Source organism: Streptomyces sp. NPDC002018 (genome assembly GCF_042890865.1).
Lineage (GTDB): Bacteria > Actinomycetota > Actinomycetes > Streptomycetales > Streptomycetaceae > Streptomyces.
The window spans coordinates 115,344-172,469 of the sequence record NZ_JBIASO010000005.1 but is presented as its reverse complement, the minus strand read 5'-3'; the positions used below and the strand labels follow the sequence as shown (position 1 = coordinate 172,469).

Annotated in this window: 52 protein-coding genes and 5 tRNA genes (1 of these 57 cut by a window edge); 37 read left to right on the top strand and 20 right to left on the bottom strand. The window is 71.4% G+C overall.

From position 1 onward, the window contains the following. Positions 1 to 265: 265 nt before the first annotated feature. The 4 genes from ACFYYH_RS10330 to ACFYYH_RS10315 all read right to left on the bottom strand — a co-directional run bounded on the left by ACFYYH_RS10330 (position 266) and on the right by ACFYYH_RS10315 (position 5,532). Positions 266 to 847 (bottom strand): ATP/GTP-binding protein, encoded by a 582-nt coding sequence (locus ACFYYH_RS10330; protein ID WP_189282429.1) that lies wholly within the window; start codon positions 845 to 847, stop codon positions 266 to 268. Continuing rightward, positions 828 to 1,235: a DUF742 domain-containing protein gene (locus ACFYYH_RS10325; protein ID WP_388548448.1), complete on the bottom strand. Its 408-nt coding sequence runs from the start codon at positions 1,233 to 1,235 to the stop codon at positions 828 to 830. Before ACFYYH_RS10325 ends, ACFYYH_RS10330 begins: the two co-directional genes overlap by 20 nt. A 109-nt stretch (positions 1,236 to 1,344) precedes the next feature. Further along, positions 1,345 to 1,758, bottom strand: coding sequence for a roadblock/LC7 domain-containing protein (locus ACFYYH_RS10320; RefSeq protein ID WP_030351794.1), 414 nt, complete (start codon positions 1,756 to 1,758; stop codon positions 1,345 to 1,347). Positions 1,759 to 1,767: 9 nt separating this feature from the next. Next, the gene (locus tag ACFYYH_RS10315) at positions 1,768 to 5,532 is read right to left on the bottom strand and encodes a nitrate- and nitrite sensing domain-containing protein (protein ID WP_388548445.1); all 3,765 of its coding nucleotides are present in this window, start codon (positions 5,530 to 5,532) and stop codon (positions 1,768 to 1,770) included. Between the two features lie 574 nt (positions 5,533 to 6,106). Between ACFYYH_RS10315 and ACFYYH_RS10310 the strand changes: the two genes are divergently transcribed. The 9 genes from ACFYYH_RS10310 (at position 6,107) to ACFYYH_RS10270 (ending at position 10,277) form a co-directional block, all read left to right on the top strand. Then, positions 6,107 to 6,283, top strand: coding sequence for a hypothetical protein (locus tag ACFYYH_RS10310; protein WP_388548443.1), 177 nt, complete (start codon positions 6,107 to 6,109; stop codon positions 6,281 to 6,283). 264 nt (positions 6,284 to 6,547) lie between these two features. Continuing rightward, entirely contained in the window at positions 6,548 to 7,330 is a 783-nt protein-coding gene (locus ACFYYH_RS10305) for a fumarylacetoacetate hydrolase family protein (protein ID WP_388548441.1), read from the top strand. After that, entirely contained in the window at positions 7,323 to 8,795 is a 1,473-nt protein-coding gene (gene gltX, locus ACFYYH_RS10300; RefSeq protein ID WP_388548438.1) for a glutamate--tRNA ligase, read from the top strand. Before ACFYYH_RS10305 ends, gltX begins: the two co-directional genes overlap by 8 nt. Before the next feature lie 187 nt (positions 8,796 to 8,982). Beyond that, complete coding sequence (locus tag ACFYYH_RS10295) at positions 8,983 to 9,702, top strand: HAD family hydrolase (RefSeq protein WP_388548436.1); 720 nt, start codon at positions 8,983 to 8,985, stop codon at positions 9,700 to 9,702. An 87-nt stretch (positions 9,703 to 9,789) separates the two neighbouring features. Then, positions 9,790 to 9,861 (top strand) — tRNA-Gln (locus tag ACFYYH_RS10290). 19 nt (positions 9,862 to 9,880) lie between these two features. After that, positions 9,881 to 9,953 (top strand) — tRNA-Glu (locus ACFYYH_RS10285). Positions 9,954 to 10,014: 61 nt separating this feature from the next. Continuing rightward, positions 10,015 to 10,087, top strand: a tRNA-Glu gene (locus ACFYYH_RS10280). A gap of 26 nt (positions 10,088 to 10,113) precedes the next feature. Then, positions 10,114 to 10,185, top strand: a tRNA-Gln gene (locus tag ACFYYH_RS10275). A gap of 19 nt (positions 10,186 to 10,204) precedes the next feature. Further along, a tRNA-Glu gene (locus ACFYYH_RS10270) sits at positions 10,205 to 10,277 on the top strand. Between the two features lie 159 nt (positions 10,278 to 10,436). Here ACFYYH_RS10270 and ndgR read toward each other — a convergent pair. Beyond that, on the bottom strand, positions 10,437 to 11,153 hold the full coding sequence (ndgR, locus tag ACFYYH_RS10265) for an IclR family transcriptional regulator NdgR (protein ID WP_010984119.1): 717 nt from the start codon (positions 11,151 to 11,153) through the stop codon (positions 10,437 to 10,439). A 180-nt stretch (positions 11,154 to 11,333) separates the two neighbouring features. Here ndgR and leuC point away from each other — a divergent pair, with 180 nt between their 5' ends. The 4 genes from leuC (at position 11,334) to ACFYYH_RS10245 (ending at position 14,510) form a co-directional block, all read left to right on the top strand. Further along, positions 11,334 to 12,773 (top strand): 3-isopropylmalate dehydratase large subunit, encoded by a 1,440-nt coding sequence (gene leuC / locus ACFYYH_RS10260; RefSeq protein ID WP_388548433.1) that lies wholly within the window; start codon positions 11,334 to 11,336, stop codon positions 12,771 to 12,773. Positions 12,774 to 12,775: 2 nt separating this feature from the next. Then, positions 12,776 to 13,384, top strand: coding sequence for a 3-isopropylmalate dehydratase small subunit (gene leuD / locus ACFYYH_RS10255; protein ID WP_388548432.1), 609 nt, complete (start codon positions 12,776 to 12,778; stop codon positions 13,382 to 13,384). 104 nt (positions 13,385 to 13,488) lie between these two features. After that, complete coding sequence (locus ACFYYH_RS10250; RefSeq protein ID WP_388548429.1) at positions 13,489 to 13,716, top strand: hypothetical protein; 228 nt, start codon at positions 13,489 to 13,491, stop codon at positions 13,714 to 13,716. 143 nt (positions 13,717 to 13,859) lie between these two features. Continuing rightward, positions 13,860 to 14,510, top strand: a complete 651-nt coding sequence (locus ACFYYH_RS10245; protein WP_388548428.1) for an HU family DNA-binding protein — start codon at positions 13,860 to 13,862, stop codon at positions 14,508 to 14,510. A 146-nt stretch (positions 14,511 to 14,656) separates the two neighbouring features. Here ACFYYH_RS10245 and ACFYYH_RS10240 read toward each other — a convergent pair whose 3' ends face one another. Next, a complete protein-coding gene (locus tag ACFYYH_RS10240; RefSeq protein WP_388548426.1) occupies positions 14,657 to 14,860 on the bottom strand; it encodes a hypothetical protein in 204 nt (67 codons plus the stop codon). A 29-nt stretch (positions 14,861 to 14,889) separates the two neighbouring features. After that, entirely contained in the window at positions 14,890 to 15,579 is a 690-nt protein-coding gene (gene cofC / locus ACFYYH_RS10235) for a 2-phospho-L-lactate guanylyltransferase (protein WP_388548424.1), read from the bottom strand. A 157-nt stretch (positions 15,580 to 15,736) separates the two neighbouring features. Here cofC and ACFYYH_RS10230 point away from each other — a divergent pair, with 157 nt between their 5' ends. Genes ACFYYH_RS10230 through ACFYYH_RS10220 form a run of 3 tightly spaced genes read left to right on the top strand, consistent with a single transcriptional unit; the run spans position 15,737 to position 18,730 of the window. Beyond that, entirely contained in the window at positions 15,737 to 16,489 is a 753-nt protein-coding gene (locus tag ACFYYH_RS10230; protein ID WP_388548422.1) for a lysophospholipid acyltransferase family protein, read from the top strand. Then, positions 16,486 to 17,487, top strand: coding sequence for an NAD(P)H-dependent glycerol-3-phosphate dehydrogenase (locus ACFYYH_RS10225; protein WP_388548421.1), 1,002 nt, complete (start codon positions 16,486 to 16,488; stop codon positions 17,485 to 17,487). The genes ACFYYH_RS10230 and ACFYYH_RS10225 overlap by 4 nt, the downstream gene beginning before the upstream one ends. A 55-nt stretch (positions 17,488 to 17,542) precedes the next feature. Further along, on the top strand, positions 17,543 to 18,730 hold the full coding sequence (locus ACFYYH_RS10220) for a D-alanine--D-alanine ligase family protein (protein WP_388548419.1): 1,188 nt from the start codon (positions 17,543 to 17,545) through the stop codon (positions 18,728 to 18,730). A 134-nt stretch (positions 18,731 to 18,864) separates the two neighbouring features. Here ACFYYH_RS10220 and ACFYYH_RS10215 read toward each other — a convergent pair whose 3' ends face one another. Further along, positions 18,865 to 19,350, bottom strand: a complete 486-nt coding sequence (locus tag ACFYYH_RS10215) for a DUF3515 domain-containing protein (RefSeq protein ID WP_388548416.1) — start codon at positions 19,348 to 19,350, stop codon at positions 18,865 to 18,867. A 19-nt stretch (positions 19,351 to 19,369) separates the two neighbouring features. Then, complete coding sequence (locus ACFYYH_RS10210; protein WP_046495896.1) at positions 19,370 to 19,603, bottom strand: Lrp/AsnC family transcriptional regulator; 234 nt, start codon at positions 19,601 to 19,603, stop codon at positions 19,370 to 19,372. Between the two features lie 205 nt (positions 19,604 to 19,808). Here ACFYYH_RS10210 and ACFYYH_RS10205 point away from each other — a divergent pair, with 205 nt between their 5' ends. After that, positions 19,809 to 20,780 (top strand): thiamine-phosphate kinase, encoded by a 972-nt coding sequence (locus ACFYYH_RS10205; RefSeq protein WP_388548413.1) that lies wholly within the window; start codon positions 19,809 to 19,811, stop codon positions 20,778 to 20,780. 20 nt (positions 20,781 to 20,800) lie between these two features. Further along, the gene (gene thiD / locus ACFYYH_RS10200) at positions 20,801 to 21,685 is read left to right on the top strand and encodes a bifunctional hydroxymethylpyrimidine kinase/phosphomethylpyrimidine kinase (RefSeq protein WP_388548410.1); all 885 of its coding nucleotides are present in this window, start codon (positions 20,801 to 20,803) and stop codon (positions 21,683 to 21,685) included. Between the two features lie 146 nt (positions 21,686 to 21,831). On the opposite strand, the gene rpmB is transcribed toward thiD, so the two are convergent. Further along, a complete protein-coding gene (rpmB, locus tag ACFYYH_RS10195) occupies positions 21,832 to 22,017 on the bottom strand; it encodes a 50S ribosomal protein L28 (protein WP_003957616.1) in 186 nt (61 codons plus the stop codon). Positions 22,018 to 22,282: 265 nt separating this feature from the next. Between rpmB and ACFYYH_RS10190 the strand changes: the two genes are divergently transcribed. The 9 genes from ACFYYH_RS10190 to mutM all read left to right on the top strand — a co-directional run bounded on the left by ACFYYH_RS10190 (position 22,283) and on the right by mutM (position 31,818). Next, positions 22,283 to 24,001 carry a DAK2 domain-containing protein gene (locus ACFYYH_RS10190; protein WP_388548407.1) on the top strand — a complete coding sequence of 573 codons (1,719 nt, stop codon included), beginning with the start codon at positions 22,283 to 22,285 and terminating at the stop codon, positions 23,999 to 24,001. Positions 24,002 to 24,073: 72 nt separating this feature from the next. After that, complete coding sequence (recG, locus tag ACFYYH_RS10185; protein WP_388548405.1) at positions 24,074 to 26,347, top strand: ATP-dependent DNA helicase RecG; 2,274 nt, start codon at positions 24,074 to 24,076, stop codon at positions 26,345 to 26,347. Positions 26,348 to 26,511: 164 nt separating this feature from the next. Further along, positions 26,512 to 27,096 carry a 16S rRNA (guanine(966)-N(2))-methyltransferase RsmD gene (rsmD, locus tag ACFYYH_RS10180; RefSeq protein ID WP_388548404.1) on the top strand — a complete coding sequence of 195 codons (585 nt, stop codon included), beginning with the start codon at positions 26,512 to 26,514 and terminating at the stop codon, positions 27,094 to 27,096. 26 nt (positions 27,097 to 27,122) lie between these two features. Next, a complete protein-coding gene (gene coaD / locus ACFYYH_RS10175; RefSeq protein ID WP_388548882.1) occupies positions 27,123 to 27,602 on the top strand; it encodes a pantetheine-phosphate adenylyltransferase in 480 nt (159 codons plus the stop codon). A gap of 98 nt (positions 27,603 to 27,700) precedes the next feature. Further along, the gene (locus tag ACFYYH_RS10170) at positions 27,701 to 28,864 is read left to right on the top strand and encodes an ATP synthase F0 subunit B (protein WP_388548402.1); all 1,164 of its coding nucleotides are present in this window, start codon (positions 27,701 to 27,703) and stop codon (positions 28,862 to 28,864) included. 158 nt (positions 28,865 to 29,022) lie between these two features. Continuing rightward, positions 29,023 to 29,661 (top strand): YceD family protein, encoded by a 639-nt coding sequence (locus ACFYYH_RS10165; protein ID WP_388548880.1) that lies wholly within the window; start codon positions 29,023 to 29,025, stop codon positions 29,659 to 29,661. Positions 29,662 to 29,663: 2 nt separating this feature from the next. Continuing rightward, the gene (gene rpmF / locus ACFYYH_RS10160) at positions 29,664 to 29,837 is read left to right on the top strand and encodes a 50S ribosomal protein L32 (RefSeq protein WP_030753522.1); all 174 of its coding nucleotides are present in this window, start codon (positions 29,664 to 29,666) and stop codon (positions 29,835 to 29,837) included. Between the two features lie 19 nt (positions 29,838 to 29,856). Continuing rightward, entirely contained in the window at positions 29,857 to 30,795 is a 939-nt protein-coding gene (gene rnc, locus ACFYYH_RS10155; RefSeq protein WP_388548399.1) for a ribonuclease III, read from the top strand. A 162-nt stretch (positions 30,796 to 30,957) separates the two neighbouring features. Next, positions 30,958 to 31,818, top strand: a complete 861-nt coding sequence (gene mutM, locus ACFYYH_RS10150; RefSeq protein WP_388548396.1) for a bifunctional DNA-formamidopyrimidine glycosylase/DNA-(apurinic or apyrimidinic site) lyase — start codon at positions 30,958 to 30,960, stop codon at positions 31,816 to 31,818. On the opposite strand, the gene ACFYYH_RS10145 is transcribed toward mutM, so the two are convergent. Beyond that, entirely contained in the window at positions 31,791 to 32,228 is a 438-nt protein-coding gene (locus tag ACFYYH_RS10145) for a winged helix-turn-helix transcriptional regulator (RefSeq protein WP_388548394.1), read from the bottom strand. The two genes, mutM and ACFYYH_RS10145, sit on opposite strands and share 28 nt — an antisense overlap. Positions 32,229 to 32,303: 75 nt before the next feature. Next, positions 32,304 to 33,224, bottom strand: coding sequence for a CAP domain-containing protein (locus ACFYYH_RS10140; RefSeq protein ID WP_388548392.1), 921 nt, complete (start codon positions 33,222 to 33,224; stop codon positions 32,304 to 32,306). 151 nt (positions 33,225 to 33,375) lie between these two features. Between ACFYYH_RS10140 and ACFYYH_RS10135 the strand changes: the two genes are divergently transcribed. The 5 genes from ACFYYH_RS10135 (at position 33,376) to ftsY (ending at position 41,180) form a co-directional block, all read left to right on the top strand. Further along, a complete protein-coding gene (locus tag ACFYYH_RS10135; protein ID WP_388548389.1) occupies positions 33,376 to 33,657 on the top strand; it encodes an acylphosphatase in 282 nt (93 codons plus the stop codon). A gap of 382 nt (positions 33,658 to 34,039) precedes the next feature. Then, the gene (locus ACFYYH_RS10130) at positions 34,040 to 34,258 is read left to right on the top strand and encodes a hypothetical protein (RefSeq protein ID WP_363081622.1); all 219 of its coding nucleotides are present in this window, start codon (positions 34,040 to 34,042) and stop codon (positions 34,256 to 34,258) included. Positions 34,259 to 34,458: 200 nt separating this feature from the next. After that, entirely contained in the window at positions 34,459 to 38,298 is a 3,840-nt protein-coding gene (locus tag ACFYYH_RS10125) for an AAA family ATPase (protein ID WP_388548386.1), read from the top strand. Positions 38,299 to 38,465: 167 nt separating this feature from the next. Next, complete coding sequence (locus ACFYYH_RS10120) at positions 38,466 to 39,884, top strand: sugar porter family MFS transporter (protein WP_388548384.1); 1,419 nt, start codon at positions 38,466 to 38,468, stop codon at positions 39,882 to 39,884. Positions 39,885 to 39,965: 81 nt separating this feature from the next. Then, positions 39,966 to 41,180 (top strand): signal recognition particle-docking protein FtsY, encoded by a 1,215-nt coding sequence (gene ftsY, locus ACFYYH_RS10115; RefSeq protein WP_388548381.1) that lies wholly within the window; start codon positions 39,966 to 39,968, stop codon positions 41,178 to 41,180. Positions 41,181 to 41,298: 118 nt separating this feature from the next. Here the strand turns inward: ftsY and ACFYYH_RS10110 are convergent, their stop codons facing one another. Then, positions 41,299 to 41,955 (bottom strand): bifunctional DNA primase/polymerase, encoded by a 657-nt coding sequence (locus ACFYYH_RS10110; protein ID WP_388548378.1) that lies wholly within the window; start codon positions 41,953 to 41,955, stop codon positions 41,299 to 41,301. 427 nt (positions 41,956 to 42,382) lie between these two features. Here ACFYYH_RS10110 and ACFYYH_RS10105 point away from each other — a divergent pair, with 427 nt between their 5' ends. The 5 genes from ACFYYH_RS10105 to ffh all read left to right on the top strand — a co-directional run bounded on the left by ACFYYH_RS10105 (position 42,383) and on the right by ffh (position 50,149). Further along, positions 42,383 to 43,861 (top strand): hypothetical protein, encoded by a 1,479-nt coding sequence (locus ACFYYH_RS10105; RefSeq protein ID WP_388548376.1) that lies wholly within the window; start codon positions 42,383 to 42,385, stop codon positions 43,859 to 43,861. A 312-nt stretch (positions 43,862 to 44,173) separates the two neighbouring features. Beyond that, positions 44,174 to 45,460 carry an ammonium transporter gene (locus ACFYYH_RS10100; RefSeq protein ID WP_388548374.1) on the top strand — a complete coding sequence of 429 codons (1,287 nt, stop codon included), beginning with the start codon at positions 44,174 to 44,176 and terminating at the stop codon, positions 45,458 to 45,460. Next, a complete protein-coding gene (locus ACFYYH_RS10095) occupies positions 45,457 to 45,795 on the top strand; it encodes a P-II family nitrogen regulator (RefSeq protein WP_030351756.1) in 339 nt (112 codons plus the stop codon). The genes ACFYYH_RS10100 and ACFYYH_RS10095 overlap by 4 nt, the downstream gene beginning before the upstream one ends. 16 nt (positions 45,796 to 45,811) lie before the next feature. Next, complete coding sequence (locus ACFYYH_RS10090; RefSeq protein ID WP_388548371.1) at positions 45,812 to 48,262, top strand: [protein-PII] uridylyltransferase; 2,451 nt, start codon at positions 45,812 to 45,814, stop codon at positions 48,260 to 48,262. 330 nt (positions 48,263 to 48,592) lie between these two features. Continuing rightward, positions 48,593 to 50,149, top strand: a complete 1,557-nt coding sequence (gene ffh, locus ACFYYH_RS10085) for a signal recognition particle protein (RefSeq protein WP_388548369.1) — start codon at positions 48,593 to 48,595, stop codon at positions 50,147 to 50,149. Between the two features lie 136 nt (positions 50,150 to 50,285). On the opposite strand, the gene ACFYYH_RS10080 is transcribed toward ffh, so the two are convergent. From ACFYYH_RS10080 to ACFYYH_RS10050, 7 genes are all read right to left on the bottom strand, one after another. Beyond that, on the bottom strand, positions 50,286 to 51,554 hold the full coding sequence (locus tag ACFYYH_RS10080) for a phosphopentomutase (RefSeq protein WP_388548366.1): 1,269 nt from the start codon (positions 51,552 to 51,554) through the stop codon (positions 50,286 to 50,288). A gap of 107 nt (positions 51,555 to 51,661) precedes the next feature. Continuing rightward, positions 51,662 to 52,825, bottom strand: coding sequence for an alanine racemase (locus tag ACFYYH_RS10075; protein WP_388548364.1), 1,164 nt, complete (start codon positions 52,823 to 52,825; stop codon positions 51,662 to 51,664). Positions 52,826 to 52,827: 2 nt separating this feature from the next. Continuing rightward, positions 52,828 to 53,931 carry an aminotransferase class V-fold PLP-dependent enzyme gene (locus tag ACFYYH_RS10070; RefSeq protein WP_388548362.1) on the bottom strand — a complete coding sequence of 368 codons (1,104 nt, stop codon included), beginning with the start codon at positions 53,929 to 53,931 and terminating at the stop codon, positions 52,828 to 52,830. A 1-nt stretch (position 53,932) separates the two neighbouring features. Continuing rightward, on the bottom strand, positions 53,933 to 54,973 hold the full coding sequence (locus tag ACFYYH_RS10065; RefSeq protein WP_388548359.1) for a phosphotriesterase: 1,041 nt from the start codon (positions 54,971 to 54,973) through the stop codon (positions 53,933 to 53,935). Positions 54,974 to 55,033: 60 nt separating this feature from the next. Continuing rightward, positions 55,034 to 56,500, bottom strand: coding sequence for a YhfT family protein (locus ACFYYH_RS10060; RefSeq protein ID WP_388548357.1), 1,467 nt, complete (start codon positions 56,498 to 56,500; stop codon positions 55,034 to 55,036). Between the two features lie 31 nt (positions 56,501 to 56,531). Next, a complete protein-coding gene (locus ACFYYH_RS10055) occupies positions 56,532 to 56,894 on the bottom strand; it encodes a DUF2620 domain-containing protein (protein WP_388548354.1) in 363 nt (120 codons plus the stop codon). Between the two features lie 93 nt (positions 56,895 to 56,987). Continuing rightward, positions 56,988 to 57,126, bottom strand: partial view of a transcriptional antiterminator gene (locus tag ACFYYH_RS10050; RefSeq protein ID WP_388548877.1) — the final stretch only. Its footprint extends 239 nt past the window's final position; only the last 139 of its 378 coding nucleotides appear in the window; its start codon lies beyond the right edge, outside the window — the gene reads right to left on this strand; it ends in the stop codon at positions 56,988 to 56,990.

Genomic DNA, 57,126 nt, shown 5'->3' with positions numbered 1-57,126 from the left:
GTCGAATTGCAGCACGAGGAACGGCCCCATTCCAAACAGCAGGAATCAGCCATTCCGAGTGGTCCAAGCCTCACGTAAAACGGGCATAAAGAACGAGCCCCGTCAAAAGGCGGGGCTGATGTGAGCACAGTGGCACCGGACGAGTGCGTCGGGTGTCCGGAGCCGGTGAATTCTCTGTCGAAATGTTATGAACATGGAGGCGGGCTGTGTCGAAGGACATAGCCCACCTCCAGTGATCTCTACGGCAACTGCCGTATGTGGTCGTCTACTTGAGTCGTGCCATGAGGGCGTGTTCGACGAGGGTGATGAGGCCGCTTTTGGCGTCGGCGCGGTGGCGTGCGTCGGTGGTGATGATGGGGGTGTCGGGGCCGATCTGGAGTGCTTCGCGTACTTCGTCGGGGGTGTAGGGCTGGTGTCCGTCGAAGCCGTTGAGGGCGATGACGAAGGGGAGTCCTGAGTTTTCGAAGTAGTCGACGGCGGGGAAGCAGTCGGCGAGGCGGCGGGTGTCGACGAGGACGACGGCGCCGATGGCGCCGCGGACGAGGTCGTCCCACATGAACCAGAAGCGGTCCTGTCCGGGGGTGCCGAAGAGGTAGAGGATGAGGTCTTGGTCGAGGGTGATGCGTCCGAAGTCCATGGCCACGGTGGTGGTGGTCTTGTCTCCGGTGTGGGTGAGGTCGTCGATGCCTGCGGAGGCGCTGGTCATGACGGCTTCGGTACGCAGCGGGTTGATCTCCGAGACGGCGCCGACGAACGTGGTCTTGCCCACGCCGAAGCCGCCCGCCACCACGATCTTCGCGGAGGTGGTCGATCGTGCCGCTCCGCCGCTAGAGCTTGCGAAGTCCACTGAGCACCCTTTCGAGCAGTGTCACATCCGGCGTGCCGCCGGCCTCTCCGTTGCCCGGCTGGTGGATGGCCACCATGCCCGCCTCCGCCAGGTCCGCCACAAGAATGCGCGCGACGCCCAGCGGCATCGTCAGCAGGGCCGACACCTCCGCGACGGACTTGACCTCACGGCACAGGTGGCAGATCCGCTGGTGCTCCGGGAGCAGGGTGGCGAGATGCGCCGGGTCTGCCGTCGTACTGACCAGCGCCTCGATGGCGAGCTGGTACCGCGGCCTGGTCCGGCCGCCGGTCATGGCGTACGGACGGACCAACGGCTGGTCGCCCTCGGAACCGTACGACGCGTCGATCGAGGCGCCGTACGGATCGTGAGAGGCGGGTGGCGGGGTCATGAATCCTCCGGGCGTGACAGCAAGATGTCTGCGTGCCGTCTGACTTGGCCGGTGGGGGGCCGGTTGGGCGGCCTGACGGTGATGGAGCTGGGGCGTTGCCTGGAAAGCCTCAGTGCAGCAGGCTTCCCTGAAGCTCGGCGCGCAGGTCCGGCGTGAGGACCGTACCGGCGCGATCGACCAGGAGGGCCATCTCGTACCCGACCAGGCCGATGTCGCACTCGGGGTGGGCGAGCACGGCCAGGGAGGAACCGTCCGAGACGGACATGAGGAAGAGGAAACCACGCTCCATCTCGACGACGGTCTGGTTGACCGGGCCGCCTTCGAAGATCCGGGACGCCCCCGCGGTCAGCGAGGTCAGACCGGACGCCACGGCCGCGAGCTGATCGGCTCGGTCGCGGGGGAAGCCCTCGGACATGGCCAGCAGAAGTCCGTCCGCGGAGACCACCACTGTGTGGGACACCCCAGGGGTGTTGTCCACGAAGTTGGTGATCAACCAGTTCAGATTCTGCGCAGCCTGACTCATCGGACTCAACTAACGCTCCTGCTGGTGAGAGGTGCCGAGGTTGAAGCTGCCGGTCGCCGGGCCGGTGTTGCCCGCCTGACGACCCTGCTGGATTCCCCGACGGAGATTGGTCAGCCGGCCGCGCACGTCAGCGGGCGCTCGCGAGACCTGCGGACCGGCCTGGGTGTTCTGTTCCTGCGCGGTACCGGGCACCAGGTTGGCACGCGGCACCCGGCGGGGCAGGCCGGAGGTGGTGATACCGCCGGCCTGGGGCTTCTTGACCCGCTCGGCCTGGCGTACCAGCTCGTCGTTGGGCGACGTGCGCCAGGATGAGGTGACGCCGGCGTCGTTGCCGCCCGAACCGTTGGCACCGAGGCCCGGGAATCCCGAGCCGTTGCTGCCGAGGCCCGGGAAGCCGGCGCCGTTGGTGCCGGAGCCCTGGGCGGGCTCGCGCCGCGGCATCGGGTCCCGCCGCGGGTTCTGTGCGTGGGGCTGCTGCGGCGACGGCGGCGCCGGGTACTGCTGGCCGCCGCCCTGCTGGGCCCCGTGACCGTGGAACCAGTTGGTCTCCAGGTTGTCGTACAGCGGGGTGCGCCCGTCACCGGGACCGGCCGGCGGCAGCGCCTCGGGCTGCTGCTGCGGCGGCAGGCCCGGCGGACGGTAGCCGCCCTGCGAACCGGGCGCCGGGGACGGAGCCGGGGGCCGCGGGGCGTTGAAGTCCTGCTGGGGCTGGTAGTCGCGCTGCGGGGTGCCGTACTCCGCCGGGGCCCGGAAGTCGGACGGGGCGCCGTAGTTCTGCGGGGAGTTGTAGCCCGCGGGGGCGTTGAAGTCCGGCCGGGGGAACTGCGCCGTGGCCGCCGCGTCCTGCGGGCCGCCGCGGCCCGTGTTCGCGTCGGGCCGGGGCCCGTTGAAGTCGGGACGCTGGAACTCGGCCGTGGAGCCGGGACCCTGCTGCTCGGCCGCCGGCCGGGCGTACTGGCCGGAGTCGTGCTCCTCGTGACCGCGCGGGGCGTCCAGCGAAGGGCGCTGACCGGGCTGCTGGTCGCTGCCCCAGCTCGTGGTCTGGGGGCGCTGCGGCTGCGGGTTGCCACCGGGCAGCTCGGCGCGCGGTCCGCCGGGCGGCGGGAGCTGCCGGCCGCGGTCGGGGGCGCCGCCCTGGCCCTGGAAGGCGTTCTGGGCGCGGCCGCTGAAGCCGTTCTGACCGCCCTGGCCCTGGCCGGACCTGGCGCCCTGGCCGGGCTGTCCGTTCTGGCCGGGCAGTCCTGCGGCCGGGGCGCCGGGCTGGTCCGTACGGCCCTGGCCCTGGGGGCCGCCCTGACCCTGACCGCCCTGGCCCGGACCGTTGAAGGCGTTCTGGCTGAAAATGCTGGGCTGTCCGGAGCCCTGCCCCTGCCGCTGCGGGTCCTGCGGTCCGCCCTGGGGGCCGCCCGAGCCGTCCCGGGACGGCAGCGCGGCACGCGGGCTCGCGCCCGTGAGCAGACCGGCGCCACCGCCGGGTCCCGCGCCGATACCGGGCCGGCCGCCACCGGCGGCGCCGGGACCGCCGGCCAGCTGGCCGCCGGGGGCGGGCGCCTGGCCCGCGCCGTTCTGGCCGCCGGGAGCGCCGGGCGCTCCCGGCCTGCCCGCGGGGGCCTTCTTGCCGCCGTGCGCGACATCGACGGGCAGCATGACCAGCGCGGTCGTACCGCCGGAGTCGGAGGGACGGAGCTGGATCCTGATGCCGTGACGCAGGGACAGCCGGCCGACCACGAACAGACCCATGCGGCGCGACACCGAGACATCCACGGTGGGCGGCGAGGCGAGCCGTTCGTTGATCGCCGCGAGGTCCTCGGGCGACAGACCGATACCGGTGTCGTGGATCTCCACGAGCACCCGGCCGTCGGGCAGCGCGTGACCGGTGACCCGGACCTTCGTCTGCGGCGAGGAGAACGACGTGGCGTTCTCCAGCAGCTCGGCGAGCAGGTGCACGAGGTCGTTGACGACACGTCCCGCGACCTCGGTCGCGGGGACCGAGGCCAGCTCGATGCGCTCGTACTGCTCCACCTCGGAGGCGGCGGCACGGAGCACGTCGACCAGCGGGACGGGCCTGGTCCAGCGGCGGCCCGGCTCCTCGCCCGCGAGGACGAGGAGGTTCTCGCCGTTACGGCGCATACGGGTCGCGAGGTGGTCCAGCTTGAAGAGCGAGGAGAGCTGGTCCGGGTCGGCCTCACGGGACTCGAGCTCCGAGATCAGCGAGAGCTGACGCTGGATCAGGCCCTGGCTGCGGCGCGAGAGGTTGGTGAACATCGCGTTGACGTTGCCCCGCAGCAGAGCCTGCTCGGCGGCGAGACGGACCGCCTCGCGGTGCACGTCGTCGAAGGCCGCGGCGACCTTTCCGATCTCGTCCCTGGAGTGCACACCGACCGACTCGACGGAGGTGTCGACATCCTGCGGGTCCGACTCGGAGAGCTGCTTGACCAGCTCGGGCAGCCGGTCCTGGGCGACCCTGGTGGCCGTGTCCTGGAGCCGGCGCAGCGAGCGGATCATGGACCGGGCCACCACGAAGGCACCCACCAGCGAGACACCCAGCACCAGCAGGATGACCACACCGTTGATGAACGCGTCGCGCTGCGACTGGTCGCGCAGCTCGCGGGCCTTGCCCTCCATCTCGCCCAGCAGCGTGGCCTCGATGGTCTTCATCGCGTTGATCCGGGTGGACGCCTGGTCGGTCCAGTCCAGATACGAGCGGTTGGGCTGCTGCGCCATACCGTCCGGCGTGCCCAGCACGCGCTCGGCGTACTTCTCGGCCTGCCCGATCTCCGGGTTGCCGTTGCCGTTCAGCGGAGCCATCAGCTCCTCGGCGTCGCCGCCCATGGACTCGTACAGCGAACTGAACGAGGTGAGGGCGTTCTGCTCCTTGGTGGCCGCGGCCAGACCGTAGAGCCGGTCGCTGTCGGTGAGCTTGCCCTTGGTCTTCGGGTCGGCCGGCAGCGCGGCGGCGATGACCGCCCGCTGGACGGAGGCGTACTCCTTGGCGGACGAGAAGGCGGCCAGCGCACGGGTCCGCTTGATCATGTCCGGGTTGCTGGTCGCCTGCGCCATGTCCTGCGAGAGGCTCAGCAGCGAGTCGATCAGTCCGCTGTACGCGTCGACGGTCAGCGAGTCCGACTCCGACGTGTAGGCGCCCTTGCGGATGTCGTTGATCTTGTTGACCTGGGTGGCGATCTGGTTGACGTTGGAGCGGATGCTCTCCAGCGCCTCGTCGCCGTCCGTGTTGCCGATGTCGACCGTGGCGTCGAGGAAGGCCTTCTTCGCGCGGTCGGTCTTGGTGCGCGGGTCCTTGACCTTGTAGTCGCCGGGCGGCGTGCCGTTGGTGAGCGGACCTGCCGACACGTCACGTTCGGCCTGGAGCGCGGCGGCGAGGCTGGTCGCCTCCTTGGTCATCTTCGTCAGCAGCTGCATGTGCTCCAGTTGCTGCATGTCGTTCAGCGACTGGTTGATACGCAGCCCGCCCAGCGAGGTCGCGGCGACCACGGGGAGGGTGAGCAGCGCCACCAGACGGGTGCTGATACGCCAGTTGCGCAGAGCCAAACGTGAACCGGCGTCACCCGGAACCGGGTTGGGCGCGGGCTGGGGCGCCGTCGAGGGCGTGCCTCCGCCCTGCGCCGTCCCGGTGGACCCGCCTCTGCCGCCACTCTCGCCCGAGGGTGCCTGGCCCGGGGTCTGGGTGTGCTGGGGCGAGGAGCCGCGGTCGGTTCCGCCGCGGGGCTCCTGCTCCGCCGCGGCACTGCTATCCCTCTTGAAACGTCCCTGCACTAGCGTCGCAACCTCTGGACCAGGCGCCCCTCCGCGAACGGCGGGGCGGTGTCGGCGTCTTGGGGCGCAGAACGCTCCCCATGGTGGTCGTGAGTGACCGGCGCAGCTCCCCTTCCCCGCCGCCACTCGGCGCTGCGTTGCGCCTCTGCGCGCCGGCTTGTAAACCCGCGGCGGTGGGGGGAATTCCAGCACAGTGCAGGATCTCCAACAAGGGCCGTGGGGCGGCCAGTGGCGTGAATGACACGGTGTGAGCGCCGGATCACAAGCCGTAGAAATGGTTCACGGAGGAAACGGACTTTTATTGACGAGCCGCTTACGGGTGGGGGGTGTCCCAGTCCTGATGATCAGGAGCGGAATGTAACGTTCAGTTACGCATTGTCCGTTTCCTTGGACGTTGATCACTGACCGGAATGAGGGAAATGCCCGGCAACTCGTGAGCAAACTCACACGGAGATCGCCGATGGATCCCGGTTCCGGCGGGGAATCGGATGTTTAGCCTGACGCTTTACAGAGACGGCACATCCGACAAGCGGCGCCCCGGCGCCCGCGCTCCCGACGAGGTCTGACACCACAGATGAAGACGACGATGATGTTCCGCAGCACCGCCAACCCCCGGCGCACCACGCTGACGCACCTGAAGGACGCCGAGGAACTGGCACCCGCGGAGCAGCCGGAACACCCCGTCTCCCTGCCGAACCGGACCGCCAATCCCCGCCGTACGACTCTCATGGACGTACCGGTCGCACCCTAGGGTCTCCCGGGTTCCCGCCCGGCGCCGGTCCGTGTGATCCACTTCCGCCGCACTGTAGTACGTCGGACGGCCGCCCCCGGCGACGGGAGGCGGCCGTCCGGCATGGGAGGGGGACCCGGACCACCGGCCCCGACCACGGACGAGCGGGCCGCGCGGCCCGCGTGAGCCGCCCGGCGGCGTGCGCGGGACGGCCGCGGCACGCCCCGCGCTAGCCTGGAGCGTCAGTCTCCAGTACAGCGAGCAAGTGAGGGGCGGCAGCATTCCGTGCGCATCGCCAGGTTCTCCATCGACGGCAATGTCGCCTTCGGCGCGGTCGAGGGCGAAGGCAGCGACCCCGCGGGTCTTGTCCTCGACATCATCAAGGGCATCCCGTACGCCGACTTCGAACTCTCCGGCACCAAGGTCCCGCTGAGCAAGGTGCGCCTCCTGCCGCCCGTGATCGGCAACAAGATCCTGGGCGTCGGCCGCAACTACGCGGAGCACGCGGCGGAACTGGGCAACGCGGTCCCCGAGGTCCCCGTCGTCTTCCTCAAGCCCACGACCGCGCTGATCGGCACCGGCGACGCGATCGAGTACCCCTCCTTCTCCCAGGAGGTGCACTACGAGGCCGAACTGGCCGTCGTCATCGGCCGGATGTGCCGGGAGGTGCCGCGCGAGCGCGTCAAGGACGTGATCCTCGGCTACACCTGCGCCAACGACATCACGGCCCGCGACGCCCAGCGCGCCGAGAACCAGTGGGCCCGCGCCAAGGGCTTCGACACCTCGTGCCCGCTCGGCCCCTGGGTGGAGACCGACCTCGACCCCTCGGACCTCACCATCCAGTGCACGGTCAACGGCGAACAGCGCCAACTGGGCCGTACGAGCGACATGATCCGCTCGGTCGAGGACATGATCGTGCACATCACCGAGGCCATGACCCTGCTCCCGGGCGATGTGATCCTCACGGGCACCCCCGCCGGGGTCGGCCCCCTCAGCGTCGGCGACGAGGTCGCCGTCACCATCGAAGGCATCGGCACTCTCACCAACAAGGTGATCAAGCGTGGCTAACGGACCCGTCCGTGTACGTTTCTGTCCCTCGCCGACCGGCAACCCCCATGTGGGCCTGGTCCGCACCGCCCTGTTCAACTGGGCGTTCGCCCGGCACCACGGCGGCACCCTGGTCTTCCGTATCGAGGACACCGACGCGGCCCGCGACTCCGAGGAGTCGTACGCACAGCTCCTCGACTCGATGCGCTGGCTCGGGCTCGACTGGGACGAGGGCCCCGAGGTGGGCGGACCGCACGCGCCGTACCGCCAGTCGCAGCGGATGGACCTCTACCGCGACACCGCGCAGAGGCTGCTCGCCGCCGGCCACGCGTACCACTGCTACTGCACCACCGAGGAGCTGGACGCCCGCCGCGAGGCGGCCCGCGCGGCCGGCCGTCCTTCGGGGTACGACGGCCACTGCCGCGATCTGACCGCGGAGCGGAAGGCGGAGTACGAGGCGGAGGGACGCACCTCCATCGTCCGCTTCCGGATGCCCGACGAGCCGATCACCTTCACGGACCTGGTCCGCGGCGAGCTGACCTTCACCCCGGAGAACGTCCCGGACTACGCCATCGTCCGCGCCAACGGGGCGCCGCTCTACACGCTCGTCAACCCGGTCGACGACGCGCTGATGGAGATCACGCATGTGCTGCGCGGCGAGGACCTGCTCTCCTCCACCCCGCGCCAGATCGCGCTGTACAAGGCGCTGATCGAACTGGGCATCGCGAAGGACATCCCGGCGTTCGGGCATCTCCCGTATGTCATGGGCGAGGGCAACAAGAAGCTCTCCAAGCGTGACCCGCAGTCGTCGCTGAACCTGTACCGGGAGCGCGGCTTCCTGCCCGAGGGACTGCTCAACTACCTCTCCCTGCTGGGCTGGTCGCTCGCCGCGGACCGTGACATCTTCACCAGGGACGAGCTGGTCGCGGCGTTCGACATCGCGGACGTCAACGCCAATCCGGCCCGCTTCGACCTGAAGAAGGCCGAGGCGATCAACGCCGACCACATCCGGCTGCTGGATGTGAAGACGTTCATCGAGGCGTGCGGTCCCTGGCTGAAGGCGCCCTACGCACCGTGGCAGCCGGAGTCCTTCGACGCGGCGGCCTTCGAGGCGCTGGCCCCGCTGGCCCAGACCCGGCTCACGGTCCTCTCGGACATCACCGCCAATGTCGACTTCCTCTTCCTGGACGAGCCGGTACGGGACGAGGCGTCCTGGGCGAAGGCGATGAAGCCGGGCACGGACGCGCTGCTGGAGACCGCCCGTACGAAGATCGCCGAGGCGGAGTGGACCACGGAGTCCCTCAAGAACGCGGTGCTCGCGGCCGGTGAGGAGCACGGCCTCAAGCTGGGCAAGGCCCAGGCCCCGGTCCGCGTCGCCGTCACGGGCCGCACGGTGGGGCTGCCGCTCTTCGAGTCCCTGGAACTCCTGGGCCGGGACCGCACCCTGTCCCGTATCGACGCCGCGCTGGCCGCGCTGAGGTCGTAGGGCCCGCCGGCCGGACCGCCCACCCGGTCCGGACACGAACGCCGCTCCCCGCCCTCGCCCCCGCCCCTCTTCCCGGGGACGGGGGCGGGGGCGTGGTGCTGCGCGCGATGCCACGGGCCGGTGCCGCGGGCCGGTCGTCCGCCCATCGGGCCCCGGCGGGGGGCCGGCGCGGGGTACCGTCGGCGGTATGCCGATTCGCGCCGTGCTCTGGGACATCGACGACACCCTCTTCGACTACAGCACCGCGGACCGCGCCGGCATGCGGGGGCATCTCGCCGCCGAGGGACTGACCGAGGGCTATGCCTCCGTCGACCAGGCACTCAGGCGCTGGCGGGCGATCACCGATCTGCACTGGGAGCGGTTCGCCGCGGGGGAGACGGACTTCCAGGGGCAGCGGCGCGACCGGGTCCGTGCCTTTGCCGGGGCGGAGCTGAGCGACACCGAGGCTGACGGCTGGTTCGAGCGGTACATCGTTCACTTCGAAGCCGCCTGGACGCTCTTTCCCGACAGTGTCGCCGTGCTCGACCGGCTCGCGCCCGACTACCGGCAGGCCGTGCTGTCGAACTCCAGCATCCGCAACCAGGACAGGAAACTGCGCATCCTCGGGGTGCGCGATCACTTCGAGACCGTCCTGTGCGCCGCTGAGCTGGGCGTTTCCAAACCCGACGCCGCCGCCTTCCACGCCGCCTGCGACGCCCTCGCGCTGGATCCGGGCGAGGTGGCGTATGTGGGCAACGAGCCGGACATCGACGCGGGCGGCGCCGTCGCCGCGGGACTCGCCGGAGTCTGGCTGGACCGCGGCGGCCTCGGAGGCCGTCCTGAGCTGGTAAGGATCACCGATCTCGGCCAGCTTCCCGGCCTGCTGCGGGGGGATACCCGTTTTGGAGCCATGTCCGCGATCGGGTAATGTTCTTCCTGCGCCGCCCGGGAGGGCCGAGAGGTCCGGCCGGAGAGCGCAAGCCAAATAAGCCCCCGTACGGGGGTTGAGTTTTGGTGGGCTATGGTGTAATTGGCAGCACGACGGTTTCTGGTTCCGTTAGTCTAGGTTCGAGTCCTGGTAGCCCAGCGCAGATGTTCTCTGCAACGCCCCCGTTGTGTAGCGGCCTAGCACGCTGCCCTCTCACGGCAGTAGCGCCGGTTCGAATCCGGTCGGGGGTACAGATCCTTCTCTCCGATGTCTTCGGGTCGCACCCGGACACATCGATGCAGGATCGCTAGGGCCCCCGTTGTGTAGCGGCCTAGCACGCCGCCCTCTCAAGGCGGTAGCGCCGGTTCGAATCCGGTCGGGGGTACGGGTCCCACAAGGACTGAACCACCATGGGCTATGGTGTAATTGGCAACACGACGGTTTCTGGTTCCGTTGTTCTAGGTTCGAGTCCTGGTAGCCCAGCGCAGATTGTGTCTGCAATGCCCCCGTTGTGTAGCGGCCTAGCACGCTGCCCTCTCACGGCAGTAGCGCCGGTTCGAATCCGGTCGGGGGTACAGATCAGGGAAGGCCCTTCGTATAACGAGGGGCCTTTTCGCTTTTCCCGCTCAACAGCCCCCGCCGAAGCGCCTGTTGCGGTGCTCCGTCTCCGAGCGGTCCCGGTGCCGGCGGGCCGCTGCGGCGTCGGAGCGGCCGACCGGGTACCGGGAGGGGCCTCAGCCCGTGCGGCGCAGCGCCTCGCTCAGCCGTCCCGCGGCGTCTATGACGGCCTGGGCGTGCATACGGCCCGGATGCCGGGTGAGCCGCTCGATCGGTCCGGATACCGAGACCGCCGCGACCACACGGTTCGACGGACCGCGCACGGGCGCCGAGACCGAGGCCACGCCCGGCTCGCGCTCACCGATCGACTGTGCCCAGCCCCTGCGCCGTACTCCCGAGAGCGCCGTCGCCGTGAAGCGGGCCCCCTGGAGACCGCGGTGCAACCGCTCCGGTTCTTCCCAGGCCATCAGGATCTGGGCCGAGGAGCCCGCCTTCATCGTCAGGGTGGAACCGACCGGGACCGTGTCCCGCAGCCCCGAGAGACGCTCGGCGGCGGCCACGCATATCCGCATGTCGCCCTGTCTGCGGTAGAGCTGCGCGCTCTCGCCGGTCACATCCCGTAGATGGGTGAGCACGGGCCCCGCCGTGGCCAGCAGCCGGTCCTCGCCGGCCGCGGCGGCCAGCTCCGCCAGCCGCGGCCCCAGAATGAACCTGCCCTGCATGTCCCTCGCCACCATCCGGTGGTGTTCCAGTGCCACGGCCAGCCGGTGGGCCGTGGGACGTGCGAGCCCGGTCGCCGCGACCAGCCCGGCGAGGGTGGCCGGACCGGACTCCAGAGCGCTCAGTACCAGAGCAGCCTTGTCGAGAACGCCGACGCCGCTAGAGTTGTCCATGAAACGATACTTGCGTCTCACTCTGTGAAACGCAAGTTCAATTTCCCGGGGAACTTGCCAACCTGTGTGTACGGCCCGCGGACCACGGGCCTTCAGCCGGCGTTCGGATACGGGGGGACGGACGCGGGCCCATATATCTCTAGGAGCGCCGGACACGACGGGCCGGCCGGAGGGAAAGCGATGGGTAGGACACTCGCGGAGAAGGTCTGGGACGATCATGTCGTCCGGCGCGCAGAGGGCGAGCCCGACCTCCTCTTCATCGATCTGCACCTGCTGCACGAGGTGACCAGCCCCCAGGCCTTCGACGGTCTCCGGAAGAGCGGCCGGCCGGTCCGGCGGCTCGACCTCACCATCGCGACCGAGGACCACAACACCCCGACCCTCGACATCGACAAGCCCATCGCCGACCCGGTCTCCCGGATCCAGCTGGAGACGCTCCGCAAGAACTGCGCGGACTTCGGCGTGCGGCTGCACCCGCTGGGCGATGTCGAGCAGGGCGTCGTCCATGTCGTCGGCCCGCAGCTCGGACTGACCCAGCCCGGCACCACCGTCGTCTGCGGTGACAGCCACACCTCCACGCACGGCGCCTTCGGCGCGCTGGCCTTCGGCATCGGCACCAGCCAGGTCGAGCACGTCCTGGCCACCCAGACCCTGCCGCTGGCCCGCCCCAGGACCATGGCCATCACGGTCGAGGGCGAACTCCCCGACGGTGTCACCGCCAAGGACCTGATCCTCGCGATCATCGCCAGGATCGGCACCGGCGGCGGCCAGGGCTACATCCTCGAATACCGCGGCTCCGCCATCGAGAAGCTCTCGATGGAGGCCCGGATGACCATCTGCAACATGTCCATCGAGGCCGGCGCCAGGGCGGGCATGATCGCCCCCGACGAGACCACCTTCGCCTATCTGAAGGGCCGCGACCACGCGCCCCGGGGCGAGGACTGGGACGCGGCGGTCGCGTACTGGAAGACACTGCGCACCGACGACGACGCGGTCTTCGACGCCGAGGTCTTCATCGAGGCCGCGGAGCTGGCCCCGTTCGTCACCTGGGGCACCAACCCGGGCCAGGGCGCGCCGCTCTCCTCGCGGGTCCCCGACCCTGCTTCGTACGAGGACGCCTCGGAGCGCCACGCCGCAGAAAAGGCCCTGGAGTACATGGGGTTGACCGCGGGGCAGGCGCTGCGCGACATCAATGTCGACACCGTCTTCGTAGGCTCGTGCACCAACGGACGCATCGAGGACCTGCGGTCGGCGGCCTCGATCCTGGACGGCCGCAAAGTCGCCGACGGTGTACGGATGCTGGTGGTCCCCGGTTCGGTACGGGTCGCGCTCCAGGCCGTCGAGGAGGGCCTCGACAAGGTCTTCACCACCGCGGGCGCGGAGTGGCGGCACGCGGGCTGCTCGATGTGTCTGGGCATGAACCCCGACCAACTCGCTCCCGGCGAGCGCTCGGCGTCCACCTCCAACCGCAACTTCGAGGGCAGGCAGGGCAAGGGCGGGCGTACCCATCTCGTCTCTCCCCAGGTCGCCGCCGCCACCGCCGTGCTGGGCCACCTCGCCTCGCCCGCCGATCTCTCCGACACCGATGCCGGCGCCCGTACGCCCGCTGGAGCGCGATAACCATGGAAGCCTTCACCATCCACACCGGCCGCGCCGTACCGCTGCGCCGCAGCAACGTCGACACCGACCAGATCATTCCGGCGCACTGGCTCAAGAAGGTCACCCGCGACGGGTTCGAGGACGGGCTGTTCGAGGCCTGGCGCAAGGATCCGGCGTTCGTGCTCAACCAGCCCGTGTACGAGGGGGCCACGGTCCTGGTCGCGGGCCCCGACTTCGGTACCGGGTCCTCGCGGGAACACGCCGTCTGGGCGCTCCAGAACTACGGTTTCCAGGCCGTCATCTCCTCCCGGTTCGCCGATATCTTCCGCGGCAACTCGCTCAAGAACGGTCTGCTGACCGTGGTTCTGGAGCAGCCGGTCGTCGACGCCCTCTGGAAGATCGTGGAGAGCGACCCCCAGGCCGAGATCACCGTGGATCTGGAGGCCCGGCAGGTCAGGGCGGCCGGCCCCGACGGAGCCGGACTGACGGCCGATTTCGAGCTGGACGAGAACGCCCGCTGGCGGCTGCTGAACGGGCTCGACGACATCAGCCTCACCCTTCAGAACGAAGAGGCCATCGCCGCCTACGAGGCCGCCAGGCCGTCCTACAAGCCCCGCACAATTACCGCCTGAGCAGCACTTTTCCCCTACTGCGCCCCCTGCCTCCCGGCAGGGGGCGCAGCTGTATGTTGAGCCCCCCTCGGGCGACAACTCGCCCCAGATGGCACAATCGGTGCATGGAACGCGACAGCCAACTCAAGCTCTACGGGTTAGTCGCCGACCGACTGAAGGAAGCGCACACAAGGGTGCGCGGGCTGCAAGTCCCGGAGGGCGTACGGATGGCGCTCTCCCGGAAGCTGCTGGTCATCACGGCCGCGGCGAAACACGATCTCCCGGACGCGGCAAGGCGTCTGGACCGCTTGATGAAGGACCTCGACGAGGGTCGTTTCCCCGAAGGTGACTGACCTCCGCGGAACTCCGCCAGGTCGACTTCGTTGCGGCACTAGGGTGATTAGCCCGTTTCGTGTTTGATTTGCGGTATATATCTGCCTAACGTGCGAAAAAGCTTGAACACTTTCGTTCTGGCAATGTCTCCGAAGGGGAAGACGTGAACAAGGCGCAGCTCGTAGAAGCGATTGCGGACAAGGTCGGCGGTCGCCAGCAGGCCGCCGACGCGGTCGACGCGGTACTGGACGCCCTCGTCCGCGCGGTCGTCGCGGGCGACCGGGTCTCGGTCACCGGGTTCGGCTCGTTCGAGAAGGTCGACCGGCCGGCGCGCTACGCCCGTAACCCGCAGACGGGGGAGCGCGTACGGGTCAAGAAGACCTCGGTGCCGCGCTTCCGCGCCGGTCAGGGCTTCAAGGACCTGGTCAGCGGCTCGAAGAAGCTCCCCAAGAACGACGTGGCCGTCAAGAAGGCCCCCAAGGGCAGCCTCTCGGGCGGCGTTTCCGCCCGCACCACGGTGAAGGCCGCGGCCAAGAAGGCCACCGCCAAGACCGCCGCGGCGCGCAAGACCGCCGCCAAGAAGGCCACACCGGCGAAGAAGACCACGGCCGCCAAGAAGACCACGGCCAAGAAGACGACCGCGAAGAAGGCCACACCGGCGAAGAAGACCGCCAAGAAGGCCACCGCCACGGCCAAGAAGGCCACCGCGAAGAAGACCGCTCCGGCCAAGAAGGCGACGGCCAAGAAGGCCCCCGCCAGGAAGACCACCTCGCGGACCACCACCGCGAAGAAGACCGTCGCCAGGGGGCAGTAAGCGGCACAGGGCCACACGCGCCGGGCCGGGCTCCCCTCGGGGAGCCCGGCCCGCGGCGTTGTCAGGGTGCCGATCCCGGGGGGCCGGGAACGCGCGGGCGGTTCAGGGCCCCGCCGGTGTCCCGCGGCCCGCCGGACCCGGACCGCTCAGAACGTATACAGCGTCACCAGGGTGACGCGTCGGGCCGCGCCCTCGCCCTCCGTCTCGATCCGTACGCGCTGTCCGGGGCGGAGCATCCGCAGCCCGCCCGCGTCGAACGCCGCGGCGTCGAACTCCACCGGGGTGCCGTCGTCCAGGAGCACGCTCCCGCTGCGGGTTTCGGAGTCGTAGGTGTACGAAGTGGCCTGCATGGCGGCAGCGTATCGGTCACCCGCGCCGCTCAGGGCCCCGGCCGCCGCACGGGAAGCGGTCCGTGCGCCGCGTACCGCAGGGCCGTGTGCGGGCCGAGACCCAGCCCCGCGGCCACCAGCAGGTCGTCCCCCGTATCCACATCCCGCCGTACGGAATCCACCCCGGTCAGGACTATTTCCACCGCGCCCGAGGACAAATGGCGAAGCCGGGACGGACCGCCGAAAGCGGGATTCAATTCCGTGCCCGGCGCGGCCGCCAGCAATGTCGTCCCGATTTCGGCGGCATCCGCGAGAAAAGCACGCGGAAAATGTTCCGCCGCCGCCAGCACCCGGCCCAGCTCCGAGGGCCGCAGGGCCGGCAGATCGGCGTTGAGCGCGGCCACCGCGGCCCGCGGTCTGCGTGTCCTGACCACCCGCGCCCCGTGTGCCAGCGCCGCGTTGAGACCGCCCCCCGGCGAATCCGGCACAATGCGCGCGCCCAGCGCCGACAGCTCGGCCGCCGCCGTCGGGTCGTCCGTGACGACCGCCACATCCCGCACGGCGGCGCAGGCCAGCGCCGCTGCCACGGTGTCCTGCGCGAAGGCGAGGGCAAGCCGCGGCCGCAGCGCGTCGCCCGCGGTCCCGGCGAGCCTGCTCTTGGCCAGCCGCAGGGGTTTGAGCGGAACGACCAGGGACCAGCGCCCGGTCGGGTCGGTGTCCGTGGCGAACTCTCCGTCCATGTGTATCGGCCCTCTATTGTGGCCCGGCGCCGTGACGGCCCACAGGGCCGGTCCAGGAAGCGGGGCGTACGGTGTTCTCGACAGAGCAGGGGCCCGGGGCGACACTTGACCCCCGGCAGCCGGGCAATCAGCCAGGCGCGAAGAGAAAGGTGTCCGCGTGTCCCGCCGCAGAATCGGCTTCTGGTACCGCTTGGCGGCCGTCATCGCAAAACCGCCGCTGGTCGTTCTGTTCAAGCGGGACTGGCAGGGCCTGGAGCACATTCCGGCTGACGGCGGATTCATCACCGCGGTCAATCACAACTCCTATCTGGACCCCCTCTCCTACGCCCACTTCCAGTACAACACCGGACGCGTCCCACGATTCCTGGCGAAGGCGGGCCTCTTCCAGGGCTCGTTCGTCGGCATGATGCTCCGCGGCACCGGACAGATCCCCGTCTACCGTGAGACGACCGACGCGATGAACGCGTTCCGGGCCGCCGTCGACGCGATCGAACGCGGTGAGTGCGTCGCCTTCTACCCCGAGGGCACCCTCACCCGCGACCCCGACATGTGGCCGATGAACGGCAAGACCGGCGCCGCCCGGGTCGCGCTGCTCACCAAGGCCCCGGTCATTCCCGTCGCGCAGTGGGGCGCCAATCTGGCGATGCCGCCGTACGCGAAGGAGAACCGCCTGCGGCTCTTTCCGCGCAAGACGCTGAAGGTACTGGCGGGACCGCCGGTCGATCTGTCCCGCTTCGAGGGCCAGGAGCCCACCCCTGAACTGCTCCGCGAGGCGACCGAGGTCATCATGGCCGCCATCACGGAACTGCTCTCCGAGGTACGCGGAGAGCCGGTGCCCGCGGCCCTGTACGACTATCGCAGGGCCAGGGCGGAACAGCGGCGCAAGGCCGCGGAAGAGGGGTCCAAGTGACGCGGGTCGCGGTCTTCGCAGCGGGTTCATGGGGCACGGCGTTCGCCATGATCCTCGCCGACGCGGGATGCGAGGTGACGCTCTGGGGCCGCCGCCGGGAAGTCGTCGACGCCATCAACACCACCCGGACCAACCCCGACTATCTGCCGGGCTTCGAACTCCCGGCGGGGGTACGGGCGACGACCGACCCCGCCGAGGCCGCCGACGGCGCCGAGTTCACCGTACTCACCGTGCCCTCGCAGACACTGCGTGACAATCTCGCCGCGTGGGCGCCCGTCCTTCCCTCCGACACCGTGCTCGTCTCCCTGATGAAGGGCGTCGAACTCGGCACCGCGAAACGGATGAGCGAGGTGATCGAGGAGGTCGCCAAGGCGCCGGCCGAGCGGGTCGCCGTGGTCACCGGGCCGAACCTCGCCAAGGAGATCGCCGGCCGCATGCCGGCCGCGGCCGTGGTCGCCTGCCGGGACGAGAGCGTCGCGCAGCGGCTCCAGTCCGCCTGCCACACCCCGTACTTCCGCCCGTACACCAACACCGATGTCGTCGGCTGCGAACTCGGCGGAGCGGTCAAGAACGTGATCGGTCTCGCCGTCGGGATCGCCGACGGCATGGGCCTCGGAGACAACACCAAGGCCTCGCTGATGACCCGCGGGCTCGCCGAGACCACCCGGCTCGGCCTCGCCATGGGCGCCGACCCGCACACCTTCTCCGGGCTCGCCGGCATGGGCGATCTGATCGCCACCTGTTCCTCGCCGCTCTCCCGCAACCACACCTTCGGCACCAACCTCGGCCGCGGAATGACCCTCCAGGAGACCATCGCGGTCACCAAGCAGACCGCCGAGGGCGTCAAGTCCTGCGAGTCCGTCCTCGATCTGGCCCGGCGCCACGCCGTCGACATGCCGCTCACGGAGACGGTCGTGGACATCGTCCACAACGGGAAACCCCCGCTCGTCGCGCTGAAGGAGCTGATGTCGCGCAGCGCCAAGCCCGAGCGCGACTGACTCGGCCGCGACCCACGCTGACTCGGGCGCTACCACCAGGTACGCTCATCGCGATATGAGCAGCGAGAACTCCTCCCAGAGCCCTGAGCAGCAGCTCCGCAAGCCGCGCGTGGCCGTCGTCTTCGGCGGCCGTAGCTCCGAGCACGCCATTTCTGTGGTCACGGCCGGAGCCGTCCTGCGGTCCATCGACCGTACGAAGTACGACGTCCTGCCCATCGGTATCACCACCGACGGCCGCTGGGCACTGACCGCCGACGACCCCGAGCGGATGGCGATCGCCGACCGCACGCTGCCGAGCGTCGAGCAGATCGCCGAGTCCACCGACGGCGGTGTCGTCCTCTCCGTCGACCCGGGCAATCGCGAGGTCGTCTACAGCGAGCCGGGCTCGGTGCCCAAGGCGCTGGGCGAGGTCGATGTCGTCTTCCCCGTGCTGCACGGTCCCTACGGGGAGGACGGCACGCTCCAGGGACTGCTGGAACTCTCCGGGGTGCCCTATGTCGGCGCGGGCGTCCTCGCCTCGGCCGTCGGGCAGGACAAGGAGTACATGAAGAGGGTGTTCACCTCCTTCGGGCTGCCCGTCGGCCCGTATCTGGTGATCAGGCCCCGGGAGTGGGAGCGGGTCTCCGGCGACGGCAACGGCACCGGGGGCGGGGGCGCCGCCGTCCGCGCGAGGATCGTGGACTTCGCCGCCGAGCACGGCTGGCCGCTCTTCGTGAAGCCGGCCCGCGCCGGCTCCTCCATGGGCATCACCAAGGTCGACGGCCCCTCGGGCCTCGACGAGGCGATCGCGGAGGCGCGGCGCCACGACCCCAAGATCCTGATCGAGTCGCTGCTGCGCGGCCGTGAGATCGAGTGCGGTGTGCTGGAGTTCGAGGACGGGCCGCGCGCCAGTGTGCCCGCCGAGATCCCGCCGGTCACGGCGCACGACTTCTACGACTTCGAGGCCAAGTACATCGACTCGGCCGCCGGACTGGTGCCCGCGCCGCTCACCGAGGAGCAGACCGCCGAGGTGCGGCGGCTCGCGGTCGAGGCGTTCGAGGCCGCGTCCTGCGAGGGACTGGTCCGCGCGGACTTCTTCCTCACCGAGGACGGCGAGTTCGTCATCAACGAGATCAACACGATGCCCGGTTTCACCCCGATCTCCATGTACCCCCGGATGTGGCAGGAGAGCGGCGTCGGGTACGCCGAGCTGATCGACCGGCTGATCCAGGCGGCGCTGCGCCGTCCGACCGGTCTGCGCTGAGGGGCCCTCGCCCCGCGCGGGGAGACACCCGCGCCCGTTCCCGCCGCCCGGTGATGCCGGAGCCACCGGGACGGAGCCATCGGGGACGCAGCCGCCAGTGACCCGGACATCAGGGACCCGCAGGGCCCCGGACCCTAGAGAACCGACGGGATCGTCTTCACGACCGGGGCGGCGAGCCGCGCGAGCGGCGTGGAGTCGTGCGTGAACCGCGAGTCCAGTGTGACCTCCACATAGGTCTCGCGGTACGTGGTGGTGAAGCGCGGCCCGGAGTCGCGTTCCTCCAGCATCCAGTTGACGCCGTCCGCCTCCACCGCATCGGCCTGGGGATCACTCATCCCCTCGGGCCGGGGGACGCCGCAGCGCAGTACGATCGCGGCGTCCCCCCACCCGGCGGTCAGGTCCGAACGCGGCTGGGGATCGTTCCTGCCCAGGTCACCGATGGTCTCCGGCAGCTCCTGGTGCAGTGCGCGGCACAACGCGGTCTCTCCCTGGGACGGGGTGGGAACCGCGACCGTGACCGTGGCGTCGGTGGTGGCACAGCCCGCCGCGGCGGACAACAGGACGACGGCGGACGCGCGGGCGAGCAGACGGCCGGATAGCCTGCGGCGGGAACGTATCACCGGCCAAGGGTAAGCGGGGCTAGAGATGCACGACCGGGCAGGTCAGGGTGCGGGTGATGCCGTCCACTTGCTGGATCTTGGCCACCACCATGCGCCCCAGCTCATCGACGGTGTCCGCCTGAGCGCGCACGATCACATCGTAGGGACCGGTGACGTCCTCGGCCTGGGTCACTCCCGGAATCTTGGCGATGGTCTCGGCGACGGTCGTCGCCTTGCCCACCTCGGTCTGAATAAGGATGTACGCCTGTACCACGGAACCTCCAGGGCGGCCACGAGGATCATGTGGGGAGAAGAGACGCCACGGTATCGCGTCGTCGCGGGCCACGGGGAGACCCGGGCGTCCGGTGGCGCGCGCGGGCGGCGTACGGCAGACAGAAGTTGACGTATCTCATGACGCTACGCACAGCAGTGAGGGTCCGCGACCGCAGACGCGGCCCGGCGACGAGAGGGGAGTCTCGGTGAAGGGAACCGTGGGCGAGTTGGGGGAGTTCGGGCTCATCAGAGAACTCACGTCCCGGCTCACCACCACCCCGGCGGTCCGGCTCGGGCCGGGCGACGACGCCGCGGTCGTGGCCGCGCCCGACCGCAGGGTCGTGGCCAGTACGGATCTGCTGCTGGAGGGGCGGCACTTCCGCCGTGACTGGTCGACGGCGTACGACGTGGGCCGCAAGGCCGCCGCGCAGAACCTCGCGGACATCGCCGCGATGGGCGCGGTCCCCACCGCGCTGCTGCTCGGGCTGGTCGTCCCGGCCGAACTCCCGGTCACCTGGCCCACCGAACTGATGGACGGCATCCGTGACGAGTGCCAGGTCGCGGGCGCGGCCGTGGTCGGCGGCGATGTCGTACGCGGGGACACCATCACCCTCGCCATCACCGCCCTCGGTGATCTGCGCAACCACGAGCCGGTGACCAGGTCCGGCGCCCGGCCCGGCGATGTCGTCGCCTACACCGGCTGGTTGGGCTGGTCGGCGGCCGGACACGCCGTGCTCTCCCGGGGCTTCCGCTCACCCCGCGCCTTCGTCGAGGCACACCGCAGGCCGGAACCGCCCTACCACGCGGGCCCGGCGGCGGCCGGGCTCGGCGCCACGGCCATGACCGATGTCAGTGACGGGCTCGTCGCCGACCTCGGCCATATCGCGGACGCCAGCAAGGTCCGTATCGATCTGCGCTCCGGACTGATCGACATCCCCAGCCAGATGCACGACATCGGCCAGGCGGTCGGGGTCGATCCGCTCCAGTGGGTGCTGACCGGGGGCGAGGACCACGCGATCGTCGCCACCTTCCCGGCCGACGCGAAGCTGCCCGCCCGCTGGAAGGTGATCGGAGAGGTCCTCGGTCTCTCGGCGCTGCCCCAGGTGACGGTCGACGGGGCGCCCTGGACCAGCAAGGGCGGCTGGGACCACTTCGGGGACATCGAGGACGGTCAGTAGACAGCAGTAGATTCGGGTCCATGGACATATCCGTATCCCCGCCCGCGTCCGTGCCGGCCCCCGCTCCTCCCCGCGTGCTGACCGTCGCCGGATCCGACTCCGGCGGCGGTGCCGGAATCCAGGCGGATCTGAAGACCATGCTGGCGTTCGGCGTCCACGGGATGAGCGTGCTCACCGCCGTCACCGCGCAGAACTCGCTCGGTGTGCGGGGCGCCTGGGAACTGCCGGTGGACGCGGTACGGGCCCAGTACCGCGCGGTGGTGGACGACATCGGGGTGCAGGCCGTGAAGACCGGCATGCTCTCCTCGGCCGGACTGGTCGCGGCCGTCGCCGGACTGCTCGCGGACACCGACGTCCCCGTGGTGGTCGACCCGGTCGGGGTCTCCAAGCACGGTGATCCGCTGCTGGCCGACTCGGCACTGGACGGCGTACGGACGTCACTGCTGCCGCTGGCGACCGTCGCCACCCCCAATCTGGACGAGGTGGCCCAGCTCACCGGTGTGCGGGTGACGGACGAGGGGGGTCTGCGGCGGGCCGCCGACGCCGTGCTGGGCTTCGGGCCGCGCTGGGTGCTGATCAAGGGCGGGCATCTGCCCGGGGACGCGGTGGATCTGCTGACCGACGGCCGGGAGGAGCACTGGCTGCGGGCACCGCGCCACGACAACCGTCATACCCATGGGACGGGCTGCACCCTCGCCTCGGCGATCGCCGCCGGGCTGGCGGGCGGGCAGGGCGTGGTGGAGGCCGTCGTGGCGGCCAAGGAGTATGTGACGGGTGCGATCGAGCACGGATTCCCACTGGGGGCGGGCATCGGTCCGGTGGACCACGCCTGGCGTTTCCGCGGGACGAGGACCGGTAGGGGGGCGGGAGCCGGGGCAGTGGCGGGGCCGGGGACCGGAGCCTGACATCGCGAGGCGCGCCGGCCCGCGGACCGGCGGCGGATCACGGCACGGCTCGACGTACCGGGGCATCCCGGGGCATGGCAAAAGCCGGTCCACCGAGGTGGACCGGCTTTCAAGGCAACCGCAGGGGCTGCGCTACGACGCAGGCGTCAGCGCGAGACCTTGCCGGCCTTGATGCACGAGGTGCAGACGTTGAGCCGCTTCGGCGTCCGACCGACCACGGCACGCACGCGCTGGATGTTCGGGTTCCAGCGACGGGACGTACGGCGGTGCGAGTGCGAAATGTTGTTGCCGAAGCCCGGCCCCTTGCCGCAGACGTCGCAGTTGGCAGCCACGGGTCACTCCAAAGACTTCAGATGCACGTACAGAGATATCCGGCGTGCCGGAATCAGTGACTGATGTGGCGTTGCCGGGGGAATGGCCCGACTCTCATCGGGCAACCGCAGCAGCATACAACGCCTGCCTCGGTACAACGAAACTACCATGGCCGGGACCGGCCCCCGCCCGGCCCCGGCCCCCACGATCGCCGGGCGGCCCGCCCGCGGCACGCGGGCTACCCTGCGTGCAGCCCGCTTCAGGCCGCTCAAGGAGGAGCATCAGGTGCCGCAGACCCTCGACGCCGCAGAGGTGCGGAACTGGTGCTCACTGGCGCTGGAGGCCCTCGGCCGCGAGCGCGAGGAGATCGACGCGATCAATGTCTATCCGGTCGCGGACGGAGACACCGGCACCAATCTCTATCTGACCGTGGAGTCCGCGGTGCAGGCGGTCGAGGCGGTCTTCGCCGCGCACGCGACCGGTACGTCCGAGCCCGGCGCGGCCGACGCCGTACGGGCCATGGCGCACGGCGCGCTGCTCGGGGCCCGGGGGAATTCCGGGACCATCCTGGCGCAGTTGCTGCGGGGAATGGCGGAGGTGCTGGCCGCCCCGCCCGCCGACGGCGGGACCCACGGCCCCACCGACGGCGGCAAGGGCGGCGGGGACTCCGGCGGGCACGATGGGGCGCACGCGGGCGGGAACCGGCTCGCACCGGCGCTGCGGCGGGCCGCCGGGCTGGCCCGTGAGGCCGTCGCCCACCCGGTGGAGGGCACCATCCTCAGCGTCGCGTCCGCCGCCGCCGACGCGGCGGAGCATGCCGTGCTCGACGGCGCGTCCGGTGATCGCGCGGCGACCGTACGAGCCGCGTACGCCGGAGCGCGCGCCGCACTCGACGCCACCCCGGGCCAGCTCGCCGTCCTCGGCCGCGCGGGCGTCGTGGACGCGGGCGGGCGCGGGCTGCTCACGGTCCTCGGCGCGCTGGTGCGCTCCCTCACGGGCGATACGCCGGCCGCCTACCCGGTGCGGCACCGCCGCGCCGAGGAGTCCGCCGCGCCCGCCGCGGTCGGTGCGCCCGCCGAGGCCGGGTCCTGCGCCGCCGAGGACGGGCCCGCCTTCGAGGTGATCTATCTGCTGGAGGCGGACGACACCGCCGTGGCCCGGCTGCGTGAGCGGCTCGACCGGCTGGGGGACTCCCTGGTCGTCGTCGGCGGCGACGGGCTGTGGAACGTCCATGTGCATGTCGACGACGCGGGCGCGGCCGTGGAGGCTGGGGTCGAGGCGGGACGCCCGTACCGGATCCGTATCACCCACTTCGCCGCCGCCGAGGAGGCGCCCGAGCGCGTCCAGCGGGCCGTCGTCGCGGTGGTCCCCGGCGAGGGGCTCGCGGGACTGTGCGCCGAGGCGGGCGCGACCACCGTGCTCGCGCGCCCCGGGGAGCCGCCCGCCAGCGGTGAGCTGGTCGAGGCGATCCGGCGGGCACACGCCCGCGAGGTGGTGCTGCTGCCCAACGACACGGCGCTGCGCCACACCGCGGCGGCCGCCGCGGAACAGGCGCGGGCCGACGGGGTACGGGTCGCCCTCATCCCGACCCGGGCCGCCGTCCAGGGCCTCGCCGCGCTCGCCGTCCATCAGCCGGAACGCCGCTTCGACGAGGACGTGGTCGCCATGACCACGGCGGCCGGCGCCGCCCGGTACGCCGAACTGGCCGTCGCCGAGCGGCAGTCCTGGACCATGGCCGGGATCTGCCAGGCCGGTGACGTCCTCGGGCTGATCGACGGGGATGTGGCGGTGATCGGCGCCGATCTCGCCGCCACGGCCGAGGCGGTGCTCTCCCGGATGCTGGCGGCCGGCGGCGAACTGGTGACCCTGGTGCTCGGCGAGGATGTGCCCGACGCGCTCGCCGACCGGCTGGAGCGGTACGTACGGGACGGGCACCTCGCCGTCGACACGGTGGTCTACCGCGGCGGCCGGCAGTCCGCGCCCCTGCTGGTGGGTGTGGAGTGACACCGCCCCCGGCCCGGTCACGACCCGCGCGAACGCCGGGGTGCGCGACGTGTGTCAGTGGTGTGGTGTGCAATGGATCGTGTGTCCGCGCTGGATGAACCCCTCAAGAAGTCGCTCGGCCCCGCCACCGCGAAGGTGATGGCCGAACAGCTCGACCTGCACACGGTCGGTGATCTGCTGCACCACTACCCGCGGCGGTACGAGGAGCGCGGCCAGCTCACCACGCTCGCCGATCTCCCGCTGGACGAGGACGTCACGGTCGTCGCACAGGTCGCCGACTCCCGGATCATGACGTTCAACCACGGCAGAGGGCAGCGTCTGGAGATCACACTCACCGACGGCAGCGGGCGGCTGCAACTGGTCTTCTTCGGCCGGGGACTCCACAAGCCGCACAAGGAACTGCCGCCGGGGAGCCGGGGGATGTTCGCCGGCAAGGTGTCCGTCTTCAACCGCAAGCTCCAGCTCGCCCACCCCACCTATGTGCCGCTGGGCCGGGACGGCGACGCGTCCGTGGCGGACGCGGCGAGCGCCGTGGACGACTTCGCGGGCAAGCTGATCCCCATCTATCCGGCCTGCAAGGGGCTGGAGTCATGGAAGATCACCAAAGCGGTCGACGCGGTGCTGCCGAGGGCCGTGGAAGCGGTCGATCCGCTGCCGCCCGCGCTGCGGGAGGGCCGCGGCTTCGTCCCGCTGCCCGAGGCGCTGCTCAAGGTCCACCGCCCCGAGACCAAGGCGGACATCGAGGACGCCCGGCAGCGGCTGAAGTGGGACGAGGCCTTCGTCCTCCAGGTCGCGCTCGCCCGGCGGCGCCACGCCGACGCGCAGTTGCCCGCCGTGGCCCGCAGGCCCGTGGCGGACGGGGTGCTCGACGCCTTCGACGCCAAGCTGCCCTTCACCCTCACCGACGGCCAGCGGAAGGTCACCGCCGAGATCTTCGCCGACCTCGCCACCGAACACCCCATGCACCGGCTGCTCCAGGGCGAGGTCGGCTCGGGCAAGACACTGGTCGCGCTGCGGGCGATGCTCGCCGTGGTGGACGCGGGCGGCCAGGCCGCCCTGCTGGCGCCCACGGAGGTGCTCGCCCAGCAGCACCACCGCTCGATCACCGAGATGATGGGCGGGCTGGCCCAGGGCGGGATGCTCGGCGGCGCCGAGCACGCCACCAAGGTCGTGCTGCTCACCGGCTCCATGGGCGCCGCCGCACGCCGTCAGGCACTGCTCGACCTGGTCACCGGCGAGGCCGGGATCGTGATCGGCACCCACGCCCTGATCGAGGACAAGGTGCGGTTCCACGATCTGGGACTGGTCGTGGTGGACGAGCAGCACCGCTTCGGCGTGGAGCAGCGCGACGCGCTCCGCTCCAAGGGCAAGCAGCCGCCGCATCTGCTGGTCATGACCGCCACACCCATTCCCCGTACGGTCGCGATGACCGTCTTCGGCGATCTGGAGACCTCCGTCCTGGACCAGCTCCCCGCCGGGCGCTCACCGATCGCCAGCCATGTGGTGCCGGCCCAGGACAAGCCGCACTTCCTCGCCCGTGCCTGGGAGCGGGTGCGCGAGGAGGCGGGCAAGGGCCATCAGGCGTATGTCGTCTGTCCCCGGATCGGGGACGCGGACGACGCGGACGACGGGGACGACGGGGAGCAGGGGGACCGGACCGGAAAGACCGCGAAGACCGCGAAGGCCGGGAAGAAGCCCGCCGCCGGGAAGGCCGCCGAGGACACCGAGAAGCGGCCGCCGCTGGCCGTGGTCGAGGTGGCCGAACAGCTCACCAGGGGGCCGCTGGCCGGCCTGCGGATCGAGGTCCTGCACGGACGGATGCAGCCGGACGACAAGGACACCGTGATGCGGCGCTTCGCCGCGGGCGAGGTGGACGTGCTGGTCGCCACGACGGTTATCGAGGTCGGTGTGAACGTCCCCAACGCCACCGCGATGGTGATCATGGACGCGGACCGGTTCGGTGTCTCCCAGCTCCATCAGCTCCGCGGCCGGGTCGGCCGGGGCTCGGCGCCCGGCCTCTGTCTGCTGGTGACCGACATGCCGGAGGCGAGCCCCGCCAGGGCACGGCTGGGCGCGGTCGCCGCCACCCTCGACGGCTTCGAGCTGTCCCGGATCGACCTCGAACAGCGCCGCGAGGGCGATGTCCTCGGCCAGGCCCAGTCCGGGGTCCGCTCCTCGCTGCGGATGCTCGCCGTCATCGAGGACGAGGAGGTCATCGCGGCGGCGCGCGAGGAGGCCGTCGCGGTGGTCGCCCAGGACCCGGAGCTGACGGGCTCCCCCGAGCTGCGTACGGCGCTGGACGCGCTGCTGGACACGGAGCGCGAGCGGTATCTCGACAAGGGCTGACCCCGGGGACCGGCCGGGACCGGCGCGGGGGCCCGCGAGGGCGGACCCTCCCGGCCGGGGGGTACGCCATATCGTGGGGGCAGAGCCTCCCGCAGGCCCTCCGGGAACCGCCCGCGAGCCCCCCGGCCCGGATCCACCGCCCACGACCCGAGGACCCGACACCCATGACCCGCGTGATCGCCGGTGCCGCCGGCGGACGCCGCCTCGCCGTCCCGCCCGGCAACGGCACCCGCCCCACCTCCGACCGTGCGCGCGAAGGCCTCTTCTCGAGCTGGCAGTCGCTCCTCGGCACCCTCGACGGCATCCGGATCGCCGATCTGTACGCCGGCTCCGGCGCCGTCGGCCTGGAGGCGCTCTCGCGCGGCGCCGCGCACGCCCTGCTGGTCGAGGCCGACCAGCGCGCCGCCCGTACCGTCCGCGAGAACGTGGCGGCGCTCGGTCTGCCCGGCGCGGAGGTCCGGCCGGGCAGGGCGGAGCAGATCGTGCGGGGACCCGCCCCCGACACCCCGTACGACCTGGTCTTCCTCGATCCGCCGTATGCCGTCACCGATGACGATCTTCGGGAGATCCTGCTCACACTCAGGGCGAGGGGGTGGCTCAGCGGCGGCGCCGTCGCCACGGTGGAACGGAGCACCAGAGGCGGGGAGTTCGGCTGGCCGGACGGTTTCGAACCACTGCGGTCCCGTCGCTACGGCGAGGGAACGCTTTGGTACGGTCGCGCCGCCTCTACGCACGAAGACGCACCATGACCGGACCGGAGAGCGAGGGAGTTCAGTTGCGCCGCGCCGTCTGTCCGGGGTCCTTCGACCCCATCACCAATGGACATCTCGACATCATCGCCCGCGCCTCCAAGCTGTACGACGTCGTACATGTCGCGGTAATGATCAACCAGTCCAAGAAGGGACTGTTCACCATCGACGAGCGGATCTCCCTGATCCGCGAGGTCACCGCCGAGTTCGGCAATGTCGAGGTCGAGTCCTTCCACGGTCTGCTGGTCGACTTCTGCAAGCAGCGTGACATCCCCGCCATCGTGAAGGGCCTGCGTGCCGTCAGCGACTTCGACTACGAGTTGCAGATGGCCCAGATGAACAACGGCCTCTCGGGGGTCGAGACCCTCTTCGTCCCCACCAACCCCACCTACAGTTTCCTCTCGTCCTCCCTGGTCAAAGAGGTCGCGACCTGGGGCGGAGACGTCTCCCACCTGCTGCCTCCGGCCGTCCACACGGCCCTGATGGAACGCCTCGGCGAGCGATGACGGACTGACTGCCCGTCACCTGGTGTCGGCCGGGCTCGCGGTGGCCTTACAGTCGTTGCGTCCGTCTTCCAACCAGTCTGAGAGAGTGGCGAGCACCGGTGGACGTGCAGAAGAAGCTCGACGAGATCGTCGACACCGTGGGCAGTGCCCGTTCCATGCCCATGTCGGCGTCCTGCGTGGTGAACCGCGCCGAGCTGCTCGCGATGCTCGAAGAGGTACGGGAAGCCCTTCCCGGTTCGCTGGCGCAGGCCCAGGAGCTGCTGGGCGGCCATGAACAGCTCGCCGAGCAGGCCCGGCAGGAGGCCGAGCGCATCATCGGAGAGGCCCACGCCCGGCGCACCGCGCTGATCTCCGACACCGCCGTCGCCCGCCAGTCCCAGGACGAGGCCGCCCGTATCCTCGACGAGGCCCGCAGGGAGGCCGAGGAGATCCGCGCCGAGGCGGACGACTACGTCGACTCCAAGCTCGCCAACTTCGAGGTCGTCCTCACCAAGACCATCGGCTCCGTCGACCGCGGCAGGGAGAAGCTGCTCGGCCGGGGCCCCGGCTCCGACGAGCACGGATACGGCCCCGGCGAGGGGGACGACGCCGACGACGCCCCCGAGTACAGCGCCGACCCCGACACCCTGATCCGCCGCGCCGACGACTATGTGGACGCCAAGCTCGGCGCCTTCGAGGCCGTGCTGTCCAAGACCCTCGAAGCCGTCGGGCGCGGCCGGCAGAAGCTCCACGGCCGTACCGCCTCGGACGACCTGGGGGCGCACATGGCCGCCCAGGACGCGGCGGGACCGCAGGAGCGCAGCAGCGACGCGGACTATCTGGCGGGCCTCGCGGAGACGCCGCGCACCCCCGTGGAGCCGTCCGTACCGGTCCAGCAGCCCTACGCCGAGCCCGCCCCCGCCCCGGTCGCCGCGCCCGCCTACGCGCAGCCCGCCGACGGCTACCCCGGGACCGGCTACCAGGACCCCGGGTACGCCACCGACGGCGGTTACGGCGGATACCAGCAGCAGGACGCGTACGCCTATCAGCAGGACCCCTACGCGTACCAGCAGCAGGACTACGGCCAGGGCCAGGTCCAGGGTCAGGTCCAGAACCAGGGGTACGACCCGAACTACGGCTGGCAGCAGCCCGCCGCGCCCCAGGCCCAGCTTCCCGCGCTGCCCGCGGCCCCCGAGCCGCAGAGCGCCCTCGACGAGACCAGTCTCTTCGACACCAGCATGATCGACATGGATCAGCTCCGCCGGTACGAGCAGGAGCGCTGATCCGGGCGGACCAGAACCGGGCCGGACCGACCGGATTGGGCCTACGGCGGCCGGTCCAGTACCCTGGCTCTTCGGCCGCGTGTATGTCCGCGGCCCCGGCTGCCCGGACGCTTCCGCGACGGTAGCGGCCCCCTCACGATCCGAAAGCGGGAAAAGCCCTGAACGCGCGTCTCGACCACCGCAACCCCCTCGTGTTCGACACGCACGAGCTGGGGCGGCGCCCTGGTGCGCTCCAGAAGCTGACCCGCTCGGCGCCCGCTCCCAAGGACTTCGGTATCGCGGACGTGATCGGGGCGCCCGAGGGCGTGCCGGTGGAGCTGGACCTCCGCCTCGAATCCGTCATGGAGGGGGTGCTCGTCACGGGCACCGCCCGTGCGGTGGCCGAGGGGGAGTGCGTAAGGTGTCTGGAGCCGTTGCGCCAGAAGGTGGCGGCGGACTTCCAGGAGCTGTTCTCGTACCACGACGCCGACGACCGGGGCCGCACCCGTGCGGAGCCGGACGACGACGCCGAGGACGACGAGGACAGGCTCTTCATCGAGGACGGACTGTTCGACCTCGAACCCGTGCTGCGTGACGCGGTGGTGCTCGCACTGCCGATGCAGCCGGTGTGCCGGGAGAACTGCGCCGGCCTGTGTTCCGCATGCGGGATCAGGCTGGACGAGAACCCGGACCACCACCATGACGCCGTCGACATCCGTTGGGCGGCACTGCAGGGACTCGCCGAGACCGTCAAGGACGGCGAGAAGGACAACATGGGCGGCGCCGAAGCGGGCGTCGACGAGAAGCAGGAGAAGTAGCCGTGGCTGTTCCGAAGCGGAAGATGTCGCGCAGCAACACGCGCCACCGCCGGTCGCAGTGGAAGGCTGCGGTCCCCACCCTGGTTGCGTGCGAGCGCTGCCAGGAGCCGAAGCTTCAGCACATCGCGTGCCCGAGCTGCGGCACCTATAACAAGCGCCAGGTCCTCGAGGTCTGAGCGGCTGGTGAGAGGCTCGATGTCTGAACTGTCCCCTGCCAAGAAGCAGACAGACAATGTCAGTACGGCCTCGTCCCACACGCTTCTGGAAGGGCGGCTCGGGTATCAGCTCGAGACCGCCCTTCTGGTGCGTGCGCTGACCCACCGTTCGTACGCGTACGAGAACGGCGGACTGCCCACCAACGAGCGGCTCGAATTCCTGGGGGATTCGGTGCTCGGCCTCGTGGTGACGGACACGCTGTACCGCATCCACCCCGATCTGCCTGAAGGCCAGCTGGCCAAATTGCGGGCCGCGGTGGTCAACTCGCGTGCGCTGGCGGAAGTGGGCCGCGGCCTCGAACTGGGCTCCTTCATCCGGCTCGGCCGGGGTGAAGAGGGCACGGGCGGCCGGGACAAGGCGTCCATCCTCGCCGACACCCTTGAAGCGGTGATCGGCGCGGTCTATCTCGACCAGGGCCTCGACGCGGCGTCCGAGCTGGTGCACCGGCTCTTCGACCCGCTGATCGAGAAGTCCTCCAACCTCGGGGCCGGCCTGGACTGGAAGACCAGTCTCCAGGAGCTGACCGCGGCGGAGAGTCTCGGTGTCCCCGAGTATCTCGTCACGGAGACGGGCCCCGATCACGAGAAGACCTTCACTGCTGCCGCCCGCGTCGGTGGTGTCTCGTACGGCACCGGCACCGGCCGCAGCAAGAAGGAGGCGGAGCAGCAGGCGGCGGAGTCCGCGTGGCGGTCCATCAGGACGGCGGCGGACGAACGCGCGACGGCGGAGCGTTCCGCCGCCGCCGTCCGGGACGACGCCGACGCCGATGCCGAGGCGGAGGTCCGGGCCCAGGCCAGGACCGACACCGCGGCGGGGACCGGGACCGCCGGATCCGGTGCCGAGGACGAAGGGGCCGCCGACAGCCCTTCGTCCTCGCCGGCGCCGGAGCAGGTTCCCGCCGATCGGGCGGCTACCTGACCCGTCCGCTGCTCTCCTTCTCGGCACGCCCCTCCCGCCGCGGTTCGGCGCGAGGGGCGTACCGGCTTTCCGCGCCCCCGCCCCTTTTCCGTATCCGTCGCCCCTTCCCGTATCCGTCGTTGCCGTCGTTGCCGTCGTTGTGGTGTCGTTCCGAGGAGTCCCGTGCCCGAGCTGCCCGAGGTCGAAGTCGTCCGGCGTGGACTCGAACGCTGGGTGAGCGGCAGGACCGTCGCCGAGACGGAGGTGCTGCACCCGCGCGCGGTACGGCGGCACCCCGCCGGCGCCGAGGACTTCGCGGCGCGGCTCAAGGGACACACCATCGGGACCGCCCGCCGCCGGGGCAAGTACCTCTGGCTGCCGCTCGCCGACACGGACAGCGCGGTCCTCGGCCATCTCGGGATGAGCGGCCAGCTTCTCGTCCGGCCCGAGGACGCGCCCGACGAGAAGCATCTGCGGATCCGTGTCCGCTTCGCCGACACCCTCGGCACGGAGCTGCGCTTCGTCGACCAGCGGACCTTCGGCGGGCTCTCCCTCCATGACTCCACCCCCGACGGACTGCCGGACGTCATCGCGCACATCGCCAGGGACCCGCTCGACCCGGCCTTCGTGGACGGGGTCTTCCACACCGCGCTGCGGCTGCGCCGTACCACCGTCAAGCGGGCGCTCCTCGACCAGTCCCTGATCAGCGGTGTCGGCAATATCTACGCCGACGAGGCGCTCTGGCGCGCCAGGATCCACTACGAGCGGCCCACCGCGACCCTGACCCGGCCGCGTTCCGTCGCGCTCCTCGGTCATGTACGGGACGTGATGAACGCGGCGCTCGCCGTCGGCGGCACCAGCTTCGACAGTCTGTACGTCAATGTGAACGGTGAATCGGGCTACTTCGACCGGTCGCTGGACGCGTACGGGCGTGAGGACGAGCCGTGCCGGCGCTGCGGGACCCCGATCCGCCGCCGGCCCTGGATGAACCGTTCCAGCTATTTCTGCCCCCGCTGTCAGCGGGCGCCGCGCACCGTGTCCTGAGGCGCGGGCGGTGTGGCGTCACTCCCGGACGGTGTGCCGCCGCGCCCGCACGGGGCGTCGTAGCGCTCCTGGGCCATGAGCACCTCGGGCATCCGCTCCTCGACCAGCCGGATGAGACCGAGCAGCCGCCCGGTGATCTCCCGCCCCAGCGGTGTCAGCTCGTAGTCCACCCACGGCGGATTGACCGGCCGCGCGTCACGGCGCACCAGCCCGTCCCGCTCCAGGGCGTGCAGTGTCTGCGCGAGCATCTTCTCGCTCACCCCGTCGACACGCCGCCGCAGTTCGTTGAAGCGGCGGCCGCCCTCGTACAGGGCGCCGAGCGTCAGAGAGCCCCAGCGGCCCGTCGCGTGCTCCAGCGTGGAGCGCGAGGGGCACTGCCGGGAGAACACATCGAAGGCGGGAGCGTCCATGGCGGTCACCCTACAACCGAAAGCGCCACCCGTCGGGTGGCGCTTTCCGGTGGCAAGTGACGTTCCGGGGCGGTGCTAGAAGCCGAAGTCCTGGGTCCACCAGGGGCCGCCCGAGCCGGTGTGGACACCGACGCCGAGCCGGGTGTAGTCGCAGTTCAGTATGTTCGCGCGATGGCCCTCGCTGTTCATCCAGGAGTCCATCACCGCCTGGGCGGTGGCCTGGCCGCGGGCTATGTTCTCGCCGCCCAGACCCTCGACGCCCGCGGCGTCCGCGCGCTCCCAGGGCGTATTGCCGTCGGGGTCGGTGTGGTCGAAGAAACCGCGCGCCGCCATGTCCTCGCTGAAGTCCTGCGCCAGCGCGTCCAGGCCGGCGTCGGCCCGTACCGGTCCGCACCCCGCGTCGGCCCGCTCCTGGTTGACCAGACTGAGCACGGCCGCCACGGCCGAGCTGGGCGCGGCGGGCGTCTCGACCGCTCGTTCCGTCGTCTGCTCGGGCACCGGGGTCCTGCTGACGAACGGGGACGCGCTCTGCTTCTTGGACTCCGCCTTCGGCTTCGGCGCGGCAGGGGCGGCCGGCGTCGTGCGCTGGGCCGGGATCCCGGAGGGCTTCCCGGTGTCCCGGGGAGTGGCCTGCTTCGAGGGGGTCCCCGTCCGCCCGGCGGACGGGGCCGCCGAGGCCGAGGCCTCCCGCGTCGGCTCGGCGGACGAACCGCCCTGCTGCTCCAGCTCGGGGGCGCCCTCGGTGCGTATGCGCCCGTCGGGGGTGCTGCCGCCCACGGTGTACTGGTCACCGCCCGGCAGCAGACCGGAGGCCACGGCGACCGCGCCCACGGCCATCGCCGCGGAGGCGCCGAGCAGACCGGTGCGGATGGGAGCGACGACCCGTCCCTTCCTGCGCGGAGCGCCCCGGTGCCGGGCCGCCGCGCCGTCGTACTCCTCGGCGGCGGGCCTCACCGGCGCGGCGGCGGGTACGGCGGAGCGTCGGTGGCGTCCCATCTGCTGTGCCTTCCTCATGCTTCTCGACGGCAACCTTCTCGACGGCGAGGTGACTCACCCGAACGAGTGAGGCTTCATTGCGACGGGACTGTACGGCATGGCGTCTGGGGCCGCTGGGGCAAGCGAGCATTTGGCTGGTTGGCTTACGCGCATGAGAGAAGACGTGCGACTGACGGCCTGGGTACGCGGCCGGGTGCAGGGAGTGGGCTTCCGCTGGTTCACCAGGGCGAACGCCCTGGAGATCGGGGGACTCACCGGTTTCGCCCTGAATCTGGACGACGGCAGGGTCCAGATCGTCGCCGAGGGCCCACGTGAGAATTGCCACCGTCTGCTGGAGTGGCTGCGCTCGCCCGACACACCCGGGCACGTAACCGGAGTCACTGAGATCTGGGACACCCCGCGCGGGGGCTACGAGAGCTTCGCGATCCGCTGAGCGATCCCCGCCGACGGACCGTCCGGGACCCCCGGATCCTGCCCGGGGCACATGCTCAAGCCCGCGATGACCTGGTGGTTGCCAAGAACGGCCGACCGTGCCAGGCTGCCCGGTTAACGATGATCTCCAGGCCCCACGGGGACCGCGGGAGAGCCGGCGCGGCGCGTGTCGCGGCCGTGCGCCCCGGGCGGCCCGTCGGCACGGGCTGTGATCGTGTTGACCGTCAAACTTTTTGGTGAGACTCTGGAATCCCCGCGCACCTTAGCTGTTTGGCAGTAAAGAACCGCAGTGAAGAACAAGCACTGCCAGGCACCGCGGGTGCGATTTCCCTCACGACCCACACCGCATCCGGTCGGTCACTCAGTGTGGAGGACCATCCATCATGGCAAAGGCGCTTCTCGGTTATGTCGGCGGCTCCGACCCGCGACTCCTCGCCGAGATGCGACGGCTTCAGCAGCGCGTCCAGGACCTCGAATCCGAACTCGTACGGATCCAGTCCGAGAACGACGCGTTGAACGCCGCCGTCGCACAGCACCCTGGAGAGTCGCTGCTCGACAGCATCGACATTGACGTTCACCAGGCGGAGCCTGCGCTCACCTGACGACAGCCCCCCTCGGGGTCAGGTGAGAAACACTCTCGCGAGAATATGCAAGGGACGCTTCGGCGTCCCTTCTTTCTTTCCATCTTCCGCTGTACGAAGCTTTGTTGGCGGCGCATCGAGTTTCTTAAGGTCTGATGTGCCCTGCACGTTCGCCGGTGAAACCGCCGATGGACGATCGGGGCGGGGTAGAGTCCGGCGGCGTGCACCTCAAGGCCATGACCCTGCGCGGGTTCAAATCCTTCGCCTCCGCCACGACGCTGCGCTTCGAGCCCGGAATCACCTGTGTCGTGGGACCGAACGGCTCCGGGAAGTCCAATGTGGTGGACGCGCTGTCCTGGGTCATGGGCGAGCAGGGGGCCAAATCGCTGCGCGGCGGCAAGATGGAGGACGTGATCTTCGCCGGGACGACCGGCCGCCCCCCGCTCGGCCGCGCGGAGGTCTCGCTCACCATCGACAATTCCGACGGTGCGCTGCCGATCGACTACGCGGAAGTCACGATCACCCGGATCATGTTCCGCAACGGCGGCAGTGAATACCAGCTCAACGGCGACACCTGCAGACTTCTGGACATCCAGGAACTGCTCTCCGATTCCGGTATCGGCCGCGAGATGCATGTCATCGTCGGACAGGGCCAGCTCGATTCCGTCCTGCACGCCGATCCGACCGGGCGCCGGGCCTTCATCGAGGAGGCCGCGGGTGTGCTGAAGCACCGCAAGCGCAAGGAGAAGGCGCTGCGGAAACTGGACGCGATGCAGGCGAATCTCGCCAGGGTCCAGGACCTCACCGACGAGCTGCGCCGCCAGCTCAAACCGCTCGGGCGGCAGGCCGCCGTCGCCCGCCGGGCCGCCGTCATCCAGGCCGATCTGCGCGACGCGCGGCTGCGGCTGCTCGCCGACGATCTGGTACGGCTGCGCGAGGCACTGCGGACCGAGATCGCGGACGAGGCCGAGCTGAAGCAGCGCAAGGAGGACGCGGAGTCCCGGCTCAGGGCGGCGCTCACGCGGGAGGCGGAGCTGGAGGACGAGGTACGGCGGCTGGCGCCGAGGCTCCAGCGGGCCCAGCAGACCTGGTACGAGCTGTCGCAGTTGGCGGAGCGGGTGCGCGGCACGGTCTCGCTCGCCGACGCGCGGGTCAAGAGCGCGACCGCGGCGCCCACGGAGGAGCCCCGGGGGCGCGATCCCGAGGACATGGAGCGCGAGGCCGCCCGGATCCGTGAGCAGGAGGCGGAGCTGGAGGCCGCGCTGGAGGCGGCGGAGCACGCGCGGGAGGACACCGTCGCGCACCGCGCCGAACTGGAACGGGAACTGGCCGCCGAGGAGCGCAGACTCAAGGACGTGGCACGGGCGATCGCCGACCGGCGCGAGGGTCTCGCCCGGCTGACCGGCCAGGTCAACGCCGCCCGCAGCCGGGCCTCCGCCGCCCAGGCGGAGATCGGCAGGCTCGCGGCGGCCAGCGACCAGGCGCGGGAGCGCGCCGCCGCGGCGCGGGAGGAGTACGAGCGGCTCCAGGCCGAGGTGGACGGGCTGGACGCCGACGACCACGACCTGGCCGGGCGGTACGAGGCGGCGCGGGGCGAGCTGGCCGCGGCGGAGGCCGCGCTGACGGCGGCCCGTGAGGCCACCACCGCGGCGGAGCGCTCCCACGCGGCCCTCACCGCCCGCCATGACGCGCTCGCCCTCGGTCTGCGCCGCAAGGACGGCACCGGCGCGCTGCTCGCCGCCCGTGACCGTCTCGCCGGTCTGCTCGGCCCGGCCGCCGAACTCCTCACCGTCACCCCCGGCTACGAGATCCCGGTGGCCGCGGCTCTCGGCGCCGCCGCCGACGCGGTCGCGGTCGCGGACCCCGCCACAGCGGCCGAGGCGATCCGGCTGCTGCGCGCCCAGGACGCGGGCCGCGCGTCCCTGCTGCTGGCGAGCGCGGCCGGGCCGTCTCCCGGGACCCATGACCCGGTCGCCCTTCCCGGACAGGCGGGCGACGACACCCGCGCCCCGGCCCCCGGGGTGCCCGGACAGGCGGGCGGGCCGGTGCCGCGCCGTGGCGAGGTCCGGACCGGCACGGCCGGGGCCGGGAGCGTGCCCGGCCGGCCGGGCGACGGCGGAGAGGCTTCCACGGGCGCGGCCGGCGCGCCCGGCGCGGCCGGTACGGTTCCCGGCGTGCCCGGTCAGGCGGGCACCGGGCCGGGCGGCCCGCGGGGCCCGGCCCCGGCCGACGCGCCCCTGCGTACCGCCGTCGGCCCGGCCGGACCGTATGTCGTCGATCTGGTCCGGGGACCCGCCGCGCTGATGGAGGCCGTACGGCGGCTCGTACGGGACACCGTGGTCGTGGGGACCCTGGAGGACGCCGAGGATCTGGTCGCCGCCCGGCCCGCCCTGACCGCCGTGACCGCCGGGGGCGATGTCCTCGGCACACACTTCGCGCAGGGCGGCTCGGCGGGGGCGCCCAGTCTGCTGGAGGTGCGAGCGTCCGTCGACGAGGCCGCCGCCGCGCTGGCGGAGCTGGCCGTACGGTGCGAGGAACTGGCCGAGGAGCAACGGCGGGCCGGCGAGCGGCGGGACGGCTGCGCCGCGCTCGTGGAGGAGCTGGGGGAGCGGCGCCGGGCCGCCGACCGGGAGAAGTCCGCGGTGTCCGGGCGGCTGGGCCGGCTCTCCGGGCAGGCCCGTGGCGCCGCGGGCGAGGCCGAGCGGACGGCCGCCGCCGTCGCCACGGCGCAGGACGCGCTGGAGCGCGCCACGGCCGAGGCGGAGGAACTGGCGGAGCGGCTGCTCGTCGCCGAGGAGGCCCCGGGGGAGGAGGAGCCCGACACCTCCGTACGGGACCGGCTCGCCGCCGACGGCGCCAACGCGCGCCAGACCGAGATGGAGGCCCGCCTCCAGGTCCGTACCCACGAGGAGCGGGTGAAGGGGCTCGCGGGCCGGGCCGACGCACTCGACCGGGGGGCGCGCGCCGAGCGTGCCGCGCGGGCGCGCGCCGAGGAACGGCGCGCACGGCTGCGTCACGAGGCCGAGGTCGCCGGCGCCGTCGCGGCCGGTGCCCGGCAGCTTCTGGCCCATGTGGAGGTGTCGGTCGTACGGGCCGAGGCCGAACGGGTCGCGGCCGAGGCGGCGAAGGCCGGACGCGAGAGGGAACTGGTCGCCGAGCGGAACCGGGGCCGCGACCTCAAGAACGAGCTGGACAAGCTGACCGACTCGGTCCACCGCGGCGAGGTGCTGGGCGCGGAGAAGCGGCTGCGGATCGAGCAACTGGAGACCAGGGCGCTGGAGGAGCTGGGCGTCGAACCCGCCGGGCTCATCGCCGAGTACGGCCCCGACCAGCTCGTTCCCCCGTCACCGCCCGCCGAGGGCGAGGAACTGCCCGACGACCCCGGGCATCCGCGCAATCAGCCGAAGCCCTACGCGCGTGCCGAGCAGGAGAAGCGGCTCAAGTCGGCCGAACGGGCCCATCAGCAGCTCGGAAAGGTGAATCCGCTGGCCCTGGAGGAGTTCGCGGCGCTGGAGGAGCGGCACAAATTCCTCTCCGAGCAGCTCGAAGACCTCAAGAAGACCCGTGCCGATCTCCTTCTCGTGGTGAAGGAGGTCGACGAGCGCGTCGAACAGGTCTTCACCGAGGCCTACCGGGACACGGCCGAGCAGTTCGAGGGTGTCTTCTCCCGGCTCTTCCCCGGCGGCGAGGGACGGCTGATCCTCACCGACCCGGAGAACATGCTCACCACCGGTGTGGATGTCGAGGCCAGGCCCCCGGGCAAGAAGGTCAAGCGGCTCTCCCTGCTCTCCGGCGGCGAACGCTCGCTGACGGCCGTGGCGCTGCTCGTGTCGATCTTCAAGGCCCGGCCCAGTCCGTTCTATGTGATGGACGAGGTCGAGGCGGCGCTCGACGACACCAACCTTCAGCGGCTGATCCGCATCATGCAGGAGCTCCAGGAGAGCTCCCAGCTCATTGTGATCACGCATCAGAAACGCACGATGGAGGTCGCGGACGCGCTCTACGGGGTCTCCATGCAGGGCGACGGTGTCTCCAAGGTGATCAGCCAGCGGCTGCGCTGACCTCCCCCTTTCCCTCTCCTGTGCCCTCTCCCGTGCGAGGCTCTCGGCGCGCCGGACCGTTTCCGTCTCCGGGTGGTGGGCAGCCGGGGGGTGTGCCCCACTGGAGGGGCTCGCCGCACCCCCTCGACGCTCGGGCCGGCACGGCCGGGGCGGCCCCAGGAGACCATGTGACCAGCACAGCGAAGACCCCGCCGGCCGGAGACCGGGCCGCTCACCCGGAACACCTGAGCCATGTCGTCTTCATCACGGCCGCGGCCGCGATGGGCGGTTTCCTCTTCGGCTACGACAGTTCGGTGATCAACGGTGCCGTCGAGGCCATCCGCAGCCGGTACGACATCGGCTCCGCGGTCCTCGCCCAGGTCATCGCCGTCGCGCTGATCGGCTGTGCGATCGGCGCGGCCACGGCGGGCCGGATCGCCGACCGGATCGGCCGCATTCGCTGTATGCAGATCTCCGCGGCCCTCTTCACCATCAGCGCGATCGGCTCGGCGCTCCCCTTCGACATCTACGACCTCGCCGTCTGGCGGATCATCGGCGGCTTCGCGATCGGCATGGCGTCGGTGATCGGCCCCGCGTACATCGCCGAGGTCTCCCCGGCCGCCTACCGGGGCCGGCTCGGCTCCTTCCAGCAGGCGGCGATCGTCATCGGTATCGCGGTCTCCCAGCTCGTCAACTTCGGCATCCTCCAGCTCGCCGACGGCGACCAGCGCGGCCAACTCCTGGGCCTCGAGGCCTGGCAGTGGATGCTCGGGGTGATGGTGGTGCCCGCGCTGCTGTACGGGCTGCTCACCCTCGCCATCCCCGAGTCGCCGCGCTATCTGATCTCCGTGGGCCGCACCCAGCGCGCCCGGCAGGTGCTCGCCGAGGTCGAGAACGAGGACGTCGACCTGGACGCCCGGGTCGCCGAGATCGAGCGCGCGATGCGCCGAGAGCACAAGGCCGCGTTCAGGGATCTGAGGGGCGGCCGCTTCTCCTTCCTGCCCATCGTCTGGGTGGGTATCGGGCTGTCCATGTTCCAGCAGCTCGTCGGCATCAATGTCGCCTTCTACTACTCGGCGACGCTCTGGCAGTCGGTCGGCATCGATCCGTCCAGCTCCTTCCTCTACTCGTTCACCACCTCGATCGTGAACATCATCGGCACCGTGATCGCGATGGTGCTGGTGGACCGCGTGGGGCGCAGGCCGCTCGCGCTCGTCGGCTCGGCCGGGATGGCGCTCGCGCTCGCCTGTGAGGCCTGGGCGTTCTCCGCCCCCCTCGTCAACGGCAAGCTGCCTGCCGCCGAGGGCACCGTCGCGCTGGTCGCGGCCCATGTGTTCGTGCTCTTCTTCGCACTGTCCTGGGGTGTCGTCGTCTGGGTCTTCCTCGGCGAGATGTTCCCGAACAGGATCAGGGCGGCGGCGCTCGGCGTCGCGGCGGCGGCCCAGTGGATCGCCAACTGGGCGATCACGGCGAGCTTCCCGAGCCTGGCCGACTGGAACCTCTCGGGGACCTATGTCATCTACACCTGCTTCGCCGTGCTCTCCATCCCCTTCGTGCTGCTGTTCGTCAAGGAGACCAAGGGCAGGACGCTGGAGGAGATGGGCTGACGCGTCCGGATCACGAGGAGGTGTTTGTGCGATCCTCTGAGACCAGGGCCGGGACCGGCCGTGGCTGATACTGGGAGCGTTATGGAACTCGTCATCCTTGTTGTAGTCATCGCCCTGGTCGCGGTCGGCGCGATCGGCGGGCTCGTGGTCGGCAGCCGCAGAAAGAGGAAGCTGCCGCCCCCGCCCCCGTCGAGTACGCCGACCATCACAGCCCCGCCCGCCGAACCGCAGCTCGGCGACGAGGCCGAGGAGCCGCGCGACGAGTCGCGCCGCACCATCGAGGAGGTCGGCCTCCCCGACTCCGCCGGCACCCGGGTCGTGGTCGAGGACTCGGCCGTCGCCGAGGCGCTCGCGCCGGCGATCGAGATCCCGGAACCGACGGAGGGCCGGCTGATCCGGCTGCGCGCCCGGCTCGCGCGCTCGCAGAACTCCCTCGGCAAGGGCCTGCTGACACTGCTGTCCCGTGAGCACCTGGACGAGGAGACCTGGGAGGAGATCGAGGACACCCTCCTCACCGCGGACGTCGGTGTCGCGCCCACCCAGGAACTGGTCGGGCGGCTGCGGGAGCGGGTCCGGGTGCTCGGCACCCGGACGCCGGACGAGCTGCGCACCCTCCTCAGGGAGGAGCTGATCCAGCTTCTCGGCACGGACCTCGACCGCGCGGTGAAGACCGAGAGCGTGCTGGACACGCCGGCCGTCGTGATGGTCGTCGGGGTCAACGGCACCGGGAAGACCACGACCACCGGCAAGCTGGCGCGGGTGCTGGTCGCGGACGGGCGCTCGGTGGTGCTCGGCGCGGCCGACACGTTCCGTGCGGCGGCGGCCGATCAGCTCCAGACCTGGGGGGAGCGGGTCGGCGCGCGTACGGTACGCGGCCCCGAGGGCGGCGACCCGGCGTCGATCGCCTTCGACGCGGTCAAGGAGGGCATCGCGGAGGGCGCGGATGTCGTCCTGATCGACACCGCGGGCCGGCTGCACACCAAGACCGGGCTGATGGACGAGCTGGGCAAGGTCAAGCGGGTCGTGGAGAAGCACGGGCCGCTGGACGAGGTGCTGCTGGTCCTGGACGCGACCACCGGGCAGAACGGGCTGGTGCAGGCCCGGGTGTTCGCCGAGGTCGTGGACATCACGGGCATCGTGCTGACGAAGCTGGACGGTACGGCGAAGGGCGGCATCGTGATCGCGGTGCAGCGGGAGCTGGGCGTACCGGTGAAGCTGGTGGGGCTGGGCGAGGGCGCCGACGATCTGGCGCCGTTCGAGCCCGAGGCGTTCGTGGACGCGCTGATCGGGGACTGAGCCGCTGATCGGGGACTGAGCCGTGGTGGCGTACGCCGTGTGCCGTACGCCGCGGGCGCGGGCCGCGGGCGGAGGCCGGGGGTGTCCTGGAGGGCCGTCCCCGTCTCCCGCCCGCGCTTCAGGGCGTCGACGAGCGATGGCAGATATACGCCAGGGTGCCCAGCAGCAGCCGGGCCTGGGGCGGGTCGGCCGCGTTGTCCAGTGACGGCGGGCGCAGCCAGCGGACCGGGCCCAGCCCCGCCACCTCCGAGGGCGGTGCCAGGACATGGCTGCCCGCGCCCAGGCAGCGCAGATCCAGATCGGCGTCGTCCCAGCCCATCCGGTAGAGCAGCTCGGGCAGTTCCGCCGCGGCGCCGGGCGCGACGAAGAAGTGGGCGCGGCCGGCCGGGGTCGCCATCACCGGGCCCAGGGGCAGGCCCATCCGTTCGAGCCGCACCAGCGCGCGGCTGCCCGCCTGCTCCGCCACGTCGATGATGTCGAAGCCCCGGCCCACCGGGAGCAGCACCGCCGCGCCCGGCGCCCGCGACCAGGCCCGGGTGACCTCGTCGAGCGTGGCGCCCGCCGGCACCTCGGGGCGGGGGTCCGGCGCGTGGGCGCCGGGTGAGGCGCGGTCCGCCGCGCCGCGGGAGCACGCGCCGCCCGCGGCCCGCGTGCCGAGCACGACGTCCCAGCCCCACAGCCCCGTGTACTCCGCCACCGCGGTGCACTCCGTGGCGCGGCCGCGACGCCGTGAGCCGGACCGCATGTCCCGGATGCCGCCGATCGTGAAGCCCATGCCCCCTCCAACGGGTCGAACTCGCCGGTGGTTACGTCTCGCAGTCTGCCCGTGACACTCCGTCGCCAGCGGGGCGGTACGGGCGGCGTGAGGTGGCACTTGGGGGCGCGCGAACCGATTTACGCGCCCCGGCGCACAGCGCTCGGCGGGCTGGTGGTCCCTGTGTGTCAAGTCAATCGCGCCGCGCGGGAGGTGAGTTCATTCGAAGGGGTGGCGAATGGTGGCGTTTGTGGAATCGCCCTCGCCGGACGGGTGATCGTAGGATTACTTTCAGTGCACGGACCGTGGGGAAAAGCACACGCGTGGGTATGCCGGGGGCAACTCGGTTTCCTGTTCGAAGGAGTGCAACCTCGGGACAGGCGGCCACGATTCACGGCATTCTGGTACCGGTTCGCGCGACAGGGTTTCAGCGGATGGGGGCGTTCCCGTGGGCGGCAGCGGCGCAGGCGGTACGAATACCGGCAAGCGTCCGAATGACCAACTCGGCTCGTGGTTCCTGCGCAGCGGCTGGTCGAAAGGCGAACTGGCACGTCAGGTCAACCGCAGAGCACGGCAGATGGGCGCGCACCACATCAGCACGGACACCTCGCGCGTACGCCGCTGGCTCGACGGCGAGCAGCCGCGCGAACCGATCCCGCGCATTCTCTCCGAACTGTTCTCCGAGCGCTTCGGCACCGTGGTCGGCATCGAGGAACTCGGACTGCGCGCCGCGCACCAGTCGCCCTCGGCGTCCGGGGTCGACCTGCCCTGGGCCGGACCGCAGACCGTCGCCCTGATCAGTGAATTCTCCCGCAGTGATCTGATGCTCGCGCGGCGCGGTTTCCTCGGCACCTCACTGGGACTGGCCGCGGGCCCCGCCCTGGTCGAGCCCATGCAGCGCTGGCTGGTGCCCGTACCGGCGGGCGATCCGGGCGGGCCGGAGCCCGAGGCCGTCCCCTCGCACCGGCCGTCCAAGCTCTCCGGGCCCGAGCTGGAACTGCTGGAGTCGACCACCAGGATGTTCCGCCAGTGGGACGCCCAGTGCGGCGGCGGTCTGCGGCGCAAGGCCGTCGTGGGCCAGCTCCACGAGGTGACCGATCTGCTCCAGGAACCGCAGCCCGAGGCCACCGCGCGACGGCTCTTCCGGTGCGCGGCCGAACTGGCCGAACTGGCCGGCTGGATGAGTTATGACGTCGGACTCCAGCCCAATGCGCAGAAATACTTCGTCCTCGCCCTGCACGCGGCCAAGGAGGCCGGGGACAAACCGCTCGGCTCGTACATCCTCTCGTCGATGAGCCGTCAGATGATTCATCTCGGACGGCCCGACGACGCGTTGGAACTGATCCATCTCGCGCAGTACGGCAGCCGTGACTGCGCCACCCCCCGGACCCAGGCGATGCTGTATGCGATGGAGGCCCGCGCGTACGCCAACATGGGGCAGCCGGGCAAGTGCAAGCGGGCCACCAGGATGGCCGAGGACAGCTTCTCCGACGCCGGGCTCGACGGTGAGCCGGAGCCCGACTGGATCCGCTTCTTCTCGGAGGCCGAGCTCCACGCGGAGAACGCCCACTCGTACCGCGATCTGGCCTATGTCGCCGGCCGCAGCCCCACCTACGCCTCCCTCGCCGAACCCCTCATGCGGCGCGCCGTCGACCTGTTCGAGAAGGACGAGGAGCACCAGCGGTCGTATGCGCTGAACCTGGTCGGCATGGCCACCGTCCACCTCCTCAAGAGGGAGCCCGAGCAGTCCACCGCCCTGGCGGAGCTGGCCCTGGAGGTGGCGCGCAAGGTGCGCTCCGAGCGGGTCAACACCCGGCTGCGCAAGACGGTGGACACCGCCGCCAGGGACTTCTCCGAGGTCGCCGAGGTCGTCGGTCTCACCGATCTGCTCACCGCCCGGCTCCCCGAGTCCGCCGAGGCGGTCTGAGGCGGCGGGCCCGCCCGCCGGCCGTCGAGGCTCCGGCCGCGGCTGTCACCCCGTACAGCCCGACACGGCTCCCCCGCCGCCAGGTCAGCAGGGTGAGGGCCGCGGCCGGTTTCCGATGTCCGCAGAGGGTATCCGGGTCCGCCGCGGCGATCCGCCGGTTCATCGTCTCGTAACACGCGGGAAGCCTTCGTCACGGGTGTGAAACATCGAGCGGCACTGACGGAAACCGCGTTGCGCCAATCTCCTCAGCACAAGTCGGCCCATACCTTGAGCATCCGCACGGGCCGTTCCGACCGCGAGGAGACGCTGGCCTTGAATGGCGCAGATACCGCATTCGTACTGATCAGTGCCGCGCTCGTCATGCTGATGACGCCCGGCCTGGCATTTTTCTACGGCGGCATGGTGCGGGTGAAGAGCGCCCTCAACATGCTCATGATGTCCTTGATCTCGCTCGGTATCGTCAGCGTGCTGTGGGTGCTGTACGGATACTCGCTCACCTTTGGTGACGACATCGGCGGCGGGCTCCTGGGCAACTTCGACCACATCGGTTTCCAGGGCATTTCGGTCGACACGCTGACCGGGGGCAAGGAAGGCATTCCCGTCTTCGCCTTCGCCCTCTTCCAGCTCATGTTCGCCGTGCTCACCCCCGCGCTGATAAGCGGAGCCCTGGCCGACCGGGTGAAGTTCAGCGCCTGGGCGCTGTTCATCACCCTCTGGGTCTCCGTGGTGTACTTCCCGGTCGCCCACTGGGTCTGGCAGTCGGACGGCTGGCTCTTCAAGCTCGGCGTCATCGACTTCGCCGGTGGTACGGCCGTTCATATCAACGCCGGTGTCGGCGCCCTCGCGGCCGTTCTCGTCGTCGGCAAGCGGATCGGATTCAAGAAGGACCCGATGCGGCCGCACAACCTGCCGCTCGTCGTCCTCGGCGCCGGTCTGCTGTGGTTCGGCTGGTTCGGCTTCAACGCCGGCTCCGCGCTGGCCGCCAACGGCACCGCCGCCGTGATGGCCTTCAACACCCAGATCGCCACCGGCGCCGCGATGCTCGGCTGGCTGATCTACGAGCGCATCCGGCACGGCGCGTTCACCACGCTGGGCGCCGCCTCCGGCGCGGTCGCGGGTCTGGTCGCCATCACCCCGTCCGGTGCCGCCGTCAACCCCTTCGGCGCCCTGCTCATCGGTGTCGTGGCCGGCGCCGTCTGCTCCTGGGCCGTCAGCCTCAAGTTCAAGCTGGGCTACGACGACTCCCTCGACGTGGTCGGTGTCCACCTCGTCGGCGGTGTGATCGGCACCCTGCTCGTCGGTCTCCTCGCGATCGACGGCGTCGGTGGCGGCTCGCAGCTCGGCAAGCAGGCCGTCGGTGCGTTCTCGGTGATGGCGTACTCCTTCGTGGTCTCCTGGATCCTCGCGAAGATCGTCGATGTCACCATCGGCTTCCGCGCCTCCGAGGACGACGAGACCAGCGGTGTGGACATGGCCTTCCACGCGGAGACGGCGTACGACTACAGCGCGGTGGGAGGGTCCCCCTCGGGCCGTAGTAGCGTGCCCGCCGCCAACCAGGACGGGATCGCCGCGGCGACGAACAAGAAGGTGGACGCATGAAGCTCATCACCGCAGTCGTGAAGCCTCACAGGCTGGACGAGATCAAGGAGGCCCTCCAGGCCTTCGGAGTCCAGGGGCTCACGGTCACGGAGGCCAGCGGGTACGGCCGGCAGCGCGGTCACACCGAGGTCTACCGGGGTGCGGAGTACACCGTCGACCTCGTACCGAAGATCCGCATAGAGGTGCTGGTCGAGGACGGGGACGCGGAACAGCTCATCGACGTGGTGGTGAAGGCCGCCCGCACCGGCAAGATCGGTGACGGGAAGGTATGGAGCGTGCCGGTCGACACGGCGGTCCGGGTCCGGACCGGCGAGCGCGGTCCGGACGCACTCTAGAGACGGGAACGACTGGGTGACGAGCCTCGAAGAGACGACCGGACAGACAGACTCGGGACCCAGCGGCTATGCGGCGGCCCGGCTGCGCCTTCTCCAGGAGAAGACGCAGCCAGGGCCGCCGCGCCGTACCGCCCTGGCCCGGCTGACCGACGACTGGCTGAACGCGCTGTTCACCACCGCCGCTCAGGAGGCCGGGGTACGCGGCGCGGCCCTCGTGGCCGTCGGCGGCTACGGACGGGGAGAGCTGTCCCCGCGCAGCGACCTCGATCTGCTCCTCCTGCACGACGGCAAGTCCGGCCCGGGTGCCATCGCGGCCCTCGCCGACCGGGTCTGGTACCCGGTCTGGGACCTCGGACTCGCCCTCGACCACTCCGTACGCACCCCCGCCGAGGTCCGCAGGACCGCGGCCGAGGACCTCAAGGTGCAGCTCGGACTCCTCGACGCCCGGCATGTCGCGGGCGACCTGGGCCTGGTCACCGGGGTGCGCACCGCGATCCTCGCCGACTGGCGCAACACCGCGGCCAAGCGCCTCCCCGCCCTGGACGAACTGTGCCGCGAGCGGGCCGAGCGCCAGGGCGAACTGCAGTTCCTGCTGGAGCCCGACCTCAAGGAGGCCAGGGGCGGCCTGCGGGACGCCACCGCGCTGCGCGCCGTCGCCGCGTCCTGGCTCGCGGACGCGCCCCGCGAAGGGCTCGCCGACGCCCGCCGCGCCCTCCTCGACGTACGGGACGCCCTCCATCTCACGACGGGGCGCGCCACCGACCGGCTCGCCCTCCAGGAACAGGACCCCGTCGCCGAGGAGCTCGGCCTGCTCGACGCCGATGTCCTGCTGCGGCAGGTGTACGAGGCGGCGCGCACGGTCTCGTACGCCTCCGACGTCACCTGGCGCGAGGTCAACCGGGTGCTGCGCTCCCGGTCCGTACGCCCCCGGCTGCGGGCCATGCTGGGCAGCAAACCCGCCCCCGAGCGCACCCCGCTCGCCGACGGCGTCGTGGAGATGGACGGCGAGGCCGTGCTCGCCCGTACCGCGCGCCCCGAGCGGGACCCCGTCCTGCCCCTGCGGGCCGCGGCCGCCGCCGCCCAGGCCGGACTGCCGGTCTCGCTGCACGCCGTCCGCCGCCTGGCCCATGCCGCGAAGCCGCTGCCCGTGCCCTGGCCGGCCGAGGCCCGCGAGGAACTCGTCACCCTGCTCGGCGCCGGTGAGTCCACCGTCCCCGTCTGGGAGGCCCTCGAAGCCGAAGGCCTGATCACCCGGCTACTGCCCGACTGGGAGCGGGTGCGGTGCCGGCCCCAGCGCAACGCCGTCCACACCTGGACCGTCGACCGCCATCTCGTGGAGACCGCCGTCCAGGCCTCCTCGCTCACCCGCCGGGTGAGCCGTCCCGACCTGCTGCTGGTCTGCGCCCTGCTGCACGACATCGGCAAGGGCTGGCCCGGTGACCACTCCGTCGCCGGTGAGGTCATCGCCCGGGACGTCGCCGCCCGGATCGGCTTCGACCAGGAGGACATGGGCGTCATCGCCACGGTCGTACGCCACCATCTCCTGCTGATCGACACCGCGACCCGGCGCGATCTGGACGACCCCGCGACCGTCGCCTCCGTCGCCGCCCAGGTCGGCTCGGTCACCACCCTGGAACTGCTGCACGCCCTCACCGAGGCCGACGCGCTCGCCACCGGACCCGCGGCCTGGTCGTCCTGGCGCGCCTCGCTGGTCACGGATCTCGCCGAGCGGGTCGCCGCCGTCCTCGCGGGCGACGTCCTCGCCGAGCCCGAGCCCACCGCGCCCAGCGCCGAACAGGAGCGGCTGGCCGTCGAGGCGTTGCGCACCGGAGATCCGGTGCTCTCGCTCCGGGCCCAGGCCGAGGCCCGGCAGGAGGAGGACGGCACACCGGAGCCCGTCGGCGTCGAACTGCTCATCGCCCTGCCCGACCAGCCGGGCGTCCTGCCCGCCGCGGCCGGGGTGCTCGCCCTGCACCGGCTCACCGTACGGGCGGCCGATCTGCGCGCGGTCGAACTGCCCACGGAGCTGGGCGGGACCACCGACGTCCTGGTACTGAGCTGGCGCGTCGCGGCCGAGTACGGCTCGCTCCCGCAGGCCGCCCGGCTCCGCGCCGATCTCGTACGGGCCCTGGACGGTTCACTGGACATCCCCGCCAGGCTCGCCGAGCGCGAGGCCGCCTACCCGCGCCGCCGGGGCGTCCAGGCCCCGCCGCCCCGGGTGACGGTCGCGCCGACCGCCTCGCAGCTCGCGACGGTCATCGAGGTCCGCGCCCAGGACGCGCCGGGGCTGCTGCACCGCATCGGCCGCGCCCTGGAGGAGGCGGCGGTGCGGGTACGCAGCGCCCATGTCTCGACGCTGGGCGCGAACGCGGTGGACACGGTCTATGTCACGCGCGTGGACGGCTCCCCGCTCCCGGAGGCGGACGCGGTGGCACTGGCGAAGTCCCTGGAGGAGGCCCTCGGCTGACGCCCGCGCGTGCCGGGACCCCTCGCGGGGATCCCGGCGCGGACCGGCACCGGCACCAGTACCGGCACCGGTCCGCGACCGATGGGCCCGATGGGCCCGCGGCCGACGGGCCGACGGCCGGCCGATGACGGGCGGCCGACGGGCCGGCGACGAGTACCGGCGACGGGTGCCGGGGCACCGGCCGTACGGTGGAGCGTGCCACCCGTACGGCCGTGCCCGCCGCGGGGCAGACCCCACCGCACGCGGCCGGATACCCTGGGGGACGGTCTGTCCTTCACCGCGCGGGGACGGCCCCCTCATCCGCTCCCGACCTGAGGATCCGCGACCACCGTGTTCGACACTCTCTCCGACCGCCTCTCAGCGACGTTCAAGAACCTCCGCGGCAAGGGGCGACTGTCCGAGGCGGACATCGACGCCACCGCGCGCGAGATCCGTATCGCCCTCCTCGAAGCGGATGTCGCGCTGCCCGTCGTCCGCGCCTTCACCGCGAACCTCAAGGAGCGGGCCCGTGGGGCCGAGGTCTCCCGGGCCCTCAACCCCAGCCAGCAGATCCTCAAGATCGTCAACGAGGAACTGGTCGGCATCCTCGGCGGTGAGACCCGGGTCCTGCGCTTCGCCAAGCAGCCCCCGACCGTGATCATGCTCGCGGGTCTCCAGGGCGCGGGCAAGACCACACTGGCCGGAAAGCTCGGCCTCTGGCTGAAGGGCCAGGGCCACGCCCCGCTGCTGGTCGCCTGTGACCTCCAGCGCCCCAACGCCGTCAACCAGCTCTCCGTCGTCGCCGACCGCGCGGGTGTCGCGGTGTACGCGCCGGAGCCGGGCAACGGTGTCGGCGACCCGGTCAAGGTCGCCAGGGACTCCATCGAGTACGCCAGGACCAAGCAGTACGACGTCGTCGTCGTCGACACCGCGGGCCGTCTCGGTATCGACCAGGAGATGATGAAGCAGGCCGCGGACATCCGCGACGCCGTCAGCCCCGACGAGACGCTCTTCGTCGTCGACGCGATGATCGGCCAAGACGCGGTCAACACGGCGGAGGCCTTCCGCGACGGCGTCGGCTTCGACGGTGTCGTGCTCTCCAAGCTCGACGGCGACGCCCGCGGCGGCGCCGCCCTCTCCGTCGCGCATGTCACCGGCAAGCAGATCATGTTCGCGTCCAACGGCGAGAAGCTGGAGGACTTCGACGCCTTCCACCCGGACCGTATGGCGTCCCGCATCCTCGACATGGGTGACCTGCTCACCCTGATCGAGCAGGCGGAGAAGACGTTCAGCCAGGCCGAGGCCGAGAAGATGGCCTCCAAGCTGGCGAGCAGCAAGGGCGGCAAGGACTTCACGCTGGACGACTTCCTGGCCCAGATGGAACAGGTCAGGAAGATGGGCAGCATCAGCAAGCTGCTCGGGATGCTGCCCGGCATGGGGCAGATCAAGGACCAGATCAACAACATCGACGAGCGGGACGTGGACCGTACCGCCGCGATCATCAAGTCGATGACCCCCGGCGAGCGCACCGACCCGGTCATCATCAACGGCTCGCGCCGGGCCCGTATCGCCCGGGGCTCCGGTGTCGAGGTCAGCGCGGTGAAGAACCTGGTCGAGCGGTTCTTCGAGGCGCGCAAGATGATGTCGAGGATGGCGCAGGGCGGCGGGATGCCGGGCATGCCCGGGGTGCCCGGCATGGGGGGCGGGCCCGGCCGTACGAAGAAGAAGCAGAAGCAGGCCAAGGGCAAGCAGCGCTCCGGCAACCCGATGAAGCGGAAGGCCGAGGAGCAGGCCGCCGCCGCGCGGCGCGAGGAGGCCGCGCAGCCGGGCGGCGCGTTCGGGCTGCCGGCCGGGGAGCAGGACAAGAACTTCGAACTGCCCGACGAGTTCAAGAAGTTCATGGGCTGAGACGGCGGGGCCGGCCCGCTCGTCCGGTCAGCCCGCTCGCCCGGCCAGTCCGCTCGCCGGCCCGCCCGCCGCCCGGTGCGGCGCCGGGCGGGCACGGTCCGGCGGGGCGCCGGAGGTCTTGGCGCCCGTCGAGGTCTCAGCGGCCGGCGGGCCGTGACACGGGCCCGCCGGGTGCCCGGTCACCGGGCGCGGTCCGTACGGCACCGTTCGCCAGGGCCCCGGTGTCCAGGCCCAGTGACCACGCGGCCGTCGCGCCGACATCCGCCAGGGTCGGTGCGTCCGGCAGCCGTTCCACCCGGGCCGCGCCCGGCCGGTGCGTCAGCACGGGCACATACTCACGCGTGTGATGGGCATGGCCGATCGTCGGATCGTTGCCGTGGTCGCCGGTCACGATCAGCCGGTCGCCCGGCCGGTCCAGCAGTCCGATCAGCGCGGCCAGCCCCGCGTCGGTCCGCTCCAGGATCCGGCCGTAGCGCTCGGCGTCCTGCTGATGGCCCGCGAGATCCGTCTCCTGCACATTGGCGACGACGAGCGCGTCGCCCGGGGCGCGCACCACCGCCTCCAGGGTGTGCTCCAGGACGTCCGCCGTGGCGACCGCCGGCCGCCGTACCGCGCCCTCGCAGACGAGGATGTCCGCCGCCTTGCCGGCCAGGGTGACCGGGATACCGGCGCGGGCGGCCTGTTGGGGGAGCTGGCGGGTGTGGTCCAGCTCCGCGCCCAGATGCCGGACCTCGAGACCGCCGTTGCGGTAGAAGCCGCTGGCCGGGGTGTCGAGGCCGACCGTACCGCCGTCGCCTTCCCGGACGTACGCGGCGAGCGGCCCGTCCGCGTGGCCGCCGACGGCGATCACCCGGGCCACGGGCGCCACGGTCCGTACCGTACGGGCGACGCTGAGGACACGGTCGAAGGGCAGGTCCGTCAGGCGTCCTGACGCGTTCCAGTTGATGCCCGGATCGGCCTCCAGATTGTCGTGGACCAGCACGGAGCCGTCGACGACCAGCAGCGGACGGCCGTCGAGCCGTGCCACCCGGTGTCCGGCGGCCCCGAGCGCCGAGGCGACCTCGTCCAGGTGCTCGGCGAGCCGGGCCACCGTCACCCGGCTGAAGTCCGCGCCCATCATGGTCTGGTGCCCGGCGAAGGTGTCCGCGCCCGGATAGCCGAGGGCGGCCCGGCCCACGGCCACCGGAAGCGCCGTGTCCCGGGCCAGATCCCGGTGCGGACGGACCAGCCCGAGCCCCAGCGAACCGAGCGCGGGCAGCCGCAGCGGCCGGCCGAGCGCGGACCGGCAGTGGTCGAGGACATGCCCGCAGGTGTCGGCCGCGAGGTCGCCGGGCCGCAGCGCCCCGGCGTCGGGCATGGCGCCGATCCCGAATCCGTCGAGGACGACGATGACGGTCCTACTCATGTCCGCTCATGTCCTCGCTCATGTGCTCGCTCGTGTACTTGCCTGTGTGCCTGCTCGTACGCCTGCTCGTACGCCTGCTCAAGGGGTCACTCATGACGGACGGCTCCTCACAGGGCCCGGCCCCGGCTGTCGTACAGGCCGGTCAGCCGGGGTTCGCCGGCCGAGAGACCGGAGACGACCGCGACGGTCGAGCGGGTGACGAAGATCTGGGTGCGGAAGGCGAGTACGGCGGTGTCCCCGGCCCGGACCGCGCCGGGGGAGCCGGGCGCCGCGAGCAGCCGGTAGTAGTCGATGTTCTCGGCGGACGCGTCCTGTACCGGCAGGCGCAGCCCGGTGCGCGGCAGCAGGGCGTCGCGGATGCCCGCGCGCGGGTAGAAGCCGCCTCCGTACAGCGCGGGCCTGCCGTCCGCGAGGGTGTGGGCGACCTCGCTGACATACACATAGGCGGGCCGTTCCGGCTGGTCCGGGTCGACCGCGTGCAGCGGGGTGGTGCCGGTCAGGGAGTGGCCGGGCTCGCCATGGGTGGCGCCCAGCTCGGCCAGCAGCGGCAGGGTCGCCACGGCGGTGGCGCTCGGGGCGCTGAGCTTCAGCCCGCCGTGACCGCGCGCGGCGAGCGACTCCCGTGCCTTGAGGGCGAGTTCGAAGGTGGCGGTGGGGGCGGGGACCCCCGTCACCGGGTCGCAGAGCACACAGGGGAACGCGGTGACCCCCGCGATCCTGATGCCGGGAAGCCGTTCCGCGGCGACGGCGAAGTCGTCCAGGGCGTCGAGCGGCACACCGCCCTCCTGCCCGGGGTAGACCGAGCCCGCGGCGCCCTCGATCCGTACGAACACGTCCTGGACGAGGCCGAGTCCACGGGCGGCGTCCGAGACGGCCCGCGTGTTGGCGAGGTCGAAGACGGTCACGGCCTCCGGCCGCCAGGCGAGCATCCCCGGCAGCTCGCGGTGCGGGACCTGTACGAGATGGCCCAGGTTGCCGGCCCGTGCGCCGCCGGCGCGCAGGATCCGCGCCTCGGACGGATCGATCGCGGCGAAGCGCGGGATGTGCCGGGCGATCGCCCGGATCAGCGCGGGATTGCGGCCGAGCTGTTTGACGACGAACCAGAGCGAGAGCCCGAGCCGTTCGGCCTCGGCGGCCAGCAGCGCCGCGTTGGACTCGACGGCGTCGGCGTCCATGACATAGGTGTCGGGCGGAACGGCCCCGGACCGGTGGAGCGCGGCCGCCGTGTCGACGAGCGCGGGGTTGCGGGTGAGGACGGTGTCGAGGAACACGGTCAGCCCTTCAGCTCGTGCAGCGAACGGCGGAGGATCCCGATCACGAGATCGGCGCCGGCCCGCATGGGGTTGATCCGTACGGTCCAGTCGGCGAGTCCGGGTGCGTCCTCCAGCGACGAGGCGGACAACCGGTAGAAGAGCGGGGCGATCTCGTAGCGGGAGTTGGCCCCCACGGGGTAGGGCGCGGCGCCGTGGCGGGCGGCGACGGCGGGCAGTTCACGGGCCACCGGCCGGTCGAGCCGTACCAGCAGACAGCGGTCCTGGACGTTGGCGAGCCGTACCTCCGCGACCCCGGGCACCTCACCGGCCAGGAGCCGCTCCGCGACCTCCTGGCCCACCCGGGACTGGAGCGCCCACATGACGGGGACATGGGTGAGGGCGCGCAGCGCGTCGAGCGCCTGGTGGCCCTGGACCTGGCCGCCGCCCGAGTAGGTGTCGGCGCGTACGCGCGCGACGAGGTCGCGGGCGCCGACGACCGCGCCGACGCCCTCGGGGCCGTGCAGCTTGAAGAGCGAGAAGCAGGAGGCGTCCGCGCCCAGTTCCACCCCGCTGGCCGGTACGCGCATCACCGCGTAGTTGTCGTCCACGACGGTACGGACCCCGGCGGCGCGGCAGAGCGCGAGGATCTCGCCCGGATCGTAGGAGTCGGCGAGCCGCTGCCTGCTGTGCTGGACGTACGCCCAGCCGAACGCGCCGGACTCCAGGGCTCCCCGCAGGGCCGTGGGGTCGTTGAAGTCGGCCTCCGTGGTGCGGACCCCGAGTCCGCGCAGGGTGACGCCGGTCGTCCGGTAGACGGGGGCCCGGTGGATCAGCAGCGGGGTGCCGGGGGAGACGGCGGCCTGGAGCGCGGCCCGGATGGCGCCCGTTCCCGCGCCCTGGACGAGCGCGGCGTCCTCGGCGCCGAAGTGGTCGGCGAGCACGGCCTCGACCCGCGCGGTGGTACGGGGCCGGCCGAGCCCCGGTACGACACCGGCGTCGGCCTCGAAGAGCTGGGGGCCCTCGAAGTGGGCGGCGACGCACTCCAGCAGCCGGTGCTGGATCCGGACCGCGTCCTCCAGGGTCACCGTGGCCAGCGGGAAGGTCGGGGGAAGCTGTACGGACATCTCAGATCTCCTCCGCGTCCGCGTCGGCGCCGGCGCCGGTCAGGAAGCGCAGCGGGTTGCGGCGCGTCAGCAGGTCGATGAGGGAGTCGTCCACGCCCGCCGCGCGTGCCTTCGGCAGGAACGACCGGAAGAGATGGCCGTATCCCTGGCCGCCCTCCGACTCCAGATAGCCGTGGCGCGAGATGTCGCCGCTGAGCAGGACCCGGTCCGCGTGCCCGGCCTCCAGCAGCGCCAGCAGCAGCCGCAGCCGGGTGTCGTCGCTCTGGTAGCTCTCCTTGCCGACGGTGTCGAACGCGACATAGGCGCCGTTCGCGGCCAGTTCGCGGTGGACGGCGGGGTCGTCCAGCAGGTCCTGGTGGCCGAGGGAGATCCGGTGCGGTGCCAGGCCCGTACCGGTGAGCAGGGCGAACTGGGCGAGCGCGCCGCGGCCGAGCTGGGCATGGGTGGCGACGGAGAGGCCCGTGGCGAGGGCGGCGTGGGCGGAGGCGAGGAGCGCGCGGGTCTCGGGCTCGCTCGGCCGGTCGCCGTGGCTGCCGATCTCACCGAGCACGCCGGGCCTGATGCCGGTGTCCCCGAACCCGTCGCCGATCTCCCGGACCAGTGTCTCGGTGAGCTGTCCGACGCTCGCGCCACGGATCTCGTCCGGATGGAACGGTTCGTAGTACCAGCCGGTGGCCGCGACGACCGCGACCCCGGACTCCTCGGCGATACGGGCCAGGGCGCGCGGGTCCCGGCCCATGCCCCGGCAGGTCAGCTCGATCACCAGGCCGAGCCCGAACTCGGCGCGCAGGGCGGCCAGCTCCGCGGTGACGGCGGTGCGGTGGCGCGTGGTGCCGAGGAGCGCGGCGCCGTCGCCCGCCCGGTCGAGATCGAGGACGAGGTGCTCATGGGCGAGCACCGGGCCGCGCACGGCGGCGGCGGGCAGCGCCCCGCCGACGGTGTGGACGGTGTGGACGGTGTGGACGGCGGGGACGGTGGGGACGGAGTGCGGGTGGTGACGGGGGTGGGGGGACGGGGGGTGTGCCCCGGGGTGGTGCTCCATGGTGCGGGTGCCTTCCCGGCGTCGCCCGGATCGGGCGCGTACCTGGATCGGACGGGTGGATCAGCCCTTCAGCGGGGTGAACAGATCGAGCCAGTGGAGGATGTTGAGCAGGACGCCGCCCGCCAGGACCGCCGCGGGCGCCGCCGCCATCCGCACCACCGGCCTGCCCATCGCCTCGTTGAGGAGATAGAGCCCGCCGACGATGAGGATGCCGAGACCGCCGCCCATGACATTGGCCGCGAGCAGGGAGCCGAAGAGGATCGCGAGCGACAGCGTCTCGGTGATCGCGCCGCGCAGATGCTCGGACGAGTCACGGACGCTCGGCAGCTTGCCGAGCACCCTGCCGATGGAGGACAGGGCCAGCACTTCGAGGGCGAAGACCACGGCGCCGACGACGGCCGCGAGGAACGGGTTCGGCAGCAGATAACCGATGGGGTAGACCAGGGTGAAGCCGGCGATGCCGTACGCGCCGGAGGCGAGCGCGGTCGTCGCGATCAGCGGGACGAAGCCGAAGACCCGGTAGAAGTCGACCTGGGCCGCCTCGCTGTACTGCCCCCTGGCGATCAGGAAGCTGGTGGCCTCGCCGCCGCCGAATATGTGCATCTGCGCGAGCACGCAGACGCCCGCGCCGAGCACCATGAACAGCGGCAGATGACGGCGCAGCCGCGCAGCGCTGGAGCTGAAGAGCGAGGCCATCGGATCGTCCGCGGTTTCAGCGGTCTCCGTGCTCTCCGTGCTCTCCGCACTCGCCGTGCCGCCTGTACTCGCTGTGCTCGCCGTGCCGGCCGTACTCGCCGTGCCGGCCGTGCCTGGCTGGTCCCGCTCCGGACCCGAGGTCTGTCCCCCGGCCGCGAGGGCAGCGGCCCGGTCCGCCGTCCGCTGGGCCAGGTCCTTCCTGACCGCGAAACCGATGAGCAGCAGCACCCCGGCCGCCATGGCCGGTGAACCGGCGAAGACATCGGGCCAGAGCTTCATCGTCATGAGGACGAGCGCCAGCTCCAGCACGGCGGCCAGACCGCCGCGCAGCCGGCCGAACTGCCGGGTGATCGCGAGCACGGGGAAGAGCGTGAACAGGAAGAGGATCGGCGTCGACATCTGCTGGAGTGCGGTCAGGAAGTCGACGGGCAGATCGTGCGCCACGTTGTTGGCGCCGCCGAGACCGAAGACGACCACCGCGCCCCAGGCGCCGCCGAGCAGCGGGGCGAGCCACTTCCTCGGCGCGAGGATGCCGAGGATGTCGGTGGGCAGGAAGAGCAGCCACGGGTTGAGAACACCGCTGGACAGGGCCATCGGGGCGCCGAGGCCGAAGATGAAGCCCGCCGAGAGCCCGAAGGACACCGCCGTGGTGGCGGAGCGCTTGGAGCGTCCCCGGATGAAGTCGAGCATGAAGGGGCGTACGCCGTCGTTGAACACGGCCAGGGCCAGGTGCGAGATGAAGGCGGTCAGCGCGCACAGGGCTATGACGAACAGCTTCTGGGTCGGCGAGAAGTCCAGACTGGCGCTGCTCGCTGCGAGAACGGTGCTCACGGGGGTGTCTCCTCTGGGCCCTGGCAGGTCTTCAGGGGGTCGGCCGCGCGGCGATCGCGCGGGCCATGATCGGGGCGATCACGTCGATCTGGTCGATGGCGAAGCCGAAGACCTTCTTGCCGTCCGCCAGCAGTCCGGCGACCTCGTCCGGGGTGGGGACGGACCGGCCGAAGGTGTGGCAGAGGGGCTGTCCCAGCAGCCCGACGAGGACACCGAGGGAGGCACCGGCGCCGGTGTGGCAGGTGCCGAGGTAGTAGTCGGCCTGGCCGGCGCGGAATTTCATCGCGGCGTCCATGTCGTTGGAGACCGTGGTCTCCAGACCGTCGAGGCCGAGCGTGTTCACGGTCTGCGCGACCTCGGTCTTGCCGACGCCGCCGGTGAGGATCTTTGTCATGGCTCAGTCCTTCTCGCTTACGCGCTGTCTCGGGCGGATGAGGCGGATGAGGCGGATGAGGCGGCTGAGGCGGCTCGGGCGGTTCCCGCCGTTTCAGGCCGTGGAGTGCCGGCCGAGCAGCACGGCGAGATGCAGCCCCAGGAAGTTGATCTCGGACTCGGGGAGCGCGGCGCCCAGCTCGCGCCGGGCCCGTACGGAGACCGCGCGCGCCCGTGCCACCGCCTCGGGATGT

Bases quoted from the DNA above. Each gene is read 5' to 3' on its own strand.
- ACFYYH_RS10320 (WP_030351794.1), bottom strand. From the start codon at position 1,758: ATGAGTCAGGCTGCGCAGAATCTGAACTGGTTGATCACCAACTTCGTG.
- ACFYYH_RS10110 (WP_388548378.1), bottom strand. From the start codon at position 41,955: ATGGGCTTCACGATCGGCGGCATCCGGGACATGCGGTCCGGCTCACGG.
- ACFYYH_RS10070 (WP_388548362.1), bottom strand. From the start codon at position 53,931: ATGTCCGTACAGCTTCCCCCGACCTTCCCGCTGGCCACGGTGACCCTG.
- ACFYYH_RS10250 (WP_388548429.1), top strand. From the start codon at position 13,489: ATGGAACGCGACAGCCAACTCAAGCTCTACGGGTTAGTCGCCGACCGA.
- ACFYYH_RS10140 (WP_388548392.1), bottom strand. From the start codon at position 33,224: ATGGGACGCCACCGACGCTCCGCCGTACCCGCCGCCGCGCCGGTGAGG.
- ftsY (WP_388548381.1), top strand. From the start codon at position 39,966: ATGGAACTCGTCATCCTTGTTGTAGTCATCGCCCTGGTCGCGGTCGGC.
- thiD (WP_388548410.1), top strand. From the start codon at position 20,801: ATGGACATATCCGTATCCCCGCCCGCGTCCGTGCCGGCCCCCGCTCCT.
- rsmD (WP_388548404.1), top strand. From the start codon at position 26,512: ATGACCCGCGTGATCGCCGGTGCCGCCGGCGGACGCCGCCTCGCCGTC.
- ACFYYH_RS10080 (WP_388548366.1), bottom strand. From the start codon at position 51,554: ATGAGTAGGACCGTCATCGTCGTCCTCGACGGATTCGGGATCGGCGCC.
- ndgR (WP_010984119.1), bottom strand. From the start codon at position 11,153: ATGGACAACTCTAGCGGCGTCGGCGTTCTCGACAAGGCTGCTCTGGTA.
- ACFYYH_RS10135 (WP_388548389.1), top strand. From the start codon at position 33,376: ATGAGAGAAGACGTGCGACTGACGGCCTGGGTACGCGGCCGGGTGCAG.
- ACFYYH_RS10055 (WP_388548354.1), bottom strand. From the start codon at position 56,894: ATGACAAAGATCCTCACCGGCGGCGTCGGCAAGACCGAGGTCGCGCAG.
- ACFYYH_RS10065 (WP_388548359.1), bottom strand. From the start codon at position 54,973: ATGGAGCACCACCCCGGGGCACACCCCCCGTCCCCCCACCCCCGTCAC.
- ACFYYH_RS10130 (WP_363081622.1), top strand. From the start codon at position 34,040: ATGGCAAAGGCGCTTCTCGGTTATGTCGGCGGCTCCGACCCGCGACTC.
- ACFYYH_RS10240 (WP_388548426.1), bottom strand. From the start codon at position 14,860: ATGCAGGCCACTTCGTACACCTACGACTCCGAAACCCGCAGCGGGAGC.
- ACFYYH_RS10325 (WP_388548448.1), bottom strand. From the start codon at position 1,235: ATGACCCCGCCACCCGCCTCTCACGATCCGTACGGCGCCTCGATCGAC.
- recG (WP_388548405.1), top strand. From the start codon at position 24,074: ATGGATCGTGTGTCCGCGCTGGATGAACCCCTCAAGAAGTCGCTCGGC.
- ACFYYH_RS10095 (WP_030351756.1), top strand. From the start codon at position 45,457: ATGAAGCTCATCACCGCAGTCGTGAAGCCTCACAGGCTGGACGAGATC.
- ACFYYH_RS10145 (WP_388548394.1), bottom strand. From the start codon at position 32,228: ATGGACGCTCCCGCCTTCGATGTGTTCTCCCGGCAGTGCCCCTCGCGC.
- ACFYYH_RS10310 (WP_388548443.1), top strand. From the start codon at position 6,107: ATGAAGACGACGATGATGTTCCGCAGCACCGCCAACCCCCGGCGCACC.
- leuD (WP_388548432.1), top strand. From the start codon at position 12,776: ATGGAAGCCTTCACCATCCACACCGGCCGCGCCGTACCGCTGCGCCGC.
- leuC (WP_388548433.1), top strand. From the start codon at position 11,334: ATGGGTAGGACACTCGCGGAGAAGGTCTGGGACGATCATGTCGTCCGG.
- rnc (WP_388548399.1), top strand. From the start codon at position 29,857: ATGTCTGAACTGTCCCCTGCCAAGAAGCAGACAGACAATGTCAGTACG.
- ACFYYH_RS10220 (WP_388548419.1), top strand. From the start codon at position 17,543: ATGAGCAGCGAGAACTCCTCCCAGAGCCCTGAGCAGCAGCTCCGCAAG.
- cofC (WP_388548424.1), bottom strand. From the start codon at position 15,579: ATGGACGGAGAGTTCGCCACGGACACCGACCCGACCGGGCGCTGGTCC.
- ACFYYH_RS10295 (WP_388548436.1), top strand. From the start codon at position 8,983: ATGCCGATTCGCGCCGTGCTCTGGGACATCGACGACACCCTCTTCGAC.